This window comes from Pseudomonas machongensis, from assembly GCF_034961125.1.
GTDB classification, from domain to species: Bacteria; Pseudomonadota; Gammaproteobacteria; order Pseudomonadales; family Pseudomonadaceae; genus Aquipseudomonas; species Aquipseudomonas machongensis.
The window spans coordinates 1-46,201 of sequence record NZ_JAYFUI010000077.1 but is presented as its reverse complement, the minus strand read 5'-3'; the positions used below and the strand labels follow the sequence as shown (position 1 = coordinate 46,201).

At 62.7% G+C, this 46,201-nt stretch carries 49 protein-coding genes and 2 rRNA genes; 25 read left to right on the top strand and 26 right to left on the bottom strand.

The window, feature by feature from the left end; all coding sequences use genetic code 11:
- Both VA602_RS08060 and rrf read left to right on the top strand, forming a co-directional pair.
- A 23S ribosomal RNA gene (locus VA602_RS08060) occupies positions 1–106 on the top strand; the annotation flags it as partial.
- 133 nt (positions 107–239) lie between these two features.
- Positions 240–355, top strand: a 5S ribosomal RNA gene (gene rrf / locus VA602_RS08055).
- A gap of 94 nt (positions 356–449) precedes the next feature.
- Here the strand turns inward: rrf and VA602_RS08050 are convergent.
- A complete protein-coding gene (locus VA602_RS08050; protein ID WP_054895320.1) occupies positions 450–1,313 on the bottom strand; it encodes a universal stress protein in 864 nt (287 codons plus the stop codon).
- A 152-nt stretch (positions 1,314–1,465) separates the two neighbouring features.
- On the opposite strand from VA602_RS08050, the gene miaE reads away from it, so the two are divergent.
- Entirely contained in the window at positions 1,466–2,083 is a 618-nt protein-coding gene (gene miaE / locus VA602_RS08045; protein ID WP_323452949.1) for a tRNA-(ms[2]io[6]A)-hydroxylase, read from the top strand.
- Positions 2,084–2,113: 30 nt separating this feature from the next.
- Here miaE and VA602_RS08040 read toward each other — a convergent pair whose 3' ends face one another.
- Positions 2,114–2,434, bottom strand: a complete 321-nt coding sequence (locus tag VA602_RS08040) for a DUF883 family protein (protein ID WP_054895322.1) — start codon at positions 2,432–2,434, stop codon at positions 2,114–2,116.
- A gap of 127 nt (positions 2,435–2,561) precedes the next feature.
- Between VA602_RS08040 and VA602_RS08035 the strand changes: the two genes are divergently transcribed.
- Positions 2,562–2,825 (top strand): hypothetical protein, encoded by a 264-nt coding sequence (locus tag VA602_RS08035; protein ID WP_054895323.1) that lies wholly within the window; start codon positions 2,562–2,564, stop codon positions 2,823–2,825.
- A 3-nt stretch (positions 2,826–2,828) separates the two neighbouring features.
- Here VA602_RS08035 and VA602_RS08030 read toward each other — a convergent pair whose 3' ends face one another.
- Positions 2,829–3,317 (bottom strand): LEA type 2 family protein, encoded by a 489-nt coding sequence (locus VA602_RS08030; protein ID WP_054895324.1) that lies wholly within the window; start codon positions 3,315–3,317, stop codon positions 2,829–2,831.
- Between the two features lie 201 nt (positions 3,318–3,518).
- Between VA602_RS08030 and VA602_RS08025 the strand changes: the two genes are divergently transcribed.
- The 4 genes from VA602_RS08025 to VA602_RS08010 are packed head-to-tail and all read left to right on the top strand — an operon-like array spanning position 3,519 to position 6,761.
- A complete protein-coding gene (locus VA602_RS08025) occupies positions 3,519–3,839 on the top strand; it encodes a hypothetical protein (RefSeq protein WP_151926147.1) in 321 nt (106 codons plus the stop codon).
- A gap of 25 nt (positions 3,840–3,864) precedes the next feature.
- Positions 3,865–5,013, top strand: coding sequence for a PQQ-dependent sugar dehydrogenase (locus VA602_RS08020; RefSeq protein ID WP_323452948.1), 1,149 nt, complete (start codon positions 3,865–3,867; stop codon positions 5,011–5,013).
- 27 nt (positions 5,014–5,040) lie between these two features.
- Positions 5,041–6,168: a cell division protein ZapE gene (gene zapE, locus VA602_RS08015; protein WP_407682501.1), complete on the top strand. Its 1,128-nt coding sequence runs from the start codon at positions 5,041–5,043 to the stop codon at positions 6,166–6,168.
- Positions 6,169–6,179: 11 nt separating this feature from the next.
- Positions 6,180–6,761 (top strand): DinB family protein, encoded by a 582-nt coding sequence (locus tag VA602_RS08010; RefSeq protein ID WP_323452947.1) that lies wholly within the window; start codon positions 6,180–6,182, stop codon positions 6,759–6,761.
- Positions 6,762–6,839: 78 nt separating this feature from the next.
- Here the strand turns inward: VA602_RS08010 and VA602_RS08005 are convergent, their stop codons facing one another.
- The 6 genes from VA602_RS08005 to trhP all read right to left on the bottom strand — a co-directional run bounded on the left by VA602_RS08005 (position 6,840) and on the right by trhP (position 12,801).
- On the bottom strand, positions 6,840–7,838 hold the full coding sequence (locus tag VA602_RS08005; RefSeq protein WP_323452946.1) for an alpha/beta fold hydrolase: 999 nt from the start codon (positions 7,836–7,838) through the stop codon (positions 6,840–6,842).
- Between the two features lie 75 nt (positions 7,839–7,913).
- Positions 7,914–8,351 (bottom strand): YqaA family protein, encoded by a 438-nt coding sequence (locus VA602_RS08000; RefSeq protein WP_323452945.1) that lies wholly within the window; start codon positions 8,349–8,351, stop codon positions 7,914–7,916.
- Positions 8,351–8,779: a DUF411 domain-containing protein gene (locus VA602_RS07995; protein WP_323452944.1), complete on the bottom strand. Its 429-nt coding sequence runs from the start codon at positions 8,777–8,779 to the stop codon at positions 8,351–8,353. The genes VA602_RS08000 and VA602_RS07995 overlap by 1 nt, the downstream gene beginning before the upstream one ends.
- A gap of 12 nt (positions 8,780–8,791) precedes the next feature.
- On the bottom strand, positions 8,792–9,598 hold the full coding sequence (locus VA602_RS07990; RefSeq protein WP_323452943.1) for a copper resistance protein B: 807 nt from the start codon (positions 9,596–9,598) through the stop codon (positions 8,792–8,794).
- Positions 9,591–11,318, bottom strand: a complete 1,728-nt coding sequence (locus VA602_RS07985) for a copper resistance system multicopper oxidase (RefSeq protein WP_323452942.1) — start codon at positions 11,316–11,318, stop codon at positions 9,591–9,593. The genes VA602_RS07990 and VA602_RS07985 overlap by 8 nt, the downstream gene beginning before the upstream one ends.
- 148 nt (positions 11,319–11,466) lie before the next feature.
- Positions 11,467–12,801: a prephenate-dependent tRNA uridine(34) hydroxylase TrhP gene (trhP, locus tag VA602_RS07980; protein WP_407682500.1), complete on the bottom strand. Its 1,335-nt coding sequence runs from the start codon at positions 12,799–12,801 to the stop codon at positions 11,467–11,469.
- A gap of 132 nt (positions 12,802–12,933) precedes the next feature.
- On the opposite strand from trhP, the gene VA602_RS07975 reads away from it, so the two are divergent.
- Positions 12,934–13,998, top strand: a complete 1,065-nt coding sequence (locus VA602_RS07975) for an AI-2E family transporter (protein WP_065861779.1) — start codon at positions 12,934–12,936, stop codon at positions 13,996–13,998.
- Positions 13,999–14,072: 74 nt separating this feature from the next.
- Here VA602_RS07975 and VA602_RS07970 read toward each other — a convergent pair whose 3' ends face one another.
- Positions 14,073–16,121 carry a TonB-dependent receptor family protein gene (locus tag VA602_RS07970; RefSeq protein ID WP_323452941.1) on the bottom strand — a complete coding sequence of 683 codons (2,049 nt, stop codon included), beginning with the start codon at positions 16,119–16,121 and terminating at the stop codon, positions 14,073–14,075.
- A gap of 133 nt (positions 16,122–16,254) precedes the next feature.
- Here VA602_RS07970 and VA602_RS07965 point away from each other — a divergent pair, with 133 nt between their 5' ends.
- Complete coding sequence (locus VA602_RS07965; protein ID WP_054895334.1) at positions 16,255–16,875, top strand: TetR/AcrR family transcriptional regulator; 621 nt, start codon at positions 16,255–16,257, stop codon at positions 16,873–16,875.
- A gap of 69 nt (positions 16,876–16,944) precedes the next feature.
- Here VA602_RS07965 and preA read toward each other — a convergent pair whose 3' ends face one another.
- The 3 genes from preA to hydA all read right to left on the bottom strand — a co-directional run bounded on the left by preA (position 16,945) and on the right by hydA (position 21,158).
- On the bottom strand, positions 16,945–18,219 hold the full coding sequence (preA, locus tag VA602_RS07960; protein ID WP_323452940.1) for an NAD-dependent dihydropyrimidine dehydrogenase subunit PreA: 1,275 nt from the start codon (positions 18,217–18,219) through the stop codon (positions 16,945–16,947).
- A complete protein-coding gene (locus VA602_RS07955; protein WP_323452939.1) occupies positions 18,220–19,587 on the bottom strand; it encodes an NAD(P)-dependent oxidoreductase in 1,368 nt (455 codons plus the stop codon).
- A gap of 131 nt (positions 19,588–19,718) precedes the next feature.
- Positions 19,719–21,158: a dihydropyrimidinase gene (hydA, locus tag VA602_RS07950; protein ID WP_323452938.1), complete on the bottom strand. Its 1,440-nt coding sequence runs from the start codon at positions 21,156–21,158 to the stop codon at positions 19,719–19,721.
- 618 nt (positions 21,159–21,776) lie between these two features.
- Here hydA and VA602_RS07945 point away from each other — a divergent pair.
- Together VA602_RS07945 and VA602_RS07940 are read left to right on the top strand one after the other, a co-directional pair.
- A complete protein-coding gene (locus tag VA602_RS07945) occupies positions 21,777–23,267 on the top strand; it encodes an NCS1 family nucleobase:cation symporter-1 (protein WP_323452937.1) in 1,491 nt (496 codons plus the stop codon).
- A 59-nt stretch (positions 23,268–23,326) separates the two neighbouring features.
- Complete coding sequence (locus VA602_RS07940; protein ID WP_323452936.1) at positions 23,327–24,610, top strand: Zn-dependent hydrolase; 1,284 nt, start codon at positions 23,327–23,329, stop codon at positions 24,608–24,610.
- Positions 24,611–24,741: 131 nt separating this feature from the next.
- Here the strand turns inward: VA602_RS07940 and sodC are convergent, their stop codons facing one another.
- Positions 24,742–25,260 carry a superoxide dismutase [Cu-Zn] SodC gene (gene sodC / locus VA602_RS07935; protein WP_323452935.1) on the bottom strand — a complete coding sequence of 173 codons (519 nt, stop codon included), beginning with the start codon at positions 25,258–25,260 and terminating at the stop codon, positions 24,742–24,744.
- 314 nt (positions 25,261–25,574) lie between these two features.
- Between sodC and VA602_RS07930 the strand changes: the two genes are divergently transcribed.
- A complete protein-coding gene (locus tag VA602_RS07930) occupies positions 25,575–25,820 on the top strand; it encodes a hypothetical protein (protein ID WP_323452934.1) in 246 nt (81 codons plus the stop codon).
- A gap of 10 nt (positions 25,821–25,830) precedes the next feature.
- Positions 25,831–26,103 carry a type VI secretion system-associated protein TagF gene (tagF, locus tag VA602_RS07925; RefSeq protein ID WP_323452933.1) on the top strand — a complete coding sequence of 91 codons (273 nt, stop codon included), beginning with the start codon at positions 25,831–25,833 and terminating at the stop codon, positions 26,101–26,103.
- Positions 26,104–26,223: 120 nt separating this feature from the next.
- On the opposite strand, the gene VA602_RS07920 is transcribed toward tagF, so the two are convergent.
- Positions 26,224–26,649, bottom strand: a complete 426-nt coding sequence (locus tag VA602_RS07920) for a RidA family protein (RefSeq protein ID WP_323452932.1) — start codon at positions 26,647–26,649, stop codon at positions 26,224–26,226.
- A gap of 366 nt (positions 26,650–27,015) precedes the next feature.
- On the opposite strand from VA602_RS07920, the gene VA602_RS07915 reads away from it, so the two are divergent.
- Positions 27,016–27,336, top strand: coding sequence for a hypothetical protein (locus VA602_RS07915; RefSeq protein WP_197893310.1), 321 nt, complete (start codon positions 27,016–27,018; stop codon positions 27,334–27,336).
- 189 nt (positions 27,337–27,525) lie between these two features.
- Here VA602_RS07915 and VA602_RS07910 read toward each other — a convergent pair whose 3' ends face one another.
- From VA602_RS07910 to VA602_RS07900, 3 genes are all read right to left on the bottom strand, one after another.
- Positions 27,526–27,783 carry a DUF2790 domain-containing protein gene (locus VA602_RS07910; RefSeq protein WP_323452931.1) on the bottom strand — a complete coding sequence of 86 codons (258 nt, stop codon included), beginning with the start codon at positions 27,781–27,783 and terminating at the stop codon, positions 27,526–27,528.
- Between the two features lie 109 nt (positions 27,784–27,892).
- Positions 27,893–28,363 (bottom strand): cyanase, encoded by a 471-nt coding sequence (cynS, locus tag VA602_RS07905; protein WP_054895305.1) that lies wholly within the window; start codon positions 28,361–28,363, stop codon positions 27,893–27,895.
- A gap of 40 nt (positions 28,364–28,403) precedes the next feature.
- A complete protein-coding gene (locus VA602_RS07900; RefSeq protein WP_323452930.1) occupies positions 28,404–29,063 on the bottom strand; it encodes a carbonic anhydrase in 660 nt (219 codons plus the stop codon).
- 110 nt (positions 29,064–29,173) lie between these two features.
- Between VA602_RS07900 and cynR the strand changes: the two genes are divergently transcribed.
- From cynR to VA602_RS07880, 4 genes are all read left to right on the top strand, one after another.
- Complete coding sequence (gene cynR / locus VA602_RS07895; protein ID WP_323452929.1) at positions 29,174–30,061, top strand: transcriptional regulator CynR; 888 nt, start codon at positions 29,174–29,176, stop codon at positions 30,059–30,061.
- 529 nt (positions 30,062–30,590) lie between these two features.
- On the top strand, positions 30,591–30,848 hold the full coding sequence (locus tag VA602_RS07890) for a hypothetical protein (protein WP_323452928.1): 258 nt from the start codon (positions 30,591–30,593) through the stop codon (positions 30,846–30,848).
- Between the two features lie 212 nt (positions 30,849–31,060).
- Positions 31,061–31,348: a DUF3077 domain-containing protein gene (locus VA602_RS07885; RefSeq protein ID WP_153773442.1), complete on the top strand. Its 288-nt coding sequence runs from the start codon at positions 31,061–31,063 to the stop codon at positions 31,346–31,348.
- Between the two features lie 265 nt (positions 31,349–31,613).
- Positions 31,614–32,093 (top strand): carboxymuconolactone decarboxylase family protein, encoded by a 480-nt coding sequence (locus VA602_RS07880; RefSeq protein WP_153773441.1) that lies wholly within the window; start codon positions 31,614–31,616, stop codon positions 32,091–32,093.
- Here the strand turns inward: VA602_RS07880 and pdxR are convergent.
- Positions 32,086–33,522 carry a MocR-like pyridoxine biosynthesis transcription factor PdxR gene (pdxR, locus tag VA602_RS07875; protein WP_323452927.1) on the bottom strand — a complete coding sequence of 479 codons (1,437 nt, stop codon included), beginning with the start codon at positions 33,520–33,522 and terminating at the stop codon, positions 32,086–32,088. The genes VA602_RS07880 and pdxR overlap by 8 nt on opposite strands.
- An 89-nt stretch (positions 33,523–33,611) precedes the next feature.
- On the opposite strand from pdxR, the gene VA602_RS07870 reads away from it, so the two are divergent.
- From VA602_RS07870 to VA602_RS07860, 3 genes are all read left to right on the top strand, one after another.
- Positions 33,612–34,094: a GNAT family N-acetyltransferase gene (locus tag VA602_RS07870; protein ID WP_323452926.1), complete on the top strand. Its 483-nt coding sequence runs from the start codon at positions 33,612–33,614 to the stop codon at positions 34,092–34,094.
- Between the two features lie 28 nt (positions 34,095–34,122).
- Positions 34,123–34,788: an FMN-dependent NADH-azoreductase gene (locus VA602_RS07865; protein WP_323452925.1), complete on the top strand. Its 666-nt coding sequence runs from the start codon at positions 34,123–34,125 to the stop codon at positions 34,786–34,788.
- 108 nt (positions 34,789–34,896) lie between these two features.
- Complete coding sequence (locus tag VA602_RS07860; RefSeq protein WP_012314951.1) at positions 34,897–35,346, top strand: carboxymuconolactone decarboxylase family protein; 450 nt, start codon at positions 34,897–34,899, stop codon at positions 35,344–35,346.
- A 198-nt stretch (positions 35,347–35,544) separates the two neighbouring features.
- Here VA602_RS07860 and VA602_RS07855 read toward each other — a convergent pair whose 3' ends face one another.
- The 4 genes from VA602_RS07855 to VA602_RS07840 are packed head-to-tail and all read right to left on the bottom strand — an operon-like array spanning position 35,545 to position 39,486.
- Entirely contained in the window at positions 35,545–36,360 is an 816-nt protein-coding gene (locus VA602_RS07855; protein ID WP_323452924.1) for a PP2C family protein-serine/threonine phosphatase, read from the bottom strand.
- Positions 36,357–37,730 carry a serine/threonine-protein kinase gene (locus VA602_RS07850; RefSeq protein WP_323452923.1) on the bottom strand — a complete coding sequence of 458 codons (1,374 nt, stop codon included), beginning with the start codon at positions 37,728–37,730 and terminating at the stop codon, positions 36,357–36,359. The genes VA602_RS07855 and VA602_RS07850 overlap by 4 nt, the downstream gene beginning before the upstream one ends.
- A 13-nt stretch (positions 37,731–37,743) precedes the next feature.
- Entirely contained in the window at positions 37,744–38,622 is an 879-nt protein-coding gene (locus tag VA602_RS07845; protein ID WP_323452922.1) for a c-type heme family protein, read from the bottom strand.
- 15 nt (positions 38,623–38,637) lie between these two features.
- Positions 38,638–39,486: a hypothetical protein gene (locus tag VA602_RS07840; protein WP_323452921.1), complete on the bottom strand. Its 849-nt coding sequence runs from the start codon at positions 39,484–39,486 to the stop codon at positions 38,638–38,640.
- 369 nt (positions 39,487–39,855) lie between these two features.
- Between VA602_RS07840 and VA602_RS07835 the strand changes: the two genes are divergently transcribed.
- Positions 39,856–40,371 (top strand): DUF3455 domain-containing protein, encoded by a 516-nt coding sequence (locus VA602_RS07835; RefSeq protein ID WP_323452920.1) that lies wholly within the window; start codon positions 39,856–39,858, stop codon positions 40,369–40,371.
- A gap of 126 nt (positions 40,372–40,497) precedes the next feature.
- Here the strand turns inward: VA602_RS07835 and VA602_RS07830 are convergent, their stop codons facing one another.
- Both VA602_RS07830 and glpT read right to left on the bottom strand, forming a co-directional pair.
- On the bottom strand, positions 40,498–41,826 hold the full coding sequence (locus VA602_RS07830; RefSeq protein ID WP_323452919.1) for an OprD family porin: 1,329 nt from the start codon (positions 41,824–41,826) through the stop codon (positions 40,498–40,500).
- A gap of 467 nt (positions 41,827–42,293) precedes the next feature.
- On the bottom strand, positions 42,294–43,646 hold the full coding sequence (gene glpT, locus VA602_RS07825) for a glycerol-3-phosphate transporter (protein WP_063545483.1): 1,353 nt from the start codon (positions 43,644–43,646) through the stop codon (positions 42,294–42,296).
- Positions 43,647–43,854: 208 nt separating this feature from the next.
- Here glpT and gcvA point away from each other — a divergent pair, with 208 nt between their 5' ends.
- Complete coding sequence (gene gcvA, locus VA602_RS07820) at positions 43,855–44,775, top strand: transcriptional regulator GcvA (RefSeq protein ID WP_323452918.1); 921 nt, start codon at positions 43,855–43,857, stop codon at positions 44,773–44,775.
- Positions 44,776–44,787: 12 nt separating this feature from the next.
- Here gcvA and VA602_RS07815 read toward each other — a convergent pair whose 3' ends face one another.
- Positions 44,788–45,426: a cupin domain-containing protein gene (locus VA602_RS07815; protein WP_197891133.1), complete on the bottom strand. Its 639-nt coding sequence runs from the start codon at positions 45,424–45,426 to the stop codon at positions 44,788–44,790.
- Positions 45,427–45,642: 216 nt separating this feature from the next.
- On the opposite strand from VA602_RS07815, the gene VA602_RS07810 reads away from it, so the two are divergent.
- Positions 45,643–46,201: EamA family transporter (locus VA602_RS07810; protein ID WP_323452917.1), on the top strand; the 559-nt coding region annotated here is incomplete at its 3' end.

The window sequence follows — 46,201 nt, the reverse complement described above, 5'->3', positions numbered from 1 at the left end:
GAATCCCCTGAAGGGCCGTCGAAGACTACGACGTTGATAGGTTGGGTGTGTAAGCGCTGTGAGGCGTTGAGCTAACCAATACTAATTGCCCGTGAGGCTTGACCATATAACACCCAAGCAATTTGCCTTGCAGATTGTGGTGGTGAAGACGAAACGAACCGAAAGTTCGAAGCGACTCACAAAGATCACATATCCGAATTAGCTGGCGTGTCTGCAAAGGCGCACTGGCAACCGAATTTCTTGACGACCATAGAGCATTGGAACCACCTGATCCCATCCCGAACTCAGCAGTGAAACGATGCATCGCCGATGGTAGTGTGGGGTTTCCCCATGTGAGAGTAGGTCATCGTCAAGATTCATTTCGCAAAACCCCTATCTGCGCGAGCAGGTAGGGGTTTTGTCTTTCTGGCCGTCCAAAACAGCGACTGAAAAACCGATCTGTATCGCAATCAACCGCGCGCCAACTCGGCCAGATGCGTCGTGGCCTCCTCGCTCTTGAGCACCAGTACATCCCCCTCGAGTGAATCAAGCACCACCTCGGCGGTGTTGCCGATCAAGGCGCCAGATATCCCCGTGCGCGCAACGGTACCGACGATGGTGACCACCGCATCTATCTGTTTCTCGGTATAGGGAATCAGTACATCGGCAGGCCCCTCGGCGACATGCAGGCGATCTTCGCTGATATCGAACTCCGCCTGGAATGCCGAGCACGCTTCGCGGTAGCGTTTTTCGATGGTTTCGCTGAGCTGATACACCGGGTCGGACGCCGACAGCATAGGCGAGGGGTGAGCGCTGATCACATGCAGCTCGCCTTTGGCCAGGCTGGCGATCGCATAGCCATGGTCGATGATACTGGCATGTAGCCGCCGATGATCCCCGTCCTGATTCCCCACATCCACCGCTGCGAGGATCTTGCCGCCGGTCCAAGGCCGTTCGCTTTTGACCATCAGCACGGCGCAGGGGCATTGGCGCAACAGTTTCCAGTCGCTGGGTGTGAGCAGCGCCTTGCGCAGCGGATTGTCCGGACGATGCTCCTTGATCACCAGTTCGCACCCTTCGGCTTGCTGCACACTGATAATCGACTCATGCAGCGTGTCATGCCAGGCTTGCTCATGGGTGACATTGTCGTAGCCATCATCATGCAGTTGGCTACTGAGCAGGCTGAGCAGGGCGCTATGGTCCTGCTTCTTGTCGCACATCAGCAGATGCAGGCGTGCGCCGGTCACCCCGGCGATCAGCTTGGCCCGGGTCAAGGCCCGGCTGTGGGCGTGCTCGGGGTCGAGTACGACGAGGATGCTGCGAACGGCTTGCATGGACATGACTCCGTTGGGATATGAAGGCCAATGCCTGACTATAGTCGGCGGTCTGTGTCGCGCCGTTTGACGTGTATCAAGCATAGTCGCTGGCGATCGGCATCGCCCTCGGTATAATCCGCGCTCCTGCGATGCTACCCAGCTGTGAGCTTATGTCCCTGACCCCTGAAATCGACGCCTTCCTTGGCTGCCCTACGCCTGACGCCTGGATCGAAGCGGCGCTCGCCGACCAGGAAACCCTGCTGATCGACCACAAGAACTGCGAGTTCAAGGCCGCCAGCACCGCGCTCAGCCTGATCGCCAAGTACAACACCCATCTGGACTTGATCAACATGATGTCGCGCCTGGCCCGAGAGGAGCTGGTGCACCATGAACAGGTTCTGCGCCTGATGAAGCGTCGTGGCGTCCCCCTGCGGCCTGTTTCGGCAGGACGATATGCCTCGGGCTTGCGCCGCGTCGTGCGTGCTCACGAGCCGGTCAAGCTGGTCGATACCCTGGTCGTCGGCGCTTTTATCGAGGCGCGCAGCTGTGAGCGTTTCGCAGCGCTGGTGCCACACCTGGATGAGGAACTTGGCACCTTCTACCACGGCCTGCTCAAGAGCGAGGCACGTCATTACCAGGGCTACCTGAAACTGGCGCACCACTATGGTGAAGAAGCGGATATCGCGCGGGTGGTGAAGAAGGTGAGGGAAGTGGAGGCCGAGCTGATCAGCTCGCCAGATATGGAGATGCGCTTTCACAGCGGCATCCCGATGGCCCAGCCCGCCTGAGGGCGAGCGGGCCTGCGGAGGGGAGTCAGCTCACTGACGACGGCCGAGCAGCAAGCCGACCACCAGCCCGAAACCTGCGGAAATCGCGACGGTCTGCCACGGATGACCACCAATGTACTCCTGCGTGGCATCTACCACCGGCTGTGCCTTCTGCCCCAGACGACTGGTGGCCTGGCGTGCCTGACGCAGCTTCAGGCCAAGCTGGGCGCGCAAGGTGTCGGCTTCTTCGCCCACCAGTGAGGCGCTGTCGTCGAGAAGCTTTTCGGACTCCTCGATCAAGGCCTGCAGCTCACTGAATACCTGGTCCTTGATCTGATCGCTGTCGACTGTTGCGGTGGATTTCCTGGCCATGAACACGTCCTCGTAGATGGATTGACTTGTACAGTGGATAACGGCGTGCGTCGAAAGTTGCACCGGCATACCAGCGCCTCGCCGCTAGGTGTAAGATAGCGCTCATTTTCAAGCGGCAGGAAAGACCATGAGTTTCAATCTGGCCAACAGAGATTTCGCCGAACGCGCGCAGATCGAGGCGGAAAAAGCCCGACTGTTTCAGCTTTGGCAAAGCAACCTCGGCAAGGCCAAGGGTGAAGCAGCCCGAATGATCGCCGAGAAACCCCGACGCAAGGGCAAGTGGGCCGAATGGGTCCGTGCCGAGCTGGAGGGTATGTCGCCTCCGGAGTTCGCCGACATGGTTCGCAGCGAAGTCAACAAGATGATGGCGGCAGCCAGCGCCAACCGCTGATCCTCACCAGCCTGCCCCCCCAGGCTGCGGCAGATCGAGCTTGCCTTTATCGGTGAAGCGCACCGTACCCAGCGGTCCGCCGGCCAGCTTCCCACGCAGCACATAGGGCAATCCCTGTAGCGATTGGGTTTGGCTCAGGCCATACGCCTGGCGCAAGAACGAAAACGCGGTGATGCTCACCGGGACCACGATCACCGCCTCGTCATAACGGCCGATATGCCCGCGCTGGTCGCTGACACCTGCCGCCAACGGTTGATCGTTCACTTCCAGATTCAGTGCAATACCGTTGAAGTCCACCGGCGTCTCGTTGGGGTTCTGCACGCGTATCTTCACTGCCATGCGCAACTCCAGGTCCTGCCCGGGCAGGGGTTCGATACCGATGACATTGATGTTCAGCGGATCGCGGTTTTGCAGCAGTGCGCAGGCATTGAGAGCGAGGGCCAGCAGCAGGGCCAGGCACAGTCGGGCTGAGTTACGCAAGCAGGCGGTCATGTCAGGAGACCTTGGCTGTAGAGGGCCCTTGAGTGTGGCAAATACATTCCATCGGTGAAACCCTCGCTGTCGCTCCGAGCGCTTCCGGCCTGAAGGAAACATCACGAATCAACTCCATTGGTTTTCATGCTTTTGTCGCGAACCTGAAGCGCCTTAGGCTATCCAACGCTTGGGCGCGACTTTTCGTACCGGAGATGAAGGATGAAACCTACACTGCCTTTCCTCGCCATCAGCCTGCTGCTGTGCCTTCCAGCACACGCGGCCCCCGTGCAGATGCCCTTGCTTGCCGCCAGCGACCGCAATAACCCCTACAACAGTCCGATTCAGCGCGCCAACCCCAACAGCCGCCAAGGCAGTGTGCCGGCGACGCCGCCGGTGCGCGGTCCCTCGACCCAACCCATTGTGCGGCCACCGACGCTGGACAACCGCGGCATCGGCAACGGTGACAACCTGCGCCGTCAGCAACAGACCCCGAACCTGGAACCCACTCGGCCACCGCGCGATTCACAACGTGCGCCCTGAGCCTCTTGATTGGAAGGATCCCCGCATGACGTCACGTATCTGGATGACCACCCTGGCTGCAGCCGCGCTGTTCCCGTTATTGGCGCAGGCTGCCGGCGACAGGCAGTTTCCGAGCGAAGAAGGGCAGTTGACCGTCAGTACCGTTGCCGATGGCCTGGTCAACCCGTGGGCTTTGGCATTCCTGCCGGGGGGCAAGGATATGCTCGTCACCGAGCGCTCAGGCAACCTGCGCATCGTCGGGGCCGAAGGCAAGGTCGGGCCGCCGCTGTCAGGGGTGCCCAAGGTCTGGGCGCAAGGGCAGGGCGGTCTGCTGGATGTGGTGCTTTCGCCGGAGTTCACCCAGGATCGCACGGTCTACCTGTCGTATGCCGAGGAGGGCGCGGACGGCAAGGCAGGCACGGCGGTCGGACGTGGCCAGCTGTCGCAGGACCGCGCGCGCCTGGAAAACTTCACCGTGATCTTCCGCCAGCAACCCAAGCTGTCTGACGGTAACCACTTTGGTTCGCGACTGGTGTTCGACCGCGAGGGGTATCTGTTCATTGCCTTGGGCGAGAACAACCAGCGCCCCACCGCCCAGGATCTGGACAAGTTGCAGGGCAAGCTGGTCCGCATCCTGCCCGATGGCGAGGTGCCCAAGGACAACCCCTTCGTCGGCCAGAAAAATGTGCGTCCGGAAATCTGGTCGTACGGCCACCGCAACCAGCAGGGCGCGGCGCTCAACCCTTGGACAGGCAAGCTCTGGACCCACGAGCATGGCCCACGCGGCGGCGATGAGATCAACATTCCCCAGGCCGGCAAGAACTACGGTTGGCCGATTGCGACCCATGGCATCAACTACTCGCTGCTGCCGATCCCCGAGACCAAGGGCAAGCATGTCGAGGGTATGGAGGATCCGCACCATGTGTGGGAGAAGTCTCCAGGTATCAGTGGCATGGCCTTCTACGACAGCCCGACCTTCAAGGCCTGGGATCACAACCTGTTCGTCGGTGCGTTGGCCACCCAGGAGTTGATTCGCCTGCAGCTCGACGGTGACAAGATCGTCCACGAAGAGCGCCTGTTGGGAGAACTCAATGCGCGTATTCGCGATGTGCGGGTGGGGCCGGACGGTTACCTGTACGTGCTGACCGACGCCAAGGACGGGGCGCTGCTGAAGGTGGGCCTGAGCGAGGGTTGATGGCGAATCCGGGAAACCCCCATTACCATGGCGTTTTGCCTGCGACCCATCGCCATGACGCCCTACGCCCTTTATCAGCAAGCCATCGAGCAGCAAGGCTTTGCCGCCGACCCTGCACAGGCTGAGGCCGTTGCCGCCCTGCAGCATTGCTTCGAGGTGCTGGAGCAGGGGCGCAGCGGCCAGGGCGTCTACCTGTGGGGCCCGGTCGGACGTGGCAAGACTTGGTTGATGGATCAATTCCAGCAGTGCCTTGCGGTTCCTTCCCGGCGACAGCATTTTCATCACTTCATGGCCTGGGTGCACCAGCGCCTGTTTTTGCTGAGTGGCACTGCCGACCCACTGCATGCGTTGGCCCAAGAGCTGGCCAGGGATATCCGCGTACTGTGCTTCGATGAGCTGTTTGTCAGCGATATCGGCGACGCGATCATCCTGGGGCGCCTGTTTCAGGTGCTGTTCGACCAGGGCGTGGTCATCGTCGCTACGTCCAACCAGCCGCCCGACCAGTTGTATCTCGACGGATTCAATCGGGAGCGCTTCTTGCCGGCCATCGCCGCGATCCAGCGGCACATGCAGATCGTTTCCGTGGCCGGTGAACAGGACCACCGCCTGCACCCCGGCGAACAACGCCAGCGCTACTGGATTGCCGAGGCGGGCAAGCCCGGCGCAATGGTCGAGGTATTCCGGCAACTGAGCGCGGATGACCCCGGCACCGACCAACCGTTGCAGGTCGGTTCGCGGCAGATCCAGGTGATTCGCCGCAGCGAGCAGGTGATCTGGTGCCGCTTCGCCGACCTGTGCGAGCAACCGCTGGCGGCGACTGAGTTCATGGCCCTGTGTGACCGCTATACGGCCATCCTGCTGGAGGGGCTGCCAGCACTGGGCGGGGTGCAACGTGCCGGGCGCATCGCCCGCGGAACCGAGGACGGCGCCCGGCGTGTAGTGGCTGGTGATCGCCAGTTACCGGCGCTGTCGCGCCGCGATGACAGTGTGCGGCGCTTCATCGCGTTGGTCGACGAATGCTACGACCGTCGGGTCGCCTTGTACCTGGAAGCGGAGGTTGCGCTCGAAGCGCTCTACACTCAAGGGTATCTGGCGTTCCCGTTCAGGCGGACCCTGAGCCGGCTGCGGGAGATGCAACTGCAACGCTTCGCCTGAAGGAGCCGACCATGGAGCTGCTGTCGCACCATCTGCTGACCCAGGCCTACAACAATGGCTGGGCCAACCATCGCCTGTACAAGGCATGCCTGCAACTGAATCACGACGAGTTCGTCGCCCCCCGTTGCAGCTTCTTTCCCTCGATCAAGGCCACGCTCAATCACCTGCTGACGGTGGACTGGTTCTACCTCAATGCCCTGGAGTGCGAGCAGCGCGGTGAAGCTCCCGAGGCGGATGGCGAGCGCTTCTTCGAGCCTGAACAGCCGTTTGCTACCTGCACCGACCTGCACGCCCAGCAGGCCCAGGCCGACCACCGCCTGATCGCGTATTGCAGACTGTTGCGTGACGACCAGTTGCGGCGCTATGTGAGTATCGTGCGGCCTGACCGGGTCCAGCGCGAGCAGCGCCTGCGCCTGCTTGCGCACCTGTTCGAACACCAGATCCATCACCGCGGGCAGGTGCATGCGATGCTCAGCGACACCTCGGTGCGCCCGCCGCAGCTGGACGAATTCTTCTGCGAGGAGGAAGCGCCCCTGCGTGCGGATGATTTTGCCGAACTGGGGTGGAGCGAAGAGCAGGTCTGGCGGGCGTGACAGCTTTGCCCGCGCCGTCTGTTCAGGAGCGGCTTTGTGGCCGTAGAAGGCCGCTCCCAGCTTGCCGCAAGGCGAGCGCTACTGCTGCAACCAGTTGATCAAGGCTTTGTGGAACGCTTCAGGTTCCTCGATCTGTGGGGCATGTCCCATGCCCGCGAAGGTGACCAGTTGCCCCTGGGGAATCAGCTTGGCCACCTGCGGTCCGAGCTCTGCGTATTTGCCCAGGCGGGCCTTGACCTCTGGCGGGGCGATGTCGCTGCCGATGGCGGTAGTATCCTTGTCGCCGATCAGCAACAGCGTCGGCATCTTCAAGTCCTTGAACTCGTAGACCACAGGCTGGGTGAAGATCATGTCGTAGATCAGCGCCGAGTTCCATGCCACCGCCTCGTGCCCTGGCCCTTTGTTCAAGCCCACCAGCATCTGTACCCATCGCTCGTATTCCGGTTTCCAGCGCCCGGCGTAGTAGGTGTTGCGCTCGTAGTTGCGCACGCCTTCGGCATCGAGCTTGAGTTCACGCTGATACCATTGATCGACACTGCGATACGGCACGCCCAAGGCTTTCCAGTCTTCCAGGCCGATCGGATTGACCATGGCCAGTCGCTCCACCTGCTGCGGGTACATCAGCGCATAGCGGGTGGCGAGCATGCCACCGGTGGAGTGGCCCAGCACAGTGACCTTGTCGATGCCAAGCTGTTGAAGCAGTGCATGGGTGTTGTCGGCCAGTTGCTGGAAGCTGTACTGGTAGTGCTCCGGCTTGCTCGAGGTGCAGAAGCCGATCTGGTCCGGGGCGATGACCCGATAGCCGGCCTTGCTCAGGGCATCGATGGTGGTTTCCCAGGTGGCGGCGCAGAAGTTCTTGCCATGCATCAGCACCACGCTGCGACCATTGGCCTTGCCCTGCGCAGGGACATCCATGTAGCCCATCTGCAGGGCTTGGCCCTGGGAGGTGAGAGCGAAGTGCTTGAGTGGGTGAGGGTAGGTGAAACCTTCGAGCTGTTTGCCGTAGGTGGGCGACTCGGCGGCGATGGCCGAGCTGCCGACGAGGCAGGCCAGGGCCAGGGCGGTTGCGCGCAGCATCGGGGTACTCCGTGTAGGTTCAAGTAGAAAAAGGCGACTGTAGCAGTCAGTTGACCCTCGGAACCGTGAAAGGTGTTACCCGTTGTGAAACCAGCCCAGGGTGATCATCGCGACCACCAGGTAACGCCCGGCCTTGGCCAGGGTGACCAGTAGCAGGAAGCGCCAGAATGGTTCGCGCATGATGCCTGCGATCAGGGTCAGTGGATCGCCGATCACGGGCATCCAGCTCAGCAACAGCGACCACTGCCCCCAGCGTTGGTAGCGTCGTTGCGCACTTTGCAGCTGGCTGGCGCTGAACGGAAACCAGCGTTTTTCGCGAAAGCGCTCGATCGCTCGGCCCAGCAGCCAGTTGACCAGCGAGCCGAGCACGTTGCCCAGGGTCGCTACCAGCAACAGCGTGAGCCAGGCGTCGGGGTTGCGCAGGAGCAAGCCGACCAGCACCGCCTCGGACTGCAGCGGCAGCAAGGTGGCCGCGCCAAAGGCGCTGAGAAACAGCGCCCAGAGACTGAGCATCAGTATTCGGCGACCACAGTGTCCTGGCCGTCCTGAGTCAGGCCGATGACCTGATAGGCATCCTTGTGGTCACCCATTTCCATGCCAGGTGAGCCCATGGGCATACCCGGCACGGCCAGCCCCTTGAGATCGCTGCGTTTGGCCAGCAGGCGCACCTGTTCGGCGGGCACATGCCCCTCGACGAACTTGCCGTCGATCACGCCGGTGTGGCAAGACGCCAGGCGTGGTGCGACGCCCAGGTGCTGCTTGACCGCGCTCATGTTCGGCTCGACATGGTCGTTGACCGTGAAACCGTTGTCGCGCAGATGGCTGATCCACTGTTTGCAGCAGCCGCAGTTGGGGTCGCGGTAAACATCGATGACGTCGGCGGCCTGGGCCAGGCCACTGATGGCCAGCACTCCAAAGGCCATCAGGTGTTTGCGTAGCATGGTCGAACTCCTTCAAAAACGCAGGCGCACACCTGCGACCAGACGGGTCTGCGCAGGGTCGTCGCCGTCTTCACGGGCCTGGTCGGCGCGCGTGCCGTGCAAGCGGTTGAAACTGACGCCGACATAGGGCGCGAAGCTGCGGGTGATTTCATAGCGCAGGCGCAGGCCTACTTCGCTTTCGGCCAGCCCCGAACCTTGTTCGCGCCCGGCGTCGTTACGGCCGAAGAAGTTGGCTTCGATGTTCGGTTCGAGGATCCAGCGATTGGTCAGCAGCATAGCGTAACTGGCCTCAAGGCGCAGCGCGGTCTGCTGTCGCTCGCCGGCATAGGCGGTGGCTTCGAACTCCAGCCCATACAGCGGCGTACCTTGGATGCCGAACGCTGCCCAGGCCTGGCCGCTGGCAGGTTTGAAGTCCTGACGTATACCACCGACCAGCTCCCACCAGGGGCTGATGGCATGGCCCCATAGCGCCTGCAGTTCGGCCTTGTGGGTGATGCCATGTTCACGTTCGCCTTCGCTGCGCAGCCACAGGCGATCGATGTCGCCGCCGATCCATGCGGTGGCATTCCAGTTCAGCACGCCGCTGTTGTCGAAGTGCTGGTATTCGAGTTGATCGACGATCACCGCGCCGTTCAGCGCATCGTCATGTACCTGGTGGCCCGGCAAAAGGGGGAAGGCGGCGCGGCGGTCGGCATCGGTGATGACCGGCAACGCCGTGCTGGGTTGGGTCGGGTTCTGCTGTGCGCGCGCCTCTTCGCTGGCCAGTAGCACCAGCAGTGTGATGCTGGTCAGGATCCAGCGGCTGTTGAGCTCATTCATCGACCCGTACCTCGCGGAACATGCCGGTCTCCATGTGGTAGAGCAGGTGGCAGTGGTAGGCCCAGCGGCCCAGGGCGTCGGCACTGACCCGGTAGCTGCGGCGAGTTCCGGGCGGGATATCGAGGGTGTGCTTGCGCACCATGAAGTTGCCCTGTTCATCCTCCAGGTCGCTCCACATGCCATGCAGGTGAATGGGGTGGGCCATCATGGTGTCGTTGACCAGGGTGATGCGCACCCGCTCGCCATAGGTAAGGCGCAGCGGCTGGGCGTCGCTGAACTTCACGCCGTCAAATGACCAGGCAAAGCGCTCCATGTGGCCGGTCAGGTGCAGTTCGATATCGCGTGAAGGCGGGCGGCCGTCGGGGTCTTCGAAACGGCTGCGCAGGTCGGCGTAGGTCAGCACCCGGCGGCCGTTGCCGCGCAGGCCGATACCGGGGTCGCCCAGGTTTGGGCGGGGCGCCATGGTCTGCATGTCGACCAGCGGGTTGTCAGTCTCGCTGGCCGGGTGTGGCTGCATGGCGGCCATTGCCGCGTGATCCATGCCGGCCATGCTGGCGTGATCCATGCCTGGCATGTCTGCCATTGCGGTGCCGCCCATGCCGCCATGCCCCATGTCGTTCAAGGTCAACCGGGGGCGTGGGTCCGTTGCAGGGACGGGCGCCTGCTGGCCGTGAGCATGTGCCAGGGTGCCACGGGCAAAGCCGGTGCGGTCCATGCTCTGGGCGAACAGGGTGTAGGCTGGCGCATCGCCCGGCTCGACCAGTACGTCGAAGGTTTCGGCCACGGCGATGCGCAGTTCGTCGACCGTCACCGGAACCACAGGTAGGCCGTCTGCGGCGATCACCGTGAGTTTCAGGCCGGGGATGCGGAAGTCGAAGTAGGTCATGGCCGAGGCGTTGATCAGGCGCAGGCGTACCGTCTCGCCGGGGCGGAACAGGCAGGTGAAGTTGCCGTCCGGCGGCTGGCCGTTGAGCAGGTAGCTGTAGGTGGCCGCGCTGATGTCGGCAAGGTCGGTGGGGCTCATGCGCATGCCGGCCCACATCAGGCGCTCGTCGACGGTCTTGCGCCAGCCGTCGCGAGCGACATCCTCGATGAAGTCACCCACGGTGAGCTTGTGGTAGTTGAAGGCGTCGGACTGCTTCTTGAGCGTCGCCAGCAGTGCTTCGGGGGCCTGATCGCTCCAGTCGCTGAACAGCAGCACATGGTCGCGCTGGTAGGCGTGTGGCTCGGCCTCGCGCGGTTCGATGACGATTGCCCCATAGACCCCCGCCTGCTCTTGCAGCCCGGAATGGCTGTGGTACCAGTAGGTGCCACTCTGGCGCAGGGTGAAGTGGTAAAGGTAGTCGCCGCCAGGTTCGATGCCGGCGAAGCTCAGGCCCGGAACACCGTCCATGTTGGCGGGCAGGATGATGCCGTGCCAGTGGATCGAGGTGGGTTCGGCCAGGCGGTTGCGTACGCGCAAGGTTACGCTGTCACCTTCGCGCCAGCGCAGCAGCGGGCCGGGCAAACTGCCGTTGACGGTGAGGGCAGTGCGGGGGCGGCCGGTGATGTTGACGGCGGTCTGGCCCACGTACAGTTCGAAGTCCTGACCCTGCAGCGGTTGGCCTGGGCGATGGCCTTCGGCGGCGCTGGCCAGTGGGCGCCAGAGGCCCAGGCCGGCCACTGCGGTGGCGGCGCCGAGGCCTTTGACGAAGGTGCGACGGGAGGGGCTGTGGGGCATAAACGGCCTCAGGCAGGGCTTGGGTAGAGGCCTTGTCGCGATCGGGCGCGCCTTTCGTAGCCCTGGGCTTGCCTGCGAACGGCCTTGGAATAGCCCGATGATCCACCACCGTTCCTGTCAGCCAGCTGAGGCTGTCATTACAGCGTTGTCAGCCCAGGGCCTCCTGCACAGGCAGGTCGCGCATCAGCAGCCCGAATTCGAGCGATACCTGCTCCGGAATCGGCAGGTACACCAGGTGCCCGTCGCCTGGAGCCACCTCGATGGCCTGGCCTTGGCGATCACCCAGCCGGGCGAGCTCGAAGTGGTAGTTGCCGCGAGGGGTCATCAGTTCGAGGGTGTCGCCCAGTGCGAAGCGGTTCTTCACCTTCACCTCGGCCAGCCCGTCGATACGCAGCCCCGTCAGTTCGCCAACGAACTGTTGGCGCTCCGAGACCGAGTTGCCGCGCTGGTAGTTCTGGTACTCGTCGTGCACATGGCGGCGCAGGAAGCCTTCGGTGTAGCCGCGCTGGGCCAGGGACTCGAGGTTGTCCATCAGGCTGCGATCGAAGGGCCGACCGGCGACGGCGTCGTCGATCGCCTGGCGGTAGGACTGCACGGCACGGGCGCAGTAGAAGTGCGACTTGGTCCGTCCTTCGATCTTCAGCGAGTGCACGCCCATCCGGGTCAGGCGCTCGACGTGCTGTACCGCGCGCAGATCCTTGGCGTTCATGATGTAGGTGCCGTGTTCGTCCTCGAACGCCGGCATCTCTTCGCCAGGGCGGTTGCCCTCCTGCAACAGGAACACCTGTTCGGTGGGCGCGCCAATGCCCAGGGTCGGTTCGCACTCACGGACGATGTCGCCGGTGGCGTTTTCCCCTGCCGGGGTCGCCTGGTACTTCCAGCGACAGGCATTGGTGCAGCTGCCCTGGTTGGCGTCGCGCTTGTTCAGGTAGCCCGACAACAGGCAGCGCCCGGAATAGGCCATGCACAGTGCGCCATGGACGAAGACCTCCAGTTCCATGTCAGGTACTTGCTGGCGGATTTCCCCAATCTCTTCCAGCGACAGCTCGCGCGACAGAATCACCCGGCTCAGGCCCAGCTGTTGCCAGAACTGCACGCTGGCCCAGTTCACTGTGTTGGCCTGCACCGACAGGTGCACGGGCATCTGTGGGAAATGCTGGCGCACCAGCATGATCAGCCCGGGGTCGGACATGATCAACGCATCGGGTGCCATCTCGATCACGGGCGCGAGGTCTTTGAGGAAGGTCTTGAGCTTGGCGTTGTGCGGCGCGATGTTGACCACCGCGTAGAAGCGCTTGCCCAGGGCGTGCGCTTCCTGGATGCCCAGGGCCAGGTTGGCGTGGTCGAATTCGTTGTTGCGCACCCGCAAGCTGTAGCGCGGCTGGCCGGCGTAGACCGCATCGGCGCCATAGGCGAAGGCGTAGCGCAGGGTCTTCAACGAGCCGGCGGGGGCCAGCAGTTCGGGCTTGGCAAGAGGGTTCATGGGGGCACCGGGGCAAAAGGTGCGGATGCTACGACCGGGCCCGGAACGCGGTATTGACCTGGATCAAGCGCGGCTGATGGCACTTTTGCCTCTACGCTGTGCACTAAGGTCCAGGACAATCGAGGAAAGCCCATGAATCAAACTGCTCTACAGAACAGAGCCCTGGCCGTATTGCTGGCGCTGGTCACCATCGCATTCTTCTGGATACTGCTGCCGTACTACGGCGCGATCTTCTGGGCCGTGATCCTGGGCATCCTGTTCGCACCGCTGCAGCGCAACCTGCTGCTGCGCTTCAACCGTCGGCGCAACCTGGCGGCCGGGGCGACCCTGGCGGTCTGCCTGTTGATCGCGGTCCTGCCGGTGATCGTCATCAGCGCCCTGCTGGTGCAGGAGGGCGCCACGCTGTACCAGCGTATCGAGAGCGGCCAACTGGATATCGCCGGCTACATCGAGCGCGGCAAGGACATGCTGCCGCACTTTGCCCAGAACGGCCTGGACCGCATGGGCATGGGCAATCTCGATGGCCTGCGCGACAAGATCACCAAGTGGGCGACACAGGGTAGCCAGTTCCTTGCCAGCCAGGCTTTCAGTTTTGGCCAGGGCACCTTCGACTTCCTGGTGAGCTTCGGCATCATGCTCTACCTGCTGTACTTCTTCCTGCGTGAAGGCCCGGAGCTGGCGCGCAAGGTCCGTCAGGCCGTGCCGCTGCCCGAGCAGCAGAAGCGCCGCTTGCAGCTGAAGTTCAACCGTGTGGTGCGGGCCACGGTGAAGGGCAACCTGTTGGTGGCGATCACCCAGGGGGCGCTGGGCGGCTTGATCTTCTGGGTGCTGGATATTCCCAGTGCGCTGGTGTGGGCGGTGCTGATGGCGTTCTTGTCGCTGTTGCCTGCGGTGGGGGCCGGGATCGTCTGGGGGCCGGTTGCGGTGTATTTCCTGCTGACCGGCGCGATGTGGCAGGGCATCGTGCTGACGGCGTTCGGCGTGCTGGTGATCGGGCTGGTGGACAACCTGCTGCGCCCGATCCTGGTGGGCAAGGATACGCGCATGCCCGACTACCTGATCCTGGTGTCGACCCTGGGCGGGCTGGCGGTGTTCGGCCTCAACGGCTTCGTGATCGGGCCGTTGATCGCCGCGTTGTTCATCTCCAGCTGGACGATCTTCACCGAGACCACACCGCAGGTGCAGTTGCCGTCCTGACTCGATCTACCCAAGGGCAGGAGCAGCGTAATGCTGCTCCTGCGGTGTGCATGTTCAATTGCCCCGGCTAATCGCTAGCGGAAGCTGTACGAAACCCCCGCATACATTCCGAACCCTTCTCCCGGCGTCGAGCGCGCAGCATCCAGCCCGGCGTCGTCGTACCCTGGTGTCACCGTCGCGGCGTAGCGCTTGTTGGTCAGGTTGCGCAGGTCGAGCCAGGTCTGCCAGTCGCGCTTGGGCGAATCCCAGCCCAGACGCGCGCCCAGCAGGGCGTAGGCATCGGCGTGATAGCTGTTGGCGTAGTCCACCTGCACCTTGGAGGCCAGTTGCGTGTTCACCCCGGCGTAAAAACCGCTCGGCCAGTCGTAACGTAGCTCGGCCTGGTAGTAATGCATGGGGATGCCCGGCAAGCGGTTGTCGCCGAAGCGGTCATCGTCGCGGTAATGGAAGTCGCTGAAGGTATAGGCCTGGCGCAGCGACAGCTTGCCACTGCCCGGCTGCTCCCACAGCGTGCTGTCCAGGCCGGCTTCGATGCCCTGATGCACGGTGGCGCTGGCGTTGAACTCCTTGAACGGCTGGCCCGGCACGATTTCCACTGCCAGCAGCTCGTGACGCACCTGCGAGTAGTACCAGGCCAGGTCCCAGCGCCCCAGCACCGAGTCGCCGCGGGCCCCCAGCTCCAGGGTGGTGGCCGTCTGGTTCTGCATCTCGATCGGTTGCGTTGCAACGGTCGAACTCCAGATCAACGACCAGGGGTGCGGTGGTTCGACGGAGCGACTGAGGTTGCCGTAGACCTGGGTCTGCGGATCGATGTCGTAGCGCAGGCCCAGGCGTGGTGCGTAGTCCCAGTCGTGCTGGCTGACCTTGCCGCCGTTGGCGGGGAAGGTGACAGCACTTTCGCGGCGGGTGTAGATCATGGCAAGGCCCGTGGTCAGCCACAGGTTGGGGACCAGCTCCAGATCGTTGCCCAGGTGCAGCACGGTGTCCGAGCCCTGGTAGCTGAAGTCGCGGCTGCGCGGGCCGAACACATCGCCATTGCGGGCGAACTGCGAGGCGCCGCTGTTGGGCAGGTGCTTGGTGGTGCGCCAGCCAACGGTGGTCTTGCTCTCGTGGCCGAACAGGGTGTCGCGACGCATATAGTTGAGCGTGCCGCTGACATCGGTGTAGGCCACCTTCAGGCGCATCGGGCCTTCGCGCAGGTCCATCGGGTAGTCGTGGTAGACCAGCCCGGCCTCCAGGCGTGAGTCGTCGTCGAGGAAGAAGGTGGTCTTGTTGCCCACCCAGGTGCTGCCGGGCTGGGGACGGCTGTCATCGCGGGCGAGGTAGGCTGGGTTGGCGGCGCGCGGGTGGTGCTTGATCTGCTCCTTGGTCAGGCGCCCGGCCAGATCGTTCTCGGTTTCCCGGTAGCGCAGGTAGAAGCGCGTTTCCAGATTCGGGTTGAAGCGATAGCCGACATTGGCGGCGATGCCCTTGGCACTGCCGCTGCTGTGTCGCTGGTAGCCGTCGTACTCTGCGTCGGTCAGCGCCACGTAGTAGTCGAGGTTGCCCAGCACCTGGCCAGAGCTGATGTGCCGGCGCTGGTAGCCGTGGCTGCCGACCTCATAGCGCAGTTGCAGGGGGGCGGCGTCATGGCCGGTGTGGGTCACGTAATTGATTGCACCGCCCAGAGCCAGGGCGCCCTGGTCGAAGCCGTTGGCGCCGCGCAGTACCTCGGCGCGGCTCAGCCACAAGGGTTCGAACAGCTCGTAGGGCGTTCCGCCGGGGCCGGTCAGCGGCAAGCCGTCGAACATCGTGTAGACCCCCGAGCCATGGGCGCCAGGCGCGCGGTTGATACCCGAGCCCCGGATCGACAGCTTGATCCCGTCGTTGCCCGCCGATTGGGCGAACACGCCCGGTTGGTAGGCCAGCACATCCTGGTTGCTGGCCACGCGTCCCTGGCCGACGGTTTCCATATCCACCAGGTTGCTGGCGCCAGGGATCTCGCGCAATCGTTCGGCGGCGGCCTCCTGCTCGGATTGCTGGCGGTCCTGGATCAGCACCTGTTCGAGCTCGATGCGCTCGGCGGCATGGGTGGCGGTGCTGACCAACAGGGCCAGTAACGAAAGTGGAAGGGTCGGACGCATGGGCAGGGGTTCCAGAGCGGGTGCGCAGTTGTGACGCTACAACTGTCAGACGAAGCACAGTGGTCGATCTGCAGAGCGCAGTCCTGGCGCCTGCGTGTTAGCCTTGAAAGGTTCCAGCCGCTTCGGACGCCCTATGGCCAACCACAAGATCGAGATCCGCCGTCGCAATATCGAGAAGATCCTCCAGGCAGCCGAGCAGGTGTTCGCCGAACAGGGCTACGGCGTCACCTCCATGGGCGACATCGCCGAGCGTGCGCAGTTGCCGCGTTCCAACCTGCATTACTACTTCAGTACCAAGGACGAACTCTACCGCGCGGTACTGCAGGACCTGCTGGACGTCTGGAAGCAGGATGCCCTCTGTTTCGAGCGCTTCGACGACCCGCGCGTCGTGCTGACCAGCTATATCCGCGCCAAGATGGGGCACTCGCGCTCGCGGCCGCTGGGCTCGAAGGTCTGGGCCGAGGAAATCCTCCATGGCGCGCCGCTGCTGGGCGGCAGCCTGGACGATTCGCTGGTGCCTTGGGCGCAGTTGAAGGAAGCCAAGATCCGGCGGTGGGTGGAGGAGGGGCGCATCCTCCCGGTCGAGCCGTCGGCGCTGCTCTACATGATCTGGGCTTCGACCCAGCATTACGCCGATTTCGGTTATCAGGTGGCTTTGCTCAATGATGGGCAGCCGCTGTCGGACATGGCGTTCGAGCGGGCGGTGCAGACGGTGACCAGCGTGATTCTGCGGGGCATCGGGCTGGAGCCTTGAGCCTGCCGGGGTGCATGACAACCCCGGCGAGGGATCTTGCAGGGTTCAAAATCTGAAGGCCAGCCCAGGTCAGCTCGCTTCACGGTAGGGGTTGCGCGGATCCTGGGTCCAGTTCAGGTACGGTTTGCCGGTCTCCTGCGCCACCATGTCGATGCAGCTTTCAACCGGGCAGGTGATCTGGCACAGGTTGCAACCCACGCATTCGGCCTCGATCACGCTGTAGACGTGCGTCCCATCGGCCTGCAGGGTGTTGGCGATGGCCTGGTGCGAGGTGTCTTCGCAGGCGATGTGGCAGCGTCCGCAGCCGATGCAGGCATCCTGGTCGATATGCGCCACCGACTTGTAGTTGATGTCCAGGTACTTCCAGTCGGTGGTGTGCGCCACGGCCTGGCCGCGGAAGGCTTCCAGGGTGCGGTGTCCGTGCTGGTCCATCCAGCGCGCCAGGCCATCTTTCATGTCTTCGACGATGCGAAAACCGTGCAACATCGCCGCCGTGCACACCTGCACCGCGCCGCTACCCAGTGCGATGAATTCCGCGGCATCGCGCCAGTTGCCGATACCACCGATGCCACAGATCGGCAGGCCACGGGTTTCAGGATCGCGCGCGATCTCGGCGACCATGTTCAGCGCGATCGGTTTGACCGCCGAGCCGCAGTAACCGCCGTGGGTGCTCTGGTCACCGACGATGGGGTGGGCGACCATGCGGTCCAGGTCGACACTGGTGATCGAGTTGATGGTGTTGATTAGCGACACGGCATCGGCGCCGCCTCGATGTGCGGCGCGGGCCGATTGGCGGATGTCGGTGATGTTGGGCGTGAGCTTGACGATCACCGGCAGTGAGCAATACGTCTTGCACCAGCGGGTGACCATTTCCACGTATTCCGGCACCTGGCCGACCGCCGCGCCCATGCCGCGCTCGGGCATGCCGTGGGGGCAGCCGAAGTTCAGCTCGATGCCATCGGCGCCGGTGGCTTCGACCAGCGGCAGGATGAACTTCCACGACTCCTCGACGCACGGCACCATCAACGACACCACCAGCGCACGGTCGGGCCAATCCTTCTTCACCTGGGTGATTTCACGCAGGTTGATCTCCAGCGAGCGGTCGGTGATCAGCTCGATGTTGTTGATGCCCTGCACCTGGCGGTTGGCGCCGAAGTGCGCCGAGTAGCGCGACGACACGTTGACCGCCGCCGGGTCCTCGCCGAGGGTTTTCCAGACCACGCCACCCCAGCCCGCCTCGAAGGCGCGAACCACGTTGTAGGCTTTGTCGGTCGGTGGCGCGGACGCCAGCCAGAAAGGGTTGGGTGCCTTGATACCGGCGAATTCGATGGACAGATCGGCCATTTACGCTGCCTCCACATTGAGCATGAGTTGGGCATGGATGGCTTCGGCGGCCAGCTTGCCATGTTGCACGGCCTGGACGGTGAGGTCCTGGCCCAGGGCGGTGCAGTCGCCACCGGCATAGACGCCAGGCAAGCTGGTGCGCATCTGCTCGTCGACGCGGATGCGTTCGCCATCGCGCGCCAGTTGCGCCGCCACCGGATCCTTGAGCCCTGCGTCGTCGAAGCACTGACCGATGGCCTTGAAGATCGCGTCGGCGGGCAGCTCGAATGTGTCGCCGGTATCGGCCAGTTTTCCTTCGACCTGTTCGGTGCGGACGAAGCGCATCCCCTTCACCCGGCCCTGCTCATCCAGCAGCACCGCATCGGGCCGCGCCCAGGTATGCAGGCGTACCTGGTTGGCCTTGGCGATGTCCTGCTCGTGGCCGGTGGCGCCCATGTCGGCGGCGCCGCGGCGGTAGACGAGGTTGACCTCGCGCGCCCCCAGGCGGCTCATCTGCACCGCCATGTCGATGGCGGTATTGCCCGCGCCGATCACCAGGCAGCGGTCGGCCAGCGGCAGTTGGCTGAGGTCGTCGGCCTGGCGCAGTTCACGGATGTAGTCGGTGGCGGCCAGTACGCCAGGGGCCTCTTCGTCCGGCAGGCCGAGCTGGCGCACGGCATTCAGGCCAAGGCCCAGGAATACCGCGTCGTACAGGTCACGCAGCTCGCCGAGGGTGAGGTTGTCGCCCAGGCGTTGGCCATGGCGGAGCTCGATGCCGCCGATGCCGAGCAGGAAATCCACTTCACGCTGGGCGTAGTCGTCGACCAGCTTGTAGCGGGCGATGCCGTATTCGTTGAGGCCGCCAGCCTTTTCCAGCGCCTCGAAGACCACCACATCATGACCATGCAAGGCCAGGCGATGGGCACAGGACAGCCCGGCGGGGCCGGCACCGACCACTGCGATGCGCTTGCCGGTGCTGGGCGAGCGCTTGAAGGGGTGTTCGCTGAAACCAGCGTTGTCCAGGGCATAGCGTTGCAACTGGCCGATCAGCACCGGCGCGCACTCCTGGGCGTTGTTGCGTACGCAGGCTTGCTGGCAGAGGATTTCGGTCGGGCACACGCGGGCACAGCTACCACCGAGGATGTTCGCCGACAGGATCCGCTCGGCGGCGCCCTGCAGGTTTTCATCACTGATGCGGTGGATGAACGAAGGGATGTCGATTTCGCTCGGGCATGCATTCACACAGGGGGCGTCGTAGCAGTACAGGCAGCGCGCGCTTTCCACGGCGGCCTGGCGTGCGGTCAGGGGAGGGGCGAGGTCGGTGAAGGCGTCGGCGAGCTGCTCGGCGCTGGCCCTCGGGCGCGGCAAGTGGTTCAGGGTGTCGATCACGGTTGTAGCCTCTCTCTTTTTTATGGGTGCAGGCGGCGGTTACTCGCCCGTCCGTTCTGGGATGGCAGTCAACAGGTGTCTCTGGATTGTTATCGCCGGAGGCGTTGCGGCCCCCGGCCGTTATGGGCTGCTCAGCGGCTGACCGGGATCGGCCGCTGGTGCTCGGCCCGTCGCCCTAGGACCTCGTACACCGAGGGGTAGGCGGGCCTTTCCACATAGCGTCCCGCGCCCGGCTCGGCGCGCAGGTCGCCATCGGCCCAGAGCACTCGCCCCTGGCTGATGGTGTGGCTGGGAATGCCGCGCACCGTGCGACCTTCGAAGATGTTGAAGTCGACCTTCTGGTGATGGGTGCTGGCAGAAATCGTGCGTGTGCCCTGCGGATCCCAGAGCACCAGGTCGGCGTCGGCTCCGACACGGATCGCCCCCTTGCGCGGGAACAGGTTGAAGATCTTGGCCGTGTTGGTCGAGGTCAGCGCCACGAACTCGTGCATCGACAAGCGCCCGCTGTTCACGCCGGCGTCCCACAACACCGCCATGCGGTCCTCGATGCCGGCGGTGCCGTTGGGGATGCGGCTGAAATCATCACGGCCCATGGCTTTCTGCTCGGCGCAGAAGCAGCAATGGTCGGTGGCGGTGGTGTGCAGGCTGCCCGATTGCAAGCCGCGCCACAGGGCTTCCTGGTGTTCGCGCGGACGGAATGGCGGGCTCATCACATAGCCGGCGGCGGTGGACCAGTCGGGGTTGCGATAGACGCTGTCGTCGATCAGCAGGTGCCCCGGCAGTACCTCGCCATACACCGGCTGGCCCTTGGCCCGGGCGTAGGTGATCTCATCCAGTGCTTCCTTGCTGGAGATGTGCACCAGGTACAGCGGGGTGCCCAGCGTTTCGGCTATACGGATGGCGCGGCTGGCCGCCTCGCCCTCGACCTGCGCCGGACGCGACAGCGGATGGGCCTCGGGGCCGGTGATGCCCTGGGCCAGCAGTTTCTTCTGCAGGTGGTACACCAGCTCGCCGTTCTCCGCATGCACGGTGGGCACCGCGCCCAGTTGCAGGCAGCGCTCGAAGCTGGCGACCAGGGTGTCGTCGGCGGCCATGATCGCGTTCTTGTAGGCCATGAAGTGCTTGAAGCTGTTCACACCGTGATGGGCGACGAGCTCGCCCATCTCCTGGGCGACCTGCTCGCTCCACCAGGTGATTGCGACATGAAAACCATAGTCACTGGCCGACTTCTGCGCCCAGCCGCGCCAGGTGTGGAAGGCCTCCAGCAGGGACTGCTGCGGATTGGGGATGACGAAGTCGATGATGGAGGTGGTGCCGCCGGCCAGGCCTGCGGCGGTGCCGCTGAAGAAGTCCTCGCTGGCCACAGTGCCCATGAATGGCAACTGCATGTGGGTGTGCGGGTCGATGCCGCCTGGCATCAGGTACTGGCCGCTGCCGTCCAGGACCTGGCAACCGCTGGGCACTTCGAGGTCTTTGCCAATGGCGCGGATCAGGCCGTCGGCACACAGGACATCGGCGGGATAGCTTTCTTCGTGGGTGACCACGGTGGCGCCACGGATCAACAGGGACATACCGTCTTCCTCGCAGGCTGACCGGTCGTTTTGCCGGTTCTTGAAATTGTTTTGTGCCAGCGGTTGGAGGCTGCGTTGCAATCCTGTCAGCGCTGACAAGATTGGAATCTAGATGCTGATCAAGGATTGATCAAGAAAAAATTTTATGAGCTTATTACTTTTATAACTTACTGAAATATAAGTGTTTTCTGTATAAATCACCAAAATGGACAGGCTGCTCACCATTTTGACGCACTTGACAAGAAGCAGATTTGGTCAAGATTTTCCATGCGAAATCAGCCGTTTGAAACCTGGCTTGCCGGCGCGAACCACGCCACGCAAAAACCAGGCTGCACCAGATTGAAACCGAGTGCGCAGGCCAGGGCGGGCCGCCACCAGCAAGACGACAGGGCAAGGCATGACCGTACCTTTCCCTGGCGCTAATCAATGCCTTGCAAATCAGTGAATTACCTCCAGTCGGCGGTGGCCGGCAGGGTTGGCCCGGGCCAATCCGGCACGCAATTTGAGTGCGGCCACAACCGCCAGGCCGGACCGGAGGTGCAGTACTGGTGAGGTGTGTAACTCCGGCCATCGATTCAGCCGATGAGCGAATAACTAGAACAATCTGGAGAAGGCCCCATGCAACAGAGCAGATCGCAAGTGATCGAGCAGCACGGGCTGTACGAGCTGTCCGAAGGCACTGATGTCCTCGACAGCCCTCGCTACAACCACGACATCGCACCGACCAAGGTGCACCAGCGTACCTGGAACAAATGGCACATCACCGCCTTGTGGGTCGGCATGTCCATCTGCGTCCCTACCTACACCCTCGGCGGGGTCCTGACCGCCTACTTTGGGCTGAGCGTCGGCGAGGCGCTGCTGGCGATCTTGCTGGCCAACCTCATCGTGCTGATACCGCTGACCCTCAACGCCTTCCCCGGCACCCAGTACGGCATTCCCTTTCCGGTGCTGCTGCGCGCCTCGTTCGGCATTCTCGGCTCCAACGTGCCGTGCCTGATCCGCGCGGTGGTGGCTTGCGGCTGGTTCGGTATCCAGACGATGTTCGGCGGCCTTGCCATCCACCTGTTCCTGGGGTCGCTGTTCGACGGTTGGAAGAGCCTGGGCGGAACCGGCGAGGTGATCGGCTTCATGCTGTTCTGGCTGCTCAACCTGTGGGTGGTGCTGCGCGGCTCGGAGTCGATCAAATGGCTGGAGACCCTGTCGGCACCGCTGCTGGTGGCGGTGGGCGTAGGCCTGCTCTTCTGGGCGCTGCCGCACATGTCGATGAGCGAACTGCTGGCCCAGCCGCCCAAGCGCCCGGAGGGGGCCAGCGTGGTCGGCTATTTCTGCGCGGGGCTGACGGCAATGGTCGGGTTCTGGGCCACGCTGTCGTTGAATATTCCCGACTTCAGCCGCTACGCCAAAAGCCAGAAGGACCAGATCCTCGGCCAGATCTTTGGCCTGCCGCTGACCATGTTCCTGTTCGCTGCCCTGGGCGTGATCATGACCGCCGCCTCGGCATCGCTGGTGGGCGAAACGGTCTCGGACCCGGTGAGCCTGATCGGACGTATCCAGAGCCCCGGCTGGGTGGCGCTGGCCATGGCGCTGATCATCATCGCCACGCTGTCGACCAACACGGCGGCGAACATCGTCTCACCGACCAATGACTTCCAGAACATCGCCCCACGCCTGATCGGGCGCAGCCGCGCGGTGTGGTTGACCGGGTTCATCGGCCTGGCGCTGATGGGGCACGAATTGCTGAAAAAGCTTGGCTGGATCGTTTCCGACCTGAGCCTTGAGAGCGTGTATTCCAACTGGCTACTGGGTTATTCGAGCCTGCTCGGGCCGATTGCCGGGATCATGGTGGTGGACTACTTCCTGATCCGCCGCCAGCAACTGGACCTTGCCGGGTTGTACCGCGATGACGTGTACCCGGCCTGGAACTGGGTCGGGTTCCTGGCATTCGCGGTGCCGGTGGCGCTGACCGTGATGTCGATCGGCAACAGCAGCTTCAGTTGGTTCTACGACTACGGCTGGTTTACCGGTTCGCTGCTGGGGGCGGGGCTGTACTACGTCCTGGGCCGAGTCGCGGTGCGTGGAACGGCGCGCCTGGCCAAACCATCACCCTGAATCTGGCTGGCCGCTACAGCCGAATCACCAGAACAAGAAATCGCCTGAGGAGAGTCCCGATGAAACCGATCAAGGAAGTGCTGCACTCCACCGACCGCCATGTCGACAGCGCGCGCCTGTGGCAATCGCTGATGGACCTCGCGCGCCTGGGCGCCACGCCCAAGGGCGGGGTCTGCCGATTGGCGCTGACCGACCTGGACCGCCAGGCCCGCGACCTGTTCCGGCAGTGGTGCGAGGCCGCAGGTTGCAGTGTCAGCGTCGATGCGATCGGCAACATGTTCGCCCGGCGTCCCGGACGCAACCCCAAGCTGCCACCGGTGATGACCGGCAGCCACATCGACACGCAGCCCACTGGCGGCAAGTTCGATGGCTGCTTCGGGGTGATGGCCGGCCTGGAGGTGATCCGTACCCTGAATGACCTCGGCGTGGAAACCGAAGCGCCGCTTGAGGTGGTGGTGTGGACCAATGAGGAAGGCTCGCGTTTCCCGCCGTGCATGATGGGATCGGGGGTGTTCGCCGGCAAGTTCACCCTCGAAGAGACGCTGGCCAAGCGCGACGCCCAGGGGACCAGCGTCGGTGAGGCGCTGCAGGCCATCGGTTATGCCGGCCCGAGGGCCGTGCTGGGGCATCCGGTCGGGGCGTATTTCGAGGCGCATATCGAGCAGGGGCCGATTCTGGAGGATCAAGGCAAGACCATCGGCGTGGTGCTCGGCGCCCTCGGCCAGAAGTGGTTCGACCTGAGCCTGCGCGGCGTCGAGGCGCACGCCGGACCGACGCCGATGCACCTGCGCAAGGATGCCCTGGTCGGCGCGGCGGCCGTGGTCGAGGCCGTCAACCGCACCGCCCTAGGGCATCAGCCACATGCCTGCGGCACGGTCGGTTGCCTGCAGGCGTATCCGGGGTCGCGCAACGTGATTCCGGGTGAGGTACGCATGACCCTGGACTTCCGTCACCTTGAGGGAGATCGGCTCGATTCGATGATCGCCGAGGTGCGTGAAGTGATCGACAGCACGTGTGCCAAACACGGGCTGAGTTTCGAGCTGACGCCAACGGCGGATTTCCCGGCGCTGTATTTCGACCGCAACTGTGTCGATGCCGTGCGTGAGTCGGCCAAGAGCCTTGGCTTGGCGCACATGGATATCGTCAGCGGGGCAGGGCACGATGCTATCTTCCTGGCCGAGCTGGGCCCGGCAGGCATGATTTTCGTGCCGTGCGAGAACGGTATCAGCCACAACGAGATCGAGAACGCCACGCCCGAGGATCTGGCGGCGGGTTGTGCAGTGTTGCTGCGGGCGATGCTGGCAGCGTCGGAGGCCATTGCCCAAGGGCGATTGGCGGCCTGACTGTAAGCGGTGCCTGGCATCGGCTCAGCCGGTGTCAGGCACTGGACATGCCCCCTTGCCGACGTGACCGTGCTGGCCGAGCGTCAGGCGTTGCGCAAGCGCGGCGATTACTGACGCCCGACCTGCCTGGTTCAGATCACGCCGCAGGCCACGCGGTCGCCGCCACCGCCCAGGGGCATGGGCATGTCGGCGTGGTTGTCGCCACCGGCATGGATCATCAAGGCGTGGCCCTTGATTTCGGAAATCGTCTTCAGGCGCGGCGCCAGGACCGGATAGGTGGAGGTGCCGTCGGCGCTCACATAGAGTGCCGGCAGGTCGCCCAGATGGCCATCGCCATAGGGGCCCAGGTGCTTGCCGGTCTTGGCCGGGTCGAAGTGACCGCCCGCGGCCAGCGCCGCCACTGCCTTGCCATCTTTCATGCCTGGCGCACAGCTGCCGTTCTCATGCACGTGGAAACCATGCACGCCTGCGGGCAGGCTGTTCAGCTTGGGGGTGAAGATCAGCCCGTAGGCCGACTCGCTGATGCTGACCTGGCCGATGGGATGCGCTTTGCCATCGGCGCTGACCAGGTTGACCGGTACATCAAGGGTAGCGGCGTGGGCGCCGAGGGACAGGGTGCCCAGCAGGGCGAGCCAGAGGTGTCGTTTCATGTTTGCCTCTTCAATTCAATGATAGGAAAGCGGGGTGGCGGAAACCTGAAAGTTGTTCCGGCGGGGCAAGAATAGAAAGGGCTGAGCGCGAGAGTCCAACTAAAATTGGTAATTAAAAAAAACAGAAAAAGCTATGGAATAAACGGCGTGAGATAAGTGTTATGGGCGTTTTTATTGCCTGAAAGTATGAGCTCATGAAACAAGGACGATAAATAACAAGATGAGTTCCCTTCACTTGTAAAAATAATGGCTTCGGCGCACTGTATGAAAAATCAACAGACCGAAAGTTGCCGAGCAGTTTCCCAGGAGGGCGTATGCAAGTGCCTGGCAATGCGTACGAAGGTTCAGGTGCGCAGCAGGTCGAGGGCTTGGGGGTGTCATTGAGCAGCGTGCCAATCGTTTGCCTGGCGCGGGACAGCCGACTCATGACCTTGCCGATAGGCACCTCCAGGATGAACGTGGGCTGGCACAAGGTGAGCTACAAGCTACGCGCCAGCAGCGTGATCAACCCGTTCCGCCGCGACGCGCTGGAGCAGTTCCGTTGCCCGGCGCGGTTGTGAGGTGAGGCCCTTGGAACAGCGCGTTTCGCGCACCGGCTTCTACGGCAAGCTGGTGACCCATGGTGATTTCCTCAGCCGACGCCTGTCGCCCACCTTCGTGCGAGGTTGGGATGACTGGTTGCAGGCCGGCCTGCGCGCCAGCGAGCAGGGTGGGAACAGGCCTACCGCTGCAGCCCGATCTGGCATTTCGCCCTGGCCGCCGACGCTGCTGGTGAGCCGGGGATTGCCGGGGGCAGGATGGTTCGTTGGGATGTTGGGTGGGGAGGGTGGCGGCGCGGCTTGAGCTTCATGCCTGCACCGTCCTCACCGCTAATCTTGAGTACAGCGAGGTACCTGTGGGAGCGGGCTTGCCCGCGAAAAAGACACCGCCGTGTCAGGTACGGCGGGTCACGTCAGATCAATCTCAAACCGCCTCACAGCAAGCGGCCACCGCATCGATCTCCACCAGCATGCCATCCAGCGCCAGCCGTGGAACGGGGATCAGGGTGCAGACCGGATGCCCGCTTTCCCAGACCCGATTTGCTTCGCTGACCCATTCACGCAAGCGATGCTCATCATGATCGACGATCAACAAGGTCAGCTTGAACACCTGTTGCAAGCTCGCGCCCTGCGACTTCAGTGCCGTGTCCAGGTTGGCCAGTGCTTGCCTGGCCTGCTCGGAAAACTCGGCGGGCAGTCGCCCGTCGACGTCCTCGCCCCCTTGTCCGGCAATGAACAACAGCCTGGCCCCAGGTGCCACTGCTGCGACGTGGGAATACCCGTTGCTGCTCGGGTCGTACAGCCCGGGTGGATTGGACAGCGCGAATGCGGTGCGGGAATCTGCCGACATGGGATTGCTCCAGAGGAAAGAGCGGGCAGTCTGCAACCTCGAGTCAACTTGAGGTCAAGCGTGTTTCAAAGGGCTTGCAGGGCCTCTGTGGGAACGGGCTTGCCTGCGATCACGGGCAACGCCCGTGCCATGCACCGCATCGCCTGCTTCGCGGTAACCCGCTCCCACAGAGTGTGCGTCGCACTTACGAAACGCGATTTTTCAGTGTCCGTAATGGGGCGAAAGCAATCAACCGCTACCGCCAGCTCCCGCTAAGGCGGTGGGGAATTTCAGGAATGAGGGTGAGTCGTTGATTGCACGATAAACAACGAAAACCATCAGGGTCAGCTAGAGTTTTGATGAGTACAACACCGCGAGATAACGATCATGCTAAAACAAGAAGCAGACGACGTGATTGAGCGTATTCGGGAGGACCTGAAAAGGCACGGTGTGCTGATCGGCTACGATCCCGAGTTTACTACTGCTGAATTCGGGTGCGACCTGGACCATCACGTTGCTCAGGTCAGAGAGGATCCGAACAACCGTGTGTTGCAGATTGCGATACATGACGAAGGGCTCTGGCACCAGCTCCAGCAGGGAAATGTGTATCGGTGTAGCGTCAGTGATTGTCGAGGAAAGCTCTTCGGCATTCCTATTACGATAGAACCGAGAGAGGATGAGTCCTACACCATTGAGTACAGGCTCTGAAGTTTCAGGAGGGTCGTCTGCCGTCCAGATTCCCGTCCCGCAGACGAGTCGGCAGATCACCCTCTGTCGGAAGCAAAAAGCCCACAGCGATTTTCGCAGTGGGCTTGCGTCCATACAGGATGCCAAGCCTCGATCCCATCTGCCCTGATGTCCAGGAACTGCCTGTCGAGCTGCAGTAAGGATGGCGCATCAGTTGTTGGCACAGCCATTCCCCACGATTCTGTACTCCATGATATGCCGCTCGCCATTGGAGTCGTCGTAAGTCAGCTGCATCGGCACAACTTCGCAGACATTGGGCACCGGCGTAACAGCCACAACGTGCGCGATATCCAGGTTCTGAGAGTAGCGATAGGGTTCAACCGTCATTGGTGCAGTTCGAGTACCTTGGTCATCGGCCATGGCAACAGAACCAAGGCAGCCTAGGAACAGAACGAGTAAGAGTTTCATGGTAATCACCTGTACTGAGGGCGTAGGAAGGCCTGAGCATCCGATTGGCGCTCAGTCGTCATGAATGTCGGGGATGGCCCGGCGCAGTAAGGCGCCGGGCTGAGCTACATCAGAAAGGCTTGGTAGGCAGGTACTTGCCGTCCAGGGTGATCACAGCACGGTGGCCACCGTCCGGATCTTCGACTTTCTTGATGTCCAGCTTGAAGTTGATGGCACTGATGATGCCGTCGCCGAACTTCTCGTGGACCAGCGCTTTGAGGGTGGTTCCATACACCGACATCATTTCGTAGAAGCGGTAGATGGTAGGGTCGCTCGGCACGCCGTCGAAGAAGCTGCCGCGGATCGGCATCGATTGCAGCAGTGCGACTTGATCAGCGTCGAGGTCGAGCTTTTCGCCTACGACCTTCGCGGCGCTTTCAGGCAACGGATGCTGGCCAAGCAAGGCCGCGGTGACGAAGGCCTCGGACAGGCCCGTACCGTCAACGATTTGCGCAAAGGACAGGTCCTTGCGAGCCTTGGCCTGAATGATGACTTCGGTCAGTTCCTGGCGAGCGGTGCGGGTGGCTTGAGTCTGGATCATGGTGAGTCTCCTGTGTAAGAAAAGGTGCAGGTACAGGCTTTCAGGCGACGTGCCTGGCCGGCTGGGAAACGGCGTGGACTTCTGGGTTTTCCGCGAGAGACACGAAGGTGCCGGTGCTGCCATCAAAAGCGTCGATACGTCCGCTCTCGATGTCATAGATCCAACCGTGCAGGGTCACGCGGCCTTCTTCGAGCGCCAGGCGCACGGAGGGGTGGGTCTGGATGTTGGCCAACTGCGCGACCACGTTTTCGCGCACCATGGAAGCAACTTTGCTTGGGCCGTCCGCATGCTGACGGGCCTCATTGACTACCTTGGCCGAGTCGGCATACCGCACCCAGCTGGCTACGGCGGGCATGTGATCCAGGCATTTGCAGGTGGCGATGGCGGTCATCGCGCCGCAGTCGGAGTGGCCGCAGATCACAATGTCTGCAACCTTGAGTCCGGCGACCGCGTATTCGACCGACGCCGAAACCCCACCCGGCTCTGGCCCATACGAGGGCACGATATTGCCGGCATTACGGATGACAAACAGATCGCCTGGCTCGCGTTGGGTGACCAGTTCAGGCACCAGTCGGCTATCAGAGCAGGAGATGAAGAGAGCCTTTGGCGCCTGCTGATTGGCAAGGTCCTTGAACAGTTTGACCCGCTCCGGAAAGGCGTTTTTTTGAAACTTCAGAAATCCGTCGATGATCGCTTTCATGGTTGCTGTCTCGATGTCGCTGGGTGTGAGACGGAGATTAAGCAGTGCATGGCATAAGGTAAAAGTCTCATTTATTATGAGTTGGATCAGATTATCTTATGGGTCTAGACATGCTCGCTCGCCACATCCAGTACTTCATGGCCGTTGCAGAACATCTCAGTTTCACGAAGGCCGCAGCAGCGCTGCATGTCTCTCAGCCGGCGCTTTCTCAGCAAGTAAGGCAGTTGGAAGAGAGCCTGGGAGCCCAGTTGTTCGACCGATCAGGCCGCACGACGCGTTTGACTGACGCGGGGGAGGTCTACTTTCTCTATGCGCGCCGTGCGTATCAGGAATTGCAGGAAGCCAAAAGGGCTATACATGATGTTAGCGACCTCAGCCGTGGCTCATTGCGTGTTGCCGTAACGCCGACGTTCACGACCTATCTGGTGGGGCCGCTGATCGAGGCATTTCTCTCCAGATACCCCAAGATCACCGTCAACCTTAAAGAGATCTCCCAGGAGCGTATCGAGGAGTTGCTGTTGGCGGGAGAGCTGGACGTAGGGATCGCATTTGACGAAATACAAGCGCCGGATATCGAAGCCATCCCCTTGCTGAACGAAACGCTTGCTTTGGTCATGAACCGCAGACACCGCCTGGCCGAGGACCGCTCCATTAGCTCGCACGGCCTGAGTGCAGTGTCTTTGGTCTTGCTCAGCACAGAGTTTGCCACTCGCGAGCAAATCGACCGCTACTGCCGCAAATATGAGATTCGTCCCAAGGTGCAGATGGAGGCCAATGCCCTCGGCGCAGTGATCGAGATCGTTCGCCGGACGAATCTCTCGACCTTGTTGCCTGCCAGAATTGCGTTGGCCCATGACGACCTGGTGGCCATCACACTGGAGCCGGAGCGCTTGCAGCGACGGGCCGTTCTGATGCGGCGCAAAGACGCTTTTCTGAGTGCGGCGGTGCGTGTCTTCATCGAGCTGGCTAAAGAAATATCCAGCGATCTTGATCAGTGAGGGTTTGCGCGACCGCAGGATGTGCGTGTGCAACATGGCCCAAGGGAAAGTGCAACGATGATGGCCTTGCCGACCTACGAAGTGGAGACTGGCAGGAGGGGGAAGCCACTATTGGCTTTCTAGCCGCTGACGGCGCACTGATGTGTATCACTAACCTCCAGCAAGCAACTCACCCCAAAATCAGATGACTTCCTACGCGGGCGAATCAGATTTTCGCTATTTCATGTAGGCCCTTTCCTAAGCATCCTTGGCCCGCTTTTGTGCCATCGCAGTCACGGCTAGTCTCGCTGGGCCGCTGCCAAATCAGCGGTCAGGTCTGCAAGCCTGTGCGGTATTACGATGGCGCCCACCTCCTGACGTCTTCGGCGTTTCGCCGTAGGTCCGGTTCAATGGTGGCTGCGTGCGGGTGACCTACGGGTCAACCGGGTTTTGTCTCGTAATGCCCCGGTCTTGCAGGCCTGCACGTAGCCGCCACCCTTCACCTGCAAGTGAAGAGTGGACGGTCGGACTTCCGCATTACGAGGTGCATATGCTCAAGATCGTCCCCGACCCACCGCACACCACCGAAGCCCCCGACTACCTCGAAGACACCCTGGTCGAAGCCATGGAATACACCCTGTGTGGCCTGGCGGTAGCCAACCAGTCGATCACCTTCCTCCCCAAATCCCCCGCCACGATCATGCTGCTCAGCGTGATGCACGAGCTCGACGCCGTGCGCTCGCTGTTGGAGTGCGCGTTGGCTCAGGTGCAGCTCAAGAGCCGAACGCAGCCGCTGTCCCTGCATTAGTCCTTACGCATTTCCAAAAGGCTTGCAGGACCTCTGTGGGAGCGGGCTTGCCCCGCGATCACGGGCAACGCCCGTGCCATACACCGCATCGCCTGCTTCGCGGGTTTACCCGCGAAGAGGTCAGCATTGGCACAACATAAACACTTGCCCCAAACCATCACCGCTGGCTCCTGCATACCCACCGTATTCACAGCACCTCGAAGGACTTCCCCATGGACAAGGACTCACCAGACCACCTCGGCAAACTCGGCTGGACCGTCGGCACCACCACCTGCCTAGAAAGCGAAGTCAAAGGCAAACACCTGTTCCGCGTAGAACCCGGCAACTGCGCCGACCACGCGCTGCAACAGGCTTCTGAACTACTGGCTAGCGCGCGGCGGGCATCGTTCATCGGGGTGATGGACGACGAACCGGTGCTGGTTTGGGCGGCGCATTACCTCAGCGAGATGGCCAAGGCGTTGATGGATGATGCGCATAGGGGGATGCATGAAAGCGATTGAGGTAGAGGTTGGACGGTTCAGAGTTGTCCGTTAGGATCTACGACTACGTCTTCGGATGACAGCTTCCGACCCAAAGCTGCCGTCCGCGAAAGAGCAGCAAGAGGCCTGTAGCGCCTCTGCGACTCTACTGCTCGACGGGATCATCATGGCGCACTTCGCTACAGGGATGGTCTAGTTCGAAATCACCATCTTGGCTCTGTGTGGCTAGTCCAAGCGTGGCTAGAGTGGGCTCCAACGGACACTAACCCACTGCGAGTACCTGCCCATGAACAACCGCCTTGATTACTTCAAGCTGTCTCCCCAAGCGTCCAACAAACTGGTGGAGTTGACCCTGCAACTGAGCAAGAAGCCGTTGATGGTCGATCTTGCCCACCTGATCATGTTGCGGGCTTCGCAGCTCAACGGCTGTGCGTTCTGCGTGGATATGCATGTGAAAGAGGCGAAGATCCATGGCGAGCGCGAGCTGCGTCTTCACCACGTCGCCGTCTGGCGTGAGTCGCAGCTGTTTACGCCCGTAGAGCGAGCGGCGCTGGAGTGGACTGAAGCCCTGACCCAGTTATCGCCTCATGGTATCTCCGACAGCCTCTATGCGCGTGTGCGCGAGCAGTTTTCCGAGCACGATCTGTCGGATCTGTCCTTCCTGATCGTCGCCATCAACGGCTGGAACCGCCTCAACGTAGCTTTCCAGGCCATCCCGGGCTCATCCGATGAACTGTTCGGCCTGAGCAAGGCCAACCTCAACTGAGTAACGTGCTGATCACTGCGCCAAGCTGCTCGCCAGGAGCAGCCGTGGCGCAGTTGGTAAAGCTCAGGAGCAGACCCGACTGACGCTGCGACGAGGCAGCCCAGCGCGACAGCGCCTGTACCGAGATGCCCCTGCCCAGCAACTGCTCGGCCAGGGCGGTGTCGTTTACGTCCTTCGGCAAACGCAGTACCAGGTGCATACCGCCCGGCGAGCGCTCCACCTGCATACCCTGCGGCAAACTTCGCTCCAGTGCTTCGATGGTCAATGCCCGTCGCTCGTTGTAGATGCGGCGCATGCGTTGGATATGCCGGGCAAAGTGTCCTTCGGCAATGAACTCCGCCACCATGGCCTGGGTAATTGACGGTGACCCGGCAGCGAACAAGGCCCGGCCGACGCGCTCGAACGCTGCCACCTGCGCCTGCGGCACCACCAGATAAGCCAGGCGAAGGCTGGGAAACAGCACCTTGCTGAAGGTGCCGGCATACAGCACGCGCCCATGGCGATCCAAGCTGGCCAGCGCTGGGAGTGGACGGCTGACGTAGCGATACTCGCCGTCGTAGTCGTCCTCGACAATCCACCCCCCGGTGCGGGCAGCCCAATCCAATAGCAGTTGTCGGCGTGGCAACGACAGTGCCATCGACAGCGGGCTCTGATGGCCCGGTGTCACCATGGCGACCTGCGTAGCCCGGCCACCCGCGATGGCATGCTCTACATTCATGCCATCGGCATCAACCGGCACCGCTTCCAGCTCCAGTCCGAATTGGCGAAGCACTTGGCGCGTGGGGGGATAGCCCGGGTCTTCCACCCAGGCTCGCGCCCCTGGCTGCAACAAGGTATGCGCGATCAACGTCAGGCTATTGCGCCAACCGCTGGTGATAAAGACTTGGTGGGCACCGCAATCGATGCCTCGGGATACCTGAAGATACGAGGCGATGGCGCTGCGCAACGCTGGCAGGCCGTGGGGTGCCGGATAGTCCAGATCTCCCGTACGCATCCCGCGTAGATACCGGGCACCCAGACGCGCCCATATCTTGCGCGGAAAAGCATCCAGCGCCGGCACCCCCATCTGGAATGGCAACAGCTGCGGTGGACGCCAGAGAGAATCAGGGGAGTCTTCCATCACCTGGCTGCTGACGGGTGCTGTGCTGGCCGCCAACCCGGGCTTCTGCAGTTCAGGATTGATCACGGTGCCTTTCTGCCCGAGCGCAAGGAGGTAGCCCTCGCTGGCTAGCAGTGAATAGGCCAGTTCGACGGTCCCGCGGGCCACACCCAGCTCCTTGGCCATGGCGCGCGCCGACGGCAAGCGGTCACCGGCGGACAACGTGCCGGCGGCAATGGCGGCCAGCACGCGGTCGTAGAGTTGGCGATACAGAGGCAGAGCGGACTGCTCTTCCAAGGGGGCGAAAGGCGGTTTTGGCGAAGTCATCATGGACTAGTTCGTATCCCATTTCTTGGCTCAATCAAGTGGGTCAATGGTAGTCCAATATAGCGCCATCACTTACGCATGAGGCCAATCCCATGACATCTACGTTGACCAACTTCATACCCAGCGTGCTCGACTTGGCCGACACGGCCCTGCGTCCCTTGGACAACATCCATGACCTGTGCGGCGCATTCCCGTTAATGCAGCAATTGCGCTCTCATCTGACCAGCGAATCCGACTTCACCAGCCGCATCGAGCGTATGCGTGTTGAAGGCTATCACCTCATTGGCGCGTATGACTCAGGCGTCCTTGTGGCATTGGCTGGTTACCGCCTACAGGAAAACCTGGTCTACGGCGCATTCCTGTATGTCGATGACCTTGTCACCGCCGAGGCTCATCGGGGTGGCCAGTGGGGGGCGCGCTTGTTGCAAGCCTTGGAACGACTGGCCCGCGCCAGCGGCTGCGCGCGCCTGGTGCTCGACACAGGTTTGGCCAACGCTCGAGCGCAACGTTTCTACTTCCGTGAAGGCCTGTTGACTGGGGCAATGCGCTTTCAAAAACAGTTCGATACGCCATAACCCGCACACATCCAAGGAGGCAAACATCATGACATCGTCCCGACCGCTACGTGCTCCTTTGCGCGTTCTTCGCCTGGTCGCCAGCCCCAACGCAAACCATTCGGAAAGTCTGAAGCTGTCGCAGCAGATCCTGTTTGGCTTGGCCACCGAGGCCGGCAGAAGGGGTATCCAGTTGACCGATCTAGATCTCAACGCCTTGGCACCCGTCGATGCGTCTTACGCCCAGGCATTAGCCAATCAGCGCATAGTCACGGTAAGCGGGCGGGACAGTACTTTGAGCCGTTCCAACGAATTGATCGACCAACTGCAAGCATGCGACGTACTGCTGATTGCCACGCCGATGCACAACTACAGCGTGCCCGCCCCACTCAAGATGTGGATCGACCAGGTGGTACGCGTAGGTAAAACCTTTGTTGGCACCGCCAAAGGTAAAGTCGGAAAGCTGACGGATCGTCCGGTCTACGTCGCAATCGCTAGCGGGGGCCACATCAGCGGTCCACAGGCACGTCAACCGGACTTTCTGCGCCCCTACCTGTCGGCCGTCCTCGCCACCATTGGTCTCACTCAGGTGCATTATTTCTCCGTTGAGGGTACCGCCAAGGGGGGGGAGTCACTGAGTACTGGAAGGGCAACAGGGTACGGTGATGTACAGGCGTTCTTTGGCAGGCAGAGCTGTCGAGTAGGTCAAGTCTAAAGTCCGCTTCAAGGCCGACATCTACACCAAGCGCTTGGGTTTGTATCTCAACTGGGCCGTATGCGAACAAGCGGCCATGCGCTTCATCGCTCATACAAAGGAAAAATCATGAATCGTCTCAATTGGTTTGAAGCTTCGCCTGGTGCAGCTAAGGCCCTCGGCGGCCTGCATCATTTCGTGACCACCGCGACAAATTTGCCAGCCTCGTTGATCCACCTCGTGTTTCTCAGGGTGTCTCAAATCAACGGCTGCGCTCATTGCATTGATCTTCACTCACGCGATCTGATCAAAGCAGGTATGTCAGTGGACAAGGTGCTGTTAGTGCCGGTATGGCATGAAGCGCAATATTTGTTCTCGGATCAGGAGCGGTCAGCACTGGCTTGGGCGGAAGAAGTCACCAGGGTAAGCGAGACACAGGTATCCGACGAAGCTTATGCAGCCGCATCGGCGATGTTTGCAGAAAAGGATCTTGTTGACCTGACAGCGGCCATTGCCGCGATGAATGCGTTCAACCGTATGGGCGTCAGCTTCCGACTCAAACCTGCGGCTAGGGCTTGATGACCTAGTGACTCGGCCTGGAGAGGTAGTACTTCGGAGACGGCACATCGCTTGTATCGCGTACCGTCTGCTTCAGGCCAATTGCTGCCCTTGCCGAACGATTCGCTAATGAACAGCCTTGGGGGCCCAACTCGGCCCCAGGTAACGCACCATTTTCGAAAATGCCAGCAATCCTGTGAGGCCAGCCCCTACCATCTCTCACTCAAACTTCACCAACACCACCGTAGCGTTATCTCGCCCACCATACTCCGCCGCCAACTGAATCAACCGCTGACTACTCCCCTCCAGACTCTCCCGCCCGGCACCCTCCAGCACCCGCGCCATCTCATGATGCGGCACACACCCATGAACCCCATCACTGCACAACATCAGCAAATCTTCCGCCTGCACCGCCTGCACCCACACCTGCGGCTCCACCCGCGGCGCTGGCCCGATCGCCTGCAATAGCACATTGCGCGCCGGCAGCCGATCGAAATGCCCGGCGTCCAGCGCTTGCTGGTACCAGGTCTGGTCGCGGCTCAACTGCTCCAGCTCACCGTGGCGATAGCGATACAGGCGGCTATCTCCCACATGAAACGCCAACAACGGCCCACCGGCCTGGGGGCGCCAGATGCCGGTGAGGGTGGTGCCCATGCCGCGACCTTCGCTGAACTGGCGGGTGTGGTTGTGCGCGTACAAGCGGGTGTTGACGGCTTCGAGCGCCTCGTGCAGCACGCTCAGGGCCTGCATCGAGGGCACCTGGCAGGTGGCGTCGGGGTCGCTGGAGGTGTGGGTGAGCTGCGCCAGTTGGTGCGCCAGGCAGTCGCGCAGCGACTCCAGGGCCAGGGCGCTGGCCAGGGCGCCGGCCTGGTGGCCGCCCATGCCGTCGGCGACGGCCAGCAGTTCCAGGCGTGGGTCGATCAGGAAGTGGTCTTCGTTGTGCTGGCGCACCGGGCCGGTGTCGCTGTGACCGAAGGCGATGCCGCCGCGCAGCAGGCAGGGCGCGGTGGCCATGTGGTTTTGTGGCGCGCTCATGGCTGCTCCTCGAGAAAGGCGCTGCGTTGGGCGGGGTCGGGGATGTGTTCGGCCAGGGTCTGCAACAGCGCCTGGCGGGTGCTGGCGCGGGGCAGGGCACGGCGCATGACGATGCGGGCGATCGGGCCGATCAGGTAGGTCAGGCGCGCTTCGCTGGCCTCCAGGAATGCGGGGTCCAACGCTTCTGGCGTGCCGGGTTGGCTGACCAGGGTGACTTGGGCTGGCAGGGTTTCGGTCGAGGGCAGCAGCGCTTCGGTGGCGGCGACGAACTGCTCGCGGCCACGCTCGGAGGGAATGTGCGGCAGCAGGGCGCTGCGCAGGCTGGCGAAGTCGTCGGCGCTGGCCAGGCTGCGCTTGACCAGCAGGCGCGCCAGTGGGCCGATCTGTTGCGACAGCAGCGATTCGAGCTGCGGGCGGACCTGGCGTTTCCACGGGGTCAGTGTGTCCGCCGCTTCACTGCTGCTGGTCGGCGCGCTGCCCAGGCTGGCGTGGCTGAACGAGGCGGGCATCAGTAGCCGGGTGCGGTCGTCGTCCAGTTCCACGCTGCCCAGTGTCTGTGGGCCGGACAGGGCTTCCAGGGCGTCGAGGAAGTCCTGCGCCGAGGCGAAGCGCTCGTCCGGGCGCTTGGCCAGGGCCTGGCGGATCAGTTGGTCGAGCTGCGGGTCGAGGGTCGGGTTCAGGCTCGACGGTGGCACCGGAGTCTGGTTGAGGATCTGCTGCATCACCATGGTCGCCGAACCCGAGAACGGGCGCTCGCCGGTGAGCAACTGGTACAGCACGATGCCTGCCGAGAACACGTCGGATCGGCCATCCACCAGCTCGCCGCAGAACTGCTCGGGCGACATGTAGCTGGGCGTGCCGATCATCGAGCCGGTCTGGGTCAGCACCGAGGTGTCGATGCGGGCGATGCCGAAGTCGGTGACCTTGACCTGGTCGTCGGCGGTGATCAGCAGGTTGGCGGGTTTCACGTCGCGGTGCACCACGCCCTTGGCGTGGGCGTAGTGCAGGGCGCCGAGCAGTTGGCGCATCCAGCCCAGCACCTGGGCCAACTGGCGCGGCTCCTGGTTCTGCAGGCGGGTGTTGAGGGCGATGCCGTCGACGAACTCCATGGCGATGTAGGCGGCGCCGTCGTCTTCGCCGTAGTCGTACACCGCGACGATGTTCGGGTGGCTCAGGCGCCCGGCGGCCTGGGCCTCGTTCTGGAAGCGGCTGAGCAACTGGTGCTGCTGGGCGTCGCCGAGCAGCTCGCGGCGGATGGTCTTGAGCGCCACCACTCGGGCGATGTGCGGGTCGAAGGCTTTGTACACGGTGCCCATGGCACCTTTGCCGAGCACGCTGTCGATGCGGTAGTTGCCCAGTTGTTCGAGCATGGTGGGCTCCCGGTTATTCTTCGAGCATCTTCATGGCGCTGACCAGGCTGGTGCGCATGCGCACGAACGATTGGCCCATGCGTGCCAGTTCATCGTGGCCGCTGACGTCCATCTCGGGCACGTCGTCTTCGCCGAGGCTGACCCGGTCGGCCAGTGCCGACATCGCCCGCAGGCGGCGGATGACGAACAGGTGGACCATCACGTTGAGCGCGCAGAACAGGAACACGAACACCCCCAGCAGCGACAGCATGAAGGTGTGCAACAGCTCGTTGGCGCGTTGCAGCGGCACGGCCAGCGGCACCGAGACCAGGCGTGCGCCGATGATCTCGTTGAGCTTCCAGCCGAAGCCGTTGTGCGTGCCGTAGCGGTCGACCACGGTCTTCGGTGCGGTTTCCGGGGAGGTGTGGCAGGCCAGGCAGGCGGGGTCGGTGATCTGGATTGGCTGGGCGACGAACAGCGCCGGGCCCTTGCCATCGCTGCGCTCGCCGATCAGTTCCTGGGTGTCGGGTTTTCCGCGCAACTGTTCGACCACCTCGGTTTCCCAGCCGGTGGCCTTGTTGCGCGGGTTGGTCGGGTTGAGAGTGGCTTCCTTGTAGAGGAAGTCGGGGTAGGTCTTGAGCAGTTGCTGGAGCTGTTCGGTGGCGGCGAAGGAGGGGATCGACTGTGGCAGGAATTCGAACTTCAGGCGGTTCTCCAGCAGCGGCACGATCTGTTCGGCGGTGTAGGTGCTGCTGGCGCTGGCGGCGCTCATGAGCATGCGTGCCTTGTCCAGTGATTCTTCACGTGCGCTCTTTTGCAGCAGGCAGTGGGCGAACAGGCTGCTGGCGATGAAGCCGACGATAAAGACGGCCAGGAACACCATGTTGAAGCGTACGGCCAGGGTCAGTTTCATGGGGGCTCCGGGGTGTCAGCGTGTGGCGTTCTTGCGTTCGAATCGGTACAGCGCGGTTTCCCAGTCCAGCGTGCCGCCGAAGCGCTGCACGATGGCCTGGCGGAAGGCCGGATCGGCCAGGCGCGGTGTGAACCGCGTGGCCAGGGATGCGCCGTTGAGCTTGAGGGGGCCGAGCAGCAGCGGGCTGGCGTCGGCGAAGCTGGCTTCACGCAGCTTGTTCAGCGGGTCGGCTGTGAGCTTGCGGGCGGCGACGCTGGGCAGCGGGTCGAAGAAGGCGGGCGGCATCGCGCCGATGAAGTCGCCACTGGGGCGACCCGGCGCGCTCACGGGGCCCTGGCCCTTGGCCTGGGCAAATTCTTCGCGGCGCAGCACCTGCCTGGCAGGGTCGCGCGGCTTCTGCCTTGGATCACGGACGCTGACCATGCCGTCTTCGACGAACACTTCGGTGCCGCTGGCGTCGGCATGGATGACGCTGGCGGCCTTGCTCGCATCGAGCGCCAGGTTGGCGGTGCTGACCCGTAGATTGCCTTGGGGTACGCCACTCAACGGTTGCAGCTTGAGCCAGCCCTGCAGCAGGTTGAGATGGGTGGTGTTGCCAGTGTGTTCCAGATACAGGCGGGTGTGCGGGCCAAGGGCAATGCGTGTGCCGGCCGGTTGGTCGATGAGCACGCCTGTGCTGCCGGCTTCGAGGTAGTCGGCACTCTGCAGGCGGGTGCCGGCGCTGGCTTGGTAGACGCTCGTGGCACGCAGCAGTTGCACGGGCTTTTCCGCTGCGCTGATCACCCCGATATCTGCTGGGGCGGCGAGCAGTGGCGAGAGGTGGAGCAGGCCAGCCAGGAGGGGTAGGAGCGCGGTTCTGTTCACGGTTCGGTCATCGTGTGTACGGAAGGGGTAACCCCGGGATGAGCGCAGGCTACCGATTCACGGGGTGCGATGAACGTCAATTTTTTCTATGTATTTCAAGGGGATGAATTGAATGAAATCATGGAATAAAAGGGCGGTGGCGGGTGTTCTCGTCATGGGCGCGCGGGTTATTCGTTGGCCTTGCCGGCCCTATCGCGGGACCAGCCCGCTCCCACAGGCTCATCATCGTTCTTGAAAGCGGTGGGGTGCCTGTGGGAGCGGCGGTTCGCCGCTGCGACTGGTCCCGCGATAGGGCCGGTAGACACAGCGGGAATAAACGGGCGGGCTGGCTTGTTGTATGGAGGTCCCCATTGATGACAGGCAAACACCATGCACCCGACCTCACGCACCACCCCGCAACGCCGCCGCGCCTTCCTTGGCGTCTGCGCCCTGGCTGTGCCACTGCTCGCCGGTGCGGCGCCGGCCAGCTTCACCGTCGCGCCGGGCAAGGCCGAGATCCTCGCGGTGCAGGCCGTGGGGGTGCAGGTCTATGACTGCCGGGCCGATGAAACCGGGCAGTTGAAGTGGGCATTTCGCGAGCCGTTGGCCACCCTCACCCTCGGCGGCAAGACCGTCGGCCACCATTTTGTCGGGCCGTCCTGGGAGATGGACGACGGCAGCCGGGTGACCGGCAAGGTCGTGGCCCAGGCGCCGGGCGCGGGCGAGCAGGATATTGCGCTGCTGCAACTGGAGGTTGCCAGCCACCAGGGGCAGGGCGTGTTGAGTGGAGTGGACGAGGTGCAGCGGCTCGATACCCAGGGTGGCAAGTTTGCCGGAAGCTGCACACGGGAGGGCGCGCTGCACGTTGAACCGTACAGCGCGCGGTATGTGTTTCTGGGGCGGTGATGGAGTGTTCAGGGTTTGATGGATTTCAGTGCCGGCCTCATCGCGGGGCAAGCCCGCTCCTGCAAGGGTCAGTGGCGACCTGTGGGAGCGGGCTTGCCCGCGATAGGGCCGACACTGACGTCGCGATCAGAGAATCGACAGCGGGTAGTCGACGATCACCCGGAACTCGTTGACATCCCCCTCGGCCTGGTCGGCATTGCCCCGGTGGATCGCCTCGCGCAGGCGCACCGACAGGTCCTTGGCCGGGCCGGACTGCACCACGTACTTGGCTTCGAGGTTGGTCTCATGATGCTTGCCATCCTCGCCATAGCCATAGCCCAGGTACTTGCTGTCCGCGGCCATCTTGCTGCCGTCGATGCCATGGCCGTTGACGTAGCGGGCCATGAAGCTCAAGCCCGGCACACCGAAGGTGTTCATGTCCAGGTCGTAGCGCACCTGCCATGATTTTTCCTCTGGCCCGTTGAAGTCCGAGTACTGGATGGAGTTGGCCAGGAAGATCCCGTCACCGGTGTCTCCCGGGCCGTTGATGCCGAAGGCGACATAGTCGAACGGGGTGTCGCCGTGCACTTTCTGGTAGGCCAGGGTGATGGTATGCGCCGAGAGGAAACTGTACGCGGTGGAGAACGACCAGGTGGTGTTGTTGATCGCACCGGCGTCGGCGCGACCGTCGTCATTGGTGCGGTAGAGGTTGAAGTCGAAGTTCAGCGACTGGTCGTCGGCCAGCGCCAGGATGTAGTTGGCGTTGCCGTAGTACTGGCGCCAGATGTCCTGCAGCTTGGAGCCGTACAGCGACACCGACAGGGCGTCGTTGACTGCGTATTTGCCGCCGATGTAGTCGATGCTGTCAGCCTGGATATTGGCGTAGGAGGCCCACAGGCCATGGTCGCCGTTGGTGGTGACCGGGCCGTTGCCTCCGGTGAAGTGGCCCGCTTCCAGATCCAGTCCCTTGATCTCGCTGCTGAGCAGGTTGAAGCCAGTGGCGGTTTGCGGCAGCAGGCGGGTACCGCCGGCGGCGAATACTGGCGCCGTGGGTTGCAGGTCGCCCCAGCGCAGTTCGGTCTTGGAGATGCGCACTTTCAACGCACCACCGGCGCGGCCGTAGTCGTCTTCGGGTGAGCCGTTGTCCCTGACGGGCAGGTTGCCGGTGCCGGAGGTGCCCTTGCCGCCGTCGAGCTTGACTGCCAGGTGGCCGAACGCTTCGACGCCGAAGCCCACGGTACCCTGGGTGAAGCCGGAGCTGTAGTTGAGGATGAAACCTTGGGTCCAGTCGCGGCGATCCGGGCCTTGCGACTTGCCATCACGGTTGAAGTAGTAGTTGCGCAGGCGTGCATTCAGCTCGCTGCCGTCGAAGAATCCCTTGGCTTCGGACTGGCTCGAAACGGCTTCGGCGAATGCGGCTTGCAACGGCGCGCACAGCAGTGCCGCGCTCAGCATGGAGAGTCGGAATGGCGACATGTCGTACCCCTTGGTTGGAATTGTTGAGGCAGGTGTCTGGGTAAAGGAATGTAATTGTTGTAAGGGTGTAGCCGGTATTGATGCCGGGCTACTAGTAACAAATGCCGCGCCGCGCATGCCATTGTGTTTCGTTGATAATCGAAATCACGGTTTTTGATTGCAGTATCGAGTGACTATGGGGTTAAAGTCGGCCCCGATAAAGTATTCGTGCACTCAGGACATCCCCCGTGCTAGAGCACCTCCTGGGTGGGCTCCACTTTATCGCCCTTTGGTTGTTTGCCGCCTGGTTTCAGGCGGCTTTTTTATGCCTGGTATTTAATGATGGGTGGCGAAGAGCCATTTTTTTGCGCACTGATTTCAGCGCGCCTGGAAGGGCAGTGGGCAACTTTCCTGCAGCAGAAACAACAAGGCCGGTGACAAAGAATGTCACCGGCCTTGTTGTTTGTCGCGGGCGTTATATCAGCCGATCACACCACCGCTTCGCGGCGGCTGCTGGCAACCTGAGTGTGGCGCAGTGTCGGCAGCAGGAAGGCGATCGACAACAGGCAGGCACCGACCAGTAGCACGAAGCCGCCGTCCCAGCCGAAGTGGTCGACGGTGTAGCCCATCGCCGCACTGGCTGCGACCGAGCCGCCCAGGTAGCCGAACAGACCCGTGAACCCGGCGGCGGTGCCGGCGGCTTTCTTCGGCGCCAGCTCCAGCGCCTGCAGGCCGATCAGCATCACCGGGCCGTAGATCAGGAAGCCGATGGAGAACAGCGCGATCATGTCGACGGTGGGGTTGCCCGGTGGGTTGAGCCAGTACACCAGGGTGGCGACGGTGACCAGGGCCATGAACACGATGCCGGTCAGGCCGCGATTGCCACGGAAGATCTTGTCCGACATCCAGCCGCACAGCAGGGTGCCGGGGATGCCTGCCCACTCGTAGAAGAAGTAGGCCCAGGAGGTCTTGTCGACGGTGAAGTGCTTGGCCTCCTTGAGGTAGGTCGGCGCCCAGTCGAGCACGCCGTAGCGCAGCAGGTAGACGAACACGTTGGCCAGGGCGATGTACCAGAGCATCTTGTTGCGCAGCACGTACTTGACGAAGATCTGCTTGGCGCTGAATTCCTGTTCGTGGCTGGCGTCGTAGCCTTCGGGGTAGTCGTTCTTGTACTCCTCGATCGGCGGCAGGCCCACCGATTGCGGGGTGTCGCGCATGGTGACGAAGGCGAACACGGCCACCAGCACCGCCACGGCGGCCGGTACATAGAAGGCGGCATGCCAGTCGTTGGTCCAACCCAGGCCGAGGATGAACAGCGGGCCAATCAGGCCGCCACCCACGTTATGTGCCACGTTCCACACCGACACCACGCCGCCGCGCTCCTTCTGCGACCACCAGTGCACCATGGTTCGTCCGCTCGGCGGCCAGCCCATGCCCTGGGCCCAGCCGTTGATGAACAGCAGGATGAACATGATGGTGACGCTGGAAGTCGCCCAGTGCGCGAATCCGAACACGAACATCACCGCTGCCGACACCAGCAGGCCGAAGGGCAGGAAGTAACGGGGGTTGGAGCGGTCGGACACCAGGCCCATGAGGAACTTGGACAGACCGTAGGCAATGGCGATGGCCGAGATTGCCAGACCGAGCTGGCCGCGGGTGTAGCCTTCCTCGTCGATCAGGTAAGGCATGGCGAGGGAGAAGTTCTTGCGCAGCAGGTAATAGCCTGCATAACCGAAGAAGATGCCGGCGAAGATCTGCCAGCGCAGGCGGCGATAGGTACTGTCGACCTGTTCAGCGGGCAGCGGCGCCCGGTGCACGGCGGGGCGGAAGAAGGCAAACATCGGGGTACTCCAACGTTGTTGTTTTATCTGCGAAAGCGAATATTACATTTTCGTTACAGAAAAAAATATCGCTTTCACAGGCGGGAGTGTTGCTTTGCGAACGTTCCGTCAGATCGTGATCAAGGGCGCCTGCTGTGTGCTAGCGTTGCGCCCATTCGCGTGTGTAACAGCACATAAGACTTTGCCTTTATTGAAAGAACAGCTATCGATGACGACGCCTGCCTATCTCAACGCCCTGCGCGCCTTCGAGGCCGCTGCACGGCATCAGAGCTTTTCCGCCGCGGCGGCAGAGCTGAACGTCACACCCGCTGCGGTCGGCCAGCAGGTACGCAACCTCGAGGCCTGGCTGGGCATTGCACTGTTCACCCGCGCCGGCAGCGGCAGCGCGCGCTTGGTGCTGACCGAGGCAGCGCGGGTGGCCTTGCCGGATATCCGCGAAGGATTCGAACGATTGACGCTAGGCTTGGCCCGCTTGAAGGACGCCTCGGTGCATGCGGGGCTGACAGTGACGGTGAGCCCGGCGTTCGCCTCGAAATGGCTGTTGCCGCGCATCGAGCGCTTTCAGCAGGCCTATCCGGACATGGACGTGCTGCTCGACACCAGCGCCCGCTCGCTGGATTTCCAGGTCGAGCGGATCGATGTGGGCGTGCGCTATGGCGCGGGCAAATGGCCGGGGTTGGCCGCGGTGCACTTGATGGACGAGGTCATGTTCCCGGTGTGCGCGCCAGACTACCCGCTGCTGCGCGAGGGCATGCTGACCCCCGAGGCGCTGGCGCGCAGTACGCTGATCCATGATCTGACCATGGGCCGTGACACCGACTACCCCACCTGGCGGATGTGGCTGGATGTTTCGGGGCTGTTCGAGATCAAGTCCGACCACGGCCTGCGCATCAACAACTCGGCGGCGGTGCTGCAGGCGGCAATGGACGGGCAGGGCCTGGCGTTGGCGCGCAGCGTGATGGTGCGCGATGACCTGGCGGCCGGCCGGCTGATCCGGCCCTTCGCCGACAAGGGCCTGGATTGTCCGCTTACCCAGGCGTACTACGTGGTGTATCGGCCTGAAAGCGCGAGCCTGGCCAAGGTGCAGGCGTTTCGCGACTGGTTGCTGGAGGAGGCGCGCAGCGCTTGAAGGGGCGCGCGCTCACAGCTGCAACGAGGCATCCTTGACCCAGACGCGGGCACCATCGGAGCCCGCCTGCGCCTGCAAGTCCATGCCTGCTGGCAGGCGCATCCAGCTCCACGGGCGCAGGACGAAGCCGTCGCCCTCCAGACTGCCGTCCAGCACCAGCACCTCGAGCCCACGTCCGTTGTCCAGGTGCAGCGACGCTGAGGGCTGCAACCGCTCGACGCTGACTCGCTCATGCACGTTCTCGAACAGCAACTGGTGCGGTTGTCCGTTCAAGTGCGTGCTCATCTGCACGTTGTCATGGTCATCGAACTGGCGCAGACGGACGAAGATCGTGCAACCCTGCGCGCCGCCCGGTGTGTGCTTGCTTCCGGGTGGATTACGCACGTAGCTGCCGACCGGGTAGCGCCCGTGCTCGTCTTCGAACACGCCTTCCAGCACCAGGAACTCCTCGCCGCGCGGATGGCGGTGGGTGCTGAAATGGCTGCCTGGTTCGTAGCGCACCAGGGTGGTGGCCCGCGCCTTCTCACAACCAATGCGAAACAGCGGACGGCGCTGCACGCCCGGGCTTGGGCTGTCGATCCAGGGCAGGTCGGCGCCGTGCATGATCACGCGCTGGCTCAGGTCATCGTTGAGGTATTTCTGCAGTTCCATGGGGGCGCTCCTGGGACAGTCTGAAGGTCTGGAATTGAAGCCATGATCGATGCATGGCCGTCGCTGGCGCAACCGAGCAAATCTTTGCTGCTGCTAAAGAAAATCTATGTTGCCGCTGCGCGCTCGCAGAACCGACTATCCGTTTGTGCGCGGAGCAAGCGCGGGTCAACCTGACAGTCGCTGCGCAGTGCAAAGTTTTTCTTTCGGAATGGGACTATGAACAACAAGACCATCGCCGTTTCCAGCCCGCGTGTGCGCCGCTGGCTGTGGGCTGCACTCTTCAGTCTACTGGCCTTTGCCGCCAACTCGATCTTCTGCCGCCTGGCCCTGGCGCAGGGGGCGATCGATCCCGAGTCCTTCACCGCGCTGCGCTTGCTCAGCGGCTGCGCTTTCCTGCTGATTCTGCTGCGCCTGCGCGCACCCCGCCAGGGCCTGGGTGGCAGTTGGAAGGGCGGTCTGGCGCTGTTCCTGTATGCCTGGCTGTTCTCGGTGGCCTATGTGCAGCTGGGTGCTGGGGTAGGGGCCTTGGTGCTGTTCGGCGCGGTGCAGATGACCATGTTCCTGTACGCCTGGATTCGTGGCGAGCGTTTCAGCGGGCGGGTGATGGGAGGCATGTTGATGGCCTTTGCCGGGTTGGTGCTGCTGCTGTTGCCGGGGGCTGCAGCGCCGCCTTTGGCGAGTTCGCTGGTGATGGCGTTGGCGGGAGTGGCCTGGGGCGCGTATTCGCTGCTGGGCAAGGGGTCGTTGCGGCCCTTGGCCGATACGGCGGGCAATT

Excerpts from the sequence above, each read along its gene's own strand:
- VA602_RS07940 (WP_323452936.1), top strand. The coding sequence starts at position 23,327 with ATGAAACCGATCAAGGAAGTGCTGCACTCCACCGACCGCCATGTCGAC.
- VA602_RS07965 (WP_054895334.1), top strand. The coding sequence starts at position 16,255 with ATGGCCAACCACAAGATCGAGATCCGCCGTCGCAATATCGAGAAGATC.
- VA602_RS07920 (WP_323452932.1), bottom strand. The coding sequence starts at position 26,649 with ATGTCGGCAGATTCCCGCACCGCATTCGCGCTGTCCAATCCACCCGGG.
- VA602_RS08040 (WP_054895322.1), bottom strand. The coding sequence starts at position 2,434 with ATGGCCAGGAAATCCACCGCAACAGTCGACAGCGATCAGATCAAGGAC.
- miaE (WP_323452949.1), top strand. The coding sequence starts at position 1,466 with ATGTCCCTGACCCCTGAAATCGACGCCTTCCTTGGCTGCCCTACGCCT.
- VA602_RS07900 (WP_323452930.1), bottom strand. The coding sequence starts at position 29,063 with ATGAAAGCGATCATCGACGGATTTCTGAAGTTTCAAAAAAACGCCTTT.
- VA602_RS07865 (WP_323452925.1), top strand. The coding sequence starts at position 34,123 with ATGACATCGTCCCGACCGCTACGTGCTCCTTTGCGCGTTCTTCGCCTG.
- VA602_RS07850 (WP_323452923.1), bottom strand. The coding sequence starts at position 37,730 with ATGCTCGAACAACTGGGCAACTACCGCATCGACAGCGTGCTCGGCAAA.
- VA602_RS08000 (WP_323452945.1), bottom strand. The coding sequence starts at position 8,351 with ATGCTCAGTCTCTGGGCGCTGTTTCTCAGCGCCTTTGGCGCGGCCACC.
- hydA (WP_323452938.1), bottom strand. The coding sequence starts at position 21,158 with ATGTCCCTGTTGATCCGTGGCGCCACCGTGGTCACCCACGAAGAAAGC.
- trhP (WP_407682500.1), bottom strand. The coding sequence starts at position 12,801 with ATGAACCCTCTTGCCAAGCCCGAACTGCTGGCCCCCGCCGGCTCGTTG.
- VA602_RS07930 (WP_323452934.1), top strand. The coding sequence starts at position 25,575 with ATGCAAGTGCCTGGCAATGCGTACGAAGGTTCAGGTGCGCAGCAGGTC.
- VA602_RS07910 (WP_323452931.1), bottom strand. The coding sequence starts at position 27,783 with ATGAAACTCTTACTCGTTCTGTTCCTAGGCTGCCTTGGTTCTGTTGCC.
- VA602_RS07995 (WP_323452944.1), bottom strand. The coding sequence starts at position 8,779 with ATGCTACGCAAACACCTGATGGCCTTTGGAGTGCTGGCCATCAGTGGC.
- glpT (WP_063545483.1), bottom strand. The coding sequence starts at position 43,646 with ATGTTTGCCTTCTTCCGCCCCGCCGTGCACCGGGCGCCGCTGCCCGCT.
- VA602_RS07835 (WP_323452920.1), top strand. The coding sequence starts at position 39,856 with ATGCACCCGACCTCACGCACCACCCCGCAACGCCGCCGCGCCTTCCTT.
- VA602_RS08050 (WP_054895320.1), bottom strand. The coding sequence starts at position 1,313 with ATGCAAGCCGTTCGCAGCATCCTCGTCGTACTCGACCCCGAGCACGCC.
- VA602_RS08030 (WP_054895324.1), bottom strand. The coding sequence starts at position 3,317 with ATGACCGCCTGCTTGCGTAACTCAGCCCGACTGTGCCTGGCCCTGCTG.
- VA602_RS08025 (WP_151926147.1), top strand. The coding sequence starts at position 3,519 with ATGAAACCTACACTGCCTTTCCTCGCCATCAGCCTGCTGCTGTGCCTT.
- VA602_RS07860 (WP_012314951.1), top strand. The coding sequence starts at position 34,897 with ATGAATCGTCTCAATTGGTTTGAAGCTTCGCCTGGTGCAGCTAAGGCC.
- VA602_RS07990 (WP_323452943.1), bottom strand. The coding sequence starts at position 9,598 with ATGAATGAGCTCAACAGCCGCTGGATCCTGACCAGCATCACACTGCTG.
- cynS (WP_054895305.1), bottom strand. The coding sequence starts at position 28,363 with ATGATCCAGACTCAAGCCACCCGCACCGCTCGCCAGGAACTGACCGAA.
- VA602_RS07975 (WP_065861779.1), top strand. The coding sequence starts at position 12,934 with ATGAATCAAACTGCTCTACAGAACAGAGCCCTGGCCGTATTGCTGGCG.
- VA602_RS07915 (WP_197893310.1), top strand. The coding sequence starts at position 27,016 with ATGCTAAAACAAGAAGCAGACGACGTGATTGAGCGTATTCGGGAGGAC.
- zapE (WP_407682501.1), top strand. The coding sequence starts at position 5,041 with ATGGCGTTTTGCCTGCGACCCATCGCCATGACGCCCTACGCCCTTTAT.
- VA602_RS07985 (WP_323452942.1), bottom strand. The coding sequence starts at position 11,318 with ATGCCCCACAGCCCCTCCCGTCGCACCTTCGTCAAAGGCCTCGGCGCC.
- cynR (WP_323452929.1), top strand. The coding sequence starts at position 29,174 with ATGCTCGCTCGCCACATCCAGTACTTCATGGCCGTTGCAGAACATCTC.
- VA602_RS07855 (WP_323452924.1), bottom strand. The coding sequence starts at position 36,360 with ATGAGCGCGCCACAAAACCACATGGCCACCGCGCCCTGCCTGCTGCGC.
- VA602_RS07880 (WP_153773441.1), top strand. The coding sequence starts at position 31,614 with ATGAACAACCGCCTTGATTACTTCAAGCTGTCTCCCCAAGCGTCCAAC.
- VA602_RS07885 (WP_153773442.1), top strand. The coding sequence starts at position 31,061 with ATGGACAAGGACTCACCAGACCACCTCGGCAAACTCGGCTGGACCGTC.
- VA602_RS07945 (WP_323452937.1), top strand. The coding sequence starts at position 21,777 with ATGCAACAGAGCAGATCGCAAGTGATCGAGCAGCACGGGCTGTACGAG.
- VA602_RS07830 (WP_323452919.1), bottom strand. The coding sequence starts at position 41,826 with ATGTCGCCATTCCGACTCTCCATGCTGAGCGCGGCACTGCTGTGCGCG.
- sodC (WP_323452935.1), bottom strand. The coding sequence starts at position 25,260 with ATGAAACGACACCTCTGGCTCGCCCTGCTGGGCACCCTGTCCCTCGGC.
- pdxR (WP_323452927.1), bottom strand. The coding sequence starts at position 33,522 with ATGATGACTTCGCCAAAACCGCCTTTCGCCCCCTTGGAAGAGCAGTCC.
- gcvA (WP_323452918.1), top strand. The coding sequence starts at position 43,855 with ATGACGACGCCTGCCTATCTCAACGCCCTGCGCGCCTTCGAGGCCGCT.
- VA602_RS07815 (WP_197891133.1), bottom strand. The coding sequence starts at position 45,426 with ATGGAACTGCAGAAATACCTCAACGATGACCTGAGCCAGCGCGTGATC.
- VA602_RS08005 (WP_323452946.1), bottom strand. The coding sequence starts at position 7,838 with ATGCTGCGCGCAACCGCCCTGGCCCTGGCCTGCCTCGTCGGCAGCTCG.
- VA602_RS07890 (WP_323452928.1), top strand. The coding sequence starts at position 30,591 with ATGCTCAAGATCGTCCCCGACCCACCGCACACCACCGAAGCCCCCGAC.
- VA602_RS07970 (WP_323452941.1), bottom strand. The coding sequence starts at position 16,121 with ATGCGTCCGACCCTTCCACTTTCGTTACTGGCCCTGTTGGTCAGCACC.
- VA602_RS08035 (WP_054895323.1), top strand. The coding sequence starts at position 2,562 with ATGAGTTTCAATCTGGCCAACAGAGATTTCGCCGAACGCGCGCAGATC.
- VA602_RS08020 (WP_323452948.1), top strand. The coding sequence starts at position 3,865 with ATGACGTCACGTATCTGGATGACCACCCTGGCTGCAGCCGCGCTGTTC.
- VA602_RS07845 (WP_323452922.1), bottom strand. The coding sequence starts at position 38,622 with ATGAAACTGACCCTGGCCGTACGCTTCAACATGGTGTTCCTGGCCGTC.
- preA (WP_323452940.1), bottom strand. The coding sequence starts at position 18,219 with ATGGCCGATCTGTCCATCGAATTCGCCGGTATCAAGGCACCCAACCCT.
- VA602_RS08010 (WP_323452947.1), top strand. The coding sequence starts at position 6,180 with ATGGAGCTGCTGTCGCACCATCTGCTGACCCAGGCCTACAACAATGGC.
- VA602_RS07870 (WP_323452926.1), top strand. The coding sequence starts at position 33,612 with ATGACATCTACGTTGACCAACTTCATACCCAGCGTGCTCGACTTGGCC.